General features: G+C 69.7%; 48 protein-coding genes, 2 tRNA genes and 2 pseudogenes (1 of these 52 running past the window's edge). 14 read left to right on the top strand and 38 right to left on the bottom strand.

Features of this window, described 5'->3' with window-relative positions; all coding sequences use genetic code 11:
* On the bottom strand, positions 1-1404 hold the full coding sequence (dacB, locus tag HD593_RS59255) for a D-alanyl-D-alanine carboxypeptidase/D-alanyl-D-alanine endopeptidase (RefSeq protein ID WP_221525487.1): 1404 nt from the start codon (positions 1402-1404) through the stop codon (positions 1-3).
* Positions 1405-1511: 107 nt separating this feature from the next.
* On the opposite strand from dacB, the gene HD593_RS59250 reads away from it, so the two are divergent.
* Positions 1512-2003, top strand: a complete 492-nt coding sequence (locus HD593_RS59250) for an inorganic diphosphatase (protein WP_043615308.1) — start codon at positions 1512-1514, stop codon at positions 2001-2003.
* Between the two features lie 6 nt (positions 2004-2009).
* On the opposite strand, the gene HD593_RS59245 is transcribed toward HD593_RS59250, so the two are convergent.
* The 4 genes from HD593_RS59245 to HD593_RS59230 form a co-directional block, all read right to left on the bottom strand.
* Positions 2010-3110, bottom strand: coding sequence for a C40 family peptidase (locus HD593_RS59245; protein WP_185111543.1), 1101 nt, complete (start codon positions 3108-3110; stop codon positions 2010-2012).
* Between the two features lie 73 nt (positions 3111-3183).
* A complete protein-coding gene (locus HD593_RS59240) occupies positions 3184-4602 on the bottom strand; it encodes an RNA polymerase sigma factor (RefSeq protein ID WP_185111542.1) in 1419 nt (472 codons plus the stop codon).
* 134 nt (positions 4603-4736) lie between these two features.
* On the bottom strand, positions 4737-5537 hold the full coding sequence (locus HD593_RS59235) for a hypothetical protein (protein ID WP_221526830.1): 801 nt from the start codon (positions 5535-5537) through the stop codon (positions 4737-4739).
* A gap of 67 nt (positions 5538-5604) precedes the next feature.
* A complete protein-coding gene (locus tag HD593_RS59230; RefSeq protein ID WP_185111540.1) occupies positions 5605-7215 on the bottom strand; it encodes an ABC-F family ATP-binding cassette domain-containing protein in 1611 nt (536 codons plus the stop codon).
* Positions 7216-7337: 122 nt separating this feature from the next.
* Here HD593_RS59230 and HD593_RS59225 point away from each other — a divergent pair, with 122 nt between their 5' ends.
* The 5 genes from HD593_RS59225 to HD593_RS59205 all read left to right on the top strand — a co-directional run bounded on the left by HD593_RS59225 (position 7338) and on the right by HD593_RS59205 (position 11853).
* Positions 7338-8507 (top strand): DUF4185 domain-containing protein, encoded by a 1170-nt coding sequence (locus HD593_RS59225; protein WP_185111539.1) that lies wholly within the window; start codon positions 7338-7340, stop codon positions 8505-8507.
* Positions 8504-9511 (top strand): DUF4432 family protein, encoded by a 1008-nt coding sequence (locus HD593_RS59220; protein ID WP_185111538.1) that lies wholly within the window; start codon positions 8504-8506, stop codon positions 9509-9511. The genes HD593_RS59225 and HD593_RS59220 overlap by 4 nt, the downstream gene beginning before the upstream one ends.
* Positions 9508-10278, top strand: a complete 771-nt coding sequence (locus HD593_RS59215; RefSeq protein ID WP_185111537.1) for an SDR family NAD(P)-dependent oxidoreductase — start codon at positions 9508-9510, stop codon at positions 10276-10278. The genes HD593_RS59220 and HD593_RS59215 overlap by 4 nt, the downstream gene beginning before the upstream one ends.
* A gap of 247 nt (positions 10279-10525) precedes the next feature.
* Entirely contained in the window at positions 10526-10945 is a 420-nt protein-coding gene (locus tag HD593_RS59210) for a peptidase inhibitor family I36 protein (protein WP_185111536.1), read from the top strand.
* Between the two features lie 80 nt (positions 10946-11025).
* Complete coding sequence (locus tag HD593_RS59205) at positions 11026-11853, top strand: hypothetical protein (RefSeq protein WP_185111535.1); 828 nt, start codon at positions 11026-11028, stop codon at positions 11851-11853.
* On the opposite strand, the gene HD593_RS59200 is transcribed toward HD593_RS59205, so the two are convergent.
* The 9 genes from HD593_RS59200 to HD593_RS59160 form a co-directional block, all read right to left on the bottom strand.
* Positions 11812-13248 (bottom strand): S10 family peptidase, encoded by a 1437-nt coding sequence (locus tag HD593_RS59200; RefSeq protein ID WP_185111534.1) that lies wholly within the window; start codon positions 13246-13248, stop codon positions 11812-11814. The genes HD593_RS59205 and HD593_RS59200 overlap by 42 nt on opposite strands.
* 9 nt (positions 13249-13257) lie before the next feature.
* Positions 13258-14490, bottom strand: a complete 1233-nt coding sequence (locus tag HD593_RS59195) for an enolase C-terminal domain-like protein (protein WP_185111533.1) — start codon at positions 14488-14490, stop codon at positions 13258-13260.
* Positions 14487-17423: a glycoside hydrolase family 38 N-terminal domain-containing protein gene (locus HD593_RS59190; protein ID WP_185111532.1), complete on the bottom strand. Its 2937-nt coding sequence runs from the start codon at positions 17421-17423 to the stop codon at positions 14487-14489. Before HD593_RS59190 ends, HD593_RS59195 begins: the two co-directional genes overlap by 4 nt.
* Positions 17420-18232, bottom strand: coding sequence for a carbohydrate ABC transporter permease (locus tag HD593_RS59185; protein WP_185111531.1), 813 nt, complete (start codon positions 18230-18232; stop codon positions 17420-17422). Before HD593_RS59185 ends, HD593_RS59190 begins: the two co-directional genes overlap by 4 nt.
* Positions 18229-19080 (bottom strand): carbohydrate ABC transporter permease, encoded by an 852-nt coding sequence (locus HD593_RS59180; RefSeq protein ID WP_312904422.1) that lies wholly within the window; start codon positions 19078-19080, stop codon positions 18229-18231. Before HD593_RS59180 ends, HD593_RS59185 begins: the two co-directional genes overlap by 4 nt.
* Positions 19077-20327, bottom strand: coding sequence for an ABC transporter substrate-binding protein (locus tag HD593_RS59175; protein ID WP_185111530.1), 1251 nt, complete (start codon positions 20325-20327; stop codon positions 19077-19079). Before HD593_RS59175 ends, HD593_RS59180 begins: the two co-directional genes overlap by 4 nt.
* Positions 20228-21046 (bottom strand): FadR/GntR family transcriptional regulator, encoded by an 819-nt coding sequence (locus HD593_RS59170; protein ID WP_185111529.1) that lies wholly within the window; start codon positions 21044-21046, stop codon positions 20228-20230. The genes HD593_RS59175 and HD593_RS59170 overlap by 100 nt, the downstream gene beginning before the upstream one ends.
* Before the next feature lie 59 nt (positions 21047-21105).
* Positions 21106-21636, bottom strand: coding sequence for a DUF305 domain-containing protein (locus HD593_RS59165; protein WP_185111528.1), 531 nt, complete (start codon positions 21634-21636; stop codon positions 21106-21108).
* Between the two features lie 81 nt (positions 21637-21717).
* Positions 21718-22728 (bottom strand): phosphotransferase family protein, encoded by a 1011-nt coding sequence (locus HD593_RS59160; RefSeq protein WP_185111527.1) that lies wholly within the window; start codon positions 22726-22728, stop codon positions 21718-21720.
* Between the two features lie 86 nt (positions 22729-22814).
* Here HD593_RS59160 and HD593_RS59155 point away from each other — a divergent pair, with 86 nt between their 5' ends.
* Positions 22815-23720 carry an LLM class flavin-dependent oxidoreductase gene (locus HD593_RS59155; RefSeq protein WP_185111526.1) on the top strand — a complete coding sequence of 302 codons (906 nt, stop codon included), beginning with the start codon at positions 22815-22817 and terminating at the stop codon, positions 23718-23720.
* A gap of 72 nt (positions 23721-23792) precedes the next feature.
* On the opposite strand, the gene HD593_RS59150 is transcribed toward HD593_RS59155, so the two are convergent.
* A complete protein-coding gene (locus HD593_RS59150) occupies positions 23793-25385 on the bottom strand; it encodes a sulfatase family protein (protein WP_185111525.1) in 1593 nt (530 codons plus the stop codon).
* A gap of 125 nt (positions 25386-25510) precedes the next feature.
* Between HD593_RS59150 and HD593_RS59145 the strand changes: the two genes are divergently transcribed.
* The gene (locus tag HD593_RS59145) at positions 25511-25987 is read left to right on the top strand and encodes a YcxB family protein (RefSeq protein WP_185111524.1); all 477 of its coding nucleotides are present in this window, start codon (positions 25511-25513) and stop codon (positions 25985-25987) included.
* Here the strand turns inward: HD593_RS59145 and HD593_RS59140 are convergent.
* Positions 25984-26610 (bottom strand): class I SAM-dependent methyltransferase, encoded by a 627-nt coding sequence (locus HD593_RS59140; protein ID WP_185111523.1) that lies wholly within the window; start codon positions 26608-26610, stop codon positions 25984-25986. The two genes, HD593_RS59145 and HD593_RS59140, sit on opposite strands and share 4 nt — an antisense overlap.
* Positions 26611-26676: 66 nt before the next feature.
* Between HD593_RS59140 and HD593_RS59135 the strand changes: the two genes are divergently transcribed.
* Positions 26677-26901 (top strand): hypothetical protein, encoded by a 225-nt coding sequence (locus tag HD593_RS59135; protein WP_185111522.1) that lies wholly within the window; start codon positions 26677-26679, stop codon positions 26899-26901.
* A 68-nt stretch (positions 26902-26969) separates the two neighbouring features.
* On the opposite strand, the gene HD593_RS59130 is transcribed toward HD593_RS59135, so the two are convergent.
* From HD593_RS59130 to HD593_RS59100, 7 genes and pseudogenes are all read right to left on the bottom strand, one after another.
* Positions 26970-28160, bottom strand: a complete 1191-nt coding sequence (locus HD593_RS59130; protein ID WP_185112756.1) for a WD40 repeat domain-containing protein — start codon at positions 28158-28160, stop codon at positions 26970-26972.
* 478 nt (positions 28161-28638) lie between these two features.
* On the bottom strand, positions 28639-29250 hold the full coding sequence (locus tag HD593_RS59125) for a DUF6461 domain-containing protein (protein ID WP_185111521.1): 612 nt from the start codon (positions 29248-29250) through the stop codon (positions 28639-28641).
* A 118-nt stretch (positions 29251-29368) separates the two neighbouring features.
* Positions 29369-29926 (bottom strand): hypothetical protein, encoded by a 558-nt coding sequence (locus HD593_RS59120; RefSeq protein WP_185111520.1) that lies wholly within the window; start codon positions 29924-29926, stop codon positions 29369-29371.
* A gap of 477 nt (positions 29927-30403) precedes the next feature.
* Positions 30404-30706, bottom strand: a pseudogene (locus HD593_RS59115) (IS256 family transposase); the annotation flags it as partial.
* A gap of 200 nt (positions 30707-30906) precedes the next feature.
* A tRNA-Thr gene (locus HD593_RS59110) sits at positions 30907-30983 on the bottom strand.
* A gap of 57 nt (positions 30984-31040) precedes the next feature.
* The gene (locus HD593_RS59105) at positions 31041-32231 is read right to left on the bottom strand and encodes an alpha/beta hydrolase (protein WP_312904421.1); all 1191 of its coding nucleotides are present in this window, start codon (positions 32229-32231) and stop codon (positions 31041-31043) included.
* A gap of 386 nt (positions 32232-32617) precedes the next feature.
* Entirely contained in the window at positions 32618-33583 is a 966-nt protein-coding gene (locus HD593_RS59100) for an AraC family transcriptional regulator (RefSeq protein WP_185111517.1), read from the bottom strand.
* A 73-nt stretch (positions 33584-33656) separates the two neighbouring features.
* On the opposite strand from HD593_RS59100, the gene HD593_RS59095 reads away from it, so the two are divergent.
* Positions 33657-34640 carry an SDR family NAD(P)-dependent oxidoreductase gene (locus HD593_RS59095; protein WP_185111516.1) on the top strand — a complete coding sequence of 328 codons (984 nt, stop codon included), beginning with the start codon at positions 33657-33659 and terminating at the stop codon, positions 34638-34640.
* 112 nt (positions 34641-34752) lie between these two features.
* On the opposite strand, the gene HD593_RS59090 is transcribed toward HD593_RS59095, so the two are convergent.
* From HD593_RS59090 to topA, 9 genes are all read right to left on the bottom strand, one after another.
* A complete protein-coding gene (locus HD593_RS59090) occupies positions 34753-35592 on the bottom strand; it encodes a PSP1 domain-containing protein (RefSeq protein ID WP_185112755.1) in 840 nt (279 codons plus the stop codon).
* Positions 35593-35706: 114 nt separating this feature from the next.
* A complete protein-coding gene (locus HD593_RS59085) occupies positions 35707-36780 on the bottom strand; it encodes a permease-like cell division protein FtsX (RefSeq protein ID WP_185111515.1) in 1074 nt (357 codons plus the stop codon).
* On the bottom strand, positions 36777-37304 hold the full coding sequence (locus HD593_RS59080) for a sigma-70 family RNA polymerase sigma factor (protein ID WP_312904420.1): 528 nt from the start codon (positions 37302-37304) through the stop codon (positions 36777-36779). The genes HD593_RS59085 and HD593_RS59080 overlap by 4 nt, the downstream gene beginning before the upstream one ends.
* Before the next feature lie 117 nt (positions 37305-37421).
* Positions 37422-38141 carry a permease-like cell division protein FtsX gene (locus tag HD593_RS59075; protein WP_312904419.1) on the bottom strand — a complete coding sequence of 240 codons (720 nt, stop codon included), beginning with the start codon at positions 38139-38141 and terminating at the stop codon, positions 37422-37424.
* An 85-nt stretch (positions 38142-38226) separates the two neighbouring features.
* On the bottom strand, positions 38227-39402 hold the full coding sequence (locus HD593_RS59070) for a DNA polymerase III subunit delta' (protein WP_185111513.1): 1176 nt from the start codon (positions 39400-39402) through the stop codon (positions 38227-38229).
* Between the two features lie 9 nt (positions 39403-39411).
* On the bottom strand, positions 39412-41454 hold the full coding sequence (gene tmk / locus HD593_RS59065) for a dTMP kinase (protein ID WP_185111512.1): 2043 nt from the start codon (positions 41452-41454) through the stop codon (positions 39412-39414).
* Positions 41455-41595: 141 nt separating this feature from the next.
* Entirely contained in the window at positions 41596-42153 is a 558-nt protein-coding gene (locus HD593_RS59060; protein WP_221525486.1) for a helix-turn-helix transcriptional regulator, read from the bottom strand.
* 75 nt (positions 42154-42228) lie between these two features.
* The gene (locus HD593_RS59055; RefSeq protein ID WP_185111511.1) at positions 42229-43509 is read right to left on the bottom strand and encodes a metallophosphoesterase; all 1281 of its coding nucleotides are present in this window, start codon (positions 43507-43509) and stop codon (positions 42229-42231) included.
* A gap of 72 nt (positions 43510-43581) precedes the next feature.
* Positions 43582-46278, bottom strand: coding sequence for a type I DNA topoisomerase (topA, locus tag HD593_RS59050; RefSeq protein ID WP_185111510.1), 2697 nt, complete (start codon positions 46276-46278; stop codon positions 43582-43584).
* Positions 46279-46467: 189 nt separating this feature from the next.
* On the opposite strand from topA, the gene HD593_RS59045 reads away from it, so the two are divergent.
* Complete coding sequence (locus HD593_RS59045; RefSeq protein ID WP_138709921.1) at positions 46468-46653, top strand: DUF5703 family protein; 186 nt, start codon at positions 46468-46470, stop codon at positions 46651-46653.
* 118 nt (positions 46654-46771) lie between these two features.
* Here the strand turns inward: HD593_RS59045 and HD593_RS59040 are convergent, their stop codons facing one another.
* Positions 46772-48859: a chaplin family protein gene (locus HD593_RS59040; RefSeq protein ID WP_185111509.1), complete on the bottom strand. Its 2088-nt coding sequence runs from the start codon at positions 48857-48859 to the stop codon at positions 46772-46774.
* A gap of 377 nt (positions 48860-49236) precedes the next feature.
* Positions 49237-49917, bottom strand: a complete 681-nt coding sequence (locus tag HD593_RS59035) for a hypothetical protein (RefSeq protein ID WP_312904418.1) — start codon at positions 49915-49917, stop codon at positions 49237-49239.
* Between the two features lie 340 nt (positions 49918-50257).
* Between HD593_RS59035 and HD593_RS59030 the strand changes: the two genes are divergently transcribed.
* Both HD593_RS59030 and HD593_RS60890 read left to right on the top strand, forming a co-directional pair.
* Positions 50258-50343, top strand: a tRNA-Leu gene (locus HD593_RS59030).
* 313 nt (positions 50344-50656) lie between these two features.
* Complete coding sequence (locus HD593_RS60890) at positions 50657-50839, top strand: hypothetical protein (protein WP_221525484.1); 183 nt, start codon at positions 50657-50659, stop codon at positions 50837-50839.
* A gap of 45 nt (positions 50840-50884) precedes the next feature.
* Here the strand turns inward: HD593_RS60890 and HD593_RS65540 are convergent.
* From HD593_RS65540 to HD593_RS59015, 3 genes and pseudogenes are all read right to left on the bottom strand, one after another.
* Positions 50885-52000: pseudogene (locus HD593_RS65540) on the bottom strand (recombinase family protein); the annotation flags it as partial.
* 286 nt (positions 52001-52286) lie between these two features.
* Positions 52287-53315, bottom strand: a complete 1029-nt coding sequence (locus HD593_RS59020) for a helix-turn-helix domain-containing protein (protein ID WP_185111508.1) — start codon at positions 53313-53315, stop codon at positions 52287-52289.
* Between the two features lie 138 nt (positions 53316-53453).
* Positions 53454-53702: a hypothetical protein gene (locus tag HD593_RS59015; protein WP_221525483.1), complete on the bottom strand. Its 249-nt coding sequence runs from the start codon at positions 53700-53702 to the stop codon at positions 53454-53456.
* A gap of 862 nt (positions 53703-54564) precedes the next feature.
* Between HD593_RS59015 and HD593_RS59010 the strand changes: the two genes are divergently transcribed.
* Positions 54565-54912 carry a GntR family transcriptional regulator gene (locus HD593_RS59010; RefSeq protein WP_185111506.1) on the top strand — a complete coding sequence of 116 codons (348 nt, stop codon included), beginning with the start codon at positions 54565-54567 and terminating at the stop codon, positions 54910-54912.
* Between the two features lie 219 nt (positions 54913-55131).
* On the opposite strand, the gene mobF is transcribed toward HD593_RS59010, so the two are convergent.
* Positions 55132-57671, bottom strand: the 3' portion of a protein-coding gene (mobF, locus tag HD593_RS59005) for a MobF family relaxase (RefSeq protein WP_185111505.1). It continues 1393 nt past the right edge of the window; 2540 of the gene's 3933 nt are visible here — the last part of the coding sequence; its start codon lies off the right edge, out of view; its stop codon occupies positions 55132-55134.

The following is a 57671-nucleotide window of genomic DNA, read 5'->3' as shown; positions in this document are numbered from 1 at the left end:
TCAGGAGCGGGCGACGATGGCGGCGAGCCGGTCGAGTACGGGTTCGGCGTTGACCGGCACGCGGTCGGCCATGAACGCGTACGTGACCAGCCGCCCGTCCTTCGTCGTGGCCAGCCCGGCCAGCGTGTTGACGTTGTTGAGCGTGCCGGTCTTGGCGCGTACGAGGCCGACCTGGCCCCTGCTGTCGCTGCCGACGAAGCGGCGGCCGTTGCCGAGCGTGCCGGAGAAGCCGGCGATCGGCATGCCGGAGGCGACGGCGTGCAGGCCGGGGTGGGCGGGCGAGCCGGACAGGGCGATGGCCTTGGCCAGGGCGTTGGGGCTGATGCGATTGCGGATGGACAGGCCGCTGCCGTCGTCGAGGGAGACGCCCTGGGCGATCCCGAGCCGCTGCATGACCGTGGCCACCGCCTTGGCGCCGCCCTTGAAGGAAGCCTCCTGTCCCTCCTTGATGGCGACGTGGCGCATCAGGGCCTCGGCCATGTCGTTGTCGCTGTGGGTGAGGGTGTGCTCGACGAGGGCGTAGAGGGGGGCGGAGTCGACCCGGCCCAGCTCCGCCGCGCCGGCGGGCGCCTTGGTCTGGCGTACGGACTTGGCGACCTTGATGCCCTGCTTGGTGAGGAGCCTGGCGAAGGCGTCGGCGGCGTACTGGGGCGGGTTCGGAACGCGGGGGCTGCGGAAGCGGGGGTCCTGGCGGCCGACGTCCATGGTCAGGGCGTAGACCGGGGCCACCTCGCCGTCGGGGATGTAGTTGGACTTCCAGCCGGGCGCCTTGGCGATGCCGGTGAACAGGGACGTGTCGTACGAAAGAGTGACCTTGCGTACGCCCTGGGACTTGAGCGTCGCGGCGGTGCGGGCGGCGAGCGTGGCGAGGCCGGCCTGCTTGGGGTAGCCGTCCTGCTTGGCTGTGGGGCCCGCGAGGAGGGGGTCGCCGCCGCCGACGAGGACGACGTTGCCGGGCGCGGAGCCCTGGACGGCCCGGGTGGAGAAGCGGGTGTCGGGACCCAGCGCGGCCAGGGCCGCGGAACAGGTGATGATCTTGGTGGTGGAGGCGGGGGTGACGGCGGTGTCGGGGTCGGCGGCGAAGAGCTGCTCCCCGGTGACGGTGTCGATGACCGAGACGCCGACGCGGTCGCCGAGCGCATCGTCACCCAGCGCGCTGGCCAACTGCTTCGTCAAAGTACCCTTAGTCGGGAGAGGTCCGTCTCCGGGCTTCACCGGGAGCTGGGCCAGCACAGGCCCCGCGGTGACGACGGGGACGGAGGGAGAAGTGCCTTCCGCCGGTGACGCCGTCGGCTTGGTCGGTGAAGACCCGCTCGTCAGCGCGCTCAGGCTGAACTCGGTGGTCATCGCGTAAACGCCGATGACGATCGTGAGGACCTGGAGCACGGCGAGGGTGGTCAGCATCACCAACCGGTCGCGCCGCGCCACGTCGCCTGCCCTCTCTCTGTGTTCGCCTACGAGACATTAACGCCCAGCCGGGGGTGCCCGGGGGCCTGAGCGGAGGAACCGCGGTGGAGTTCGACGTTGTCGTTGAGATTCCCAAGGGGCAACGGAACAAGTACGAAGTGGACCATGAGACCGGGAAGATCAGGCTTGACCGGCTCCTGTTCACCTCCACGCAGTATCCCGCCGACTACGGCTTCATCGAGAACACCCTCGGCGAGGACGGCGACCCGCTCGACGCGCTGGTGCTGCTCCAGGAGCCGACGTTCCCGGGCTGCTACATCACGTGCCGGGCGGTGGGGATGTTCCGGATGACGGACGAGAAGGGCGGTGACGACAAGGTGCTGTGCGTGCCGTCCACCGACCCCCGGATGCACCACATCCAGGACATCCATCACGTGTCGGAGTTCGACCGGCTGGAGATCCAGCACTTCTTCGAGGTCTACAAGGACCTCGAGCCCGGCAAGTCCGTCGAGGGCGCCAACTGGGTGGGGCGCATCGAGGCCGAGGCCGAGATCGAGCGCTCCTTCCGCCGCGCCAAGGAGGAGGGCCACCACTAGGCCTCCTCAGCGGGGCCTGGTGGCGCCCACCAGGTCCCCGCGCCAGATCGAGGCGACCCGCACCACGTCGCCGGTCTGCGGGGCGTGCACCATCTGGTCGCGCCCGACGTAGATCCCGACGTGGTGGATGGTCGACGGGTCGCCGTTGTGGGCGAAGAACAGCAGGTCGCCGCGGCGTAGCTGGTCGAGCGGCACGTGCGGGCCCGAGGTCCACTGGGTGCCCGTCCAGTGATCGAGCCGGACGCCCGCCTTCTCCCAGGCCCGCATCGACAGCCCTGAGCAGTCGTAGGTCTCGGGCCCGTCGGCAGCCCACACGTACGGCTTGCCGAGCTGGGTGAGCGCCCAGTTCGCCGCCACGTCGCCCATCGCCGACCCGCCCCCGATCAACCCCGACAACGCCGCCTGGCGCCGCCTGGCCAGCAGTTCGGCGCGGCCGCGGGCCGCGTCCACCGCGCGCTGCAGGCTCTCCTTGCGTGCCGTGAGCTGCCTGGTCTCGCGCCGCTGGCTCAGCACCGCCTCCTCGGCGGCCAGCTTGGCCTGCCGGGCGCGTTCCGCGGCCTCCTGCCTGGCCGTGTGGGCGGCGGCGGCCTGGGCACGCAGGATCGCGGCGACCTCCTGGGCGTCGCGCATCCGGCCCAGGACGGCCGCCCGCTCCTCGTTGAGGTGGCCGAGCACGCCCGCCCTGTGCAGGAACCCGTCCGAGCCGGCCCGGTCGGACAACATGCCGACGATCGGGTGCACCGTCCCGAGCCCGCCGTAGCTCTCCGCCGCCAGCAGCGCCACGGCCTGCCTGGCCCGCTCCACCTCGGCGTCGGCCGCCGCCAGCCGGATCCCGGCCTGCTGGTGGGCCTGCTCGGCCTGCCGCAGCCTGACGACCTCCCCGTTGTACGCCTCCACCAGCCGCTCCACCTCGGCCGCCAGCGCGTCCAGGCGTGACTGGGCGGTGGCCAGCTCGGCGGTCGTCCGGCTCAGCTCCTTGGAGCGCTCGCGTACGGTCTGCCGGGCCTTCTGGACATCACGGGAGGAAGGCCCCCGATCGGCCTCCACCGGCGGGCACAGGCTCACCAGCAGGCAGCCTGCGAGGAGCCCCGCCCGATATGCGCGCATAGGTCCCCCTGAAACCAATGGTTACTCTATGCACACAGTTCCCGCCTATTCGCACACGTAACGTAAAGGTCCCTCAGGAGGTGGTCTGCGAGGGCGTGCCCGGAGGCTCCTCCGTGGGCGTGGGGGTGGCGGGCTCCGTCGGCGTGGCGGTCGGGGTGGGGGTCTGGCTGGGGGTCGGCGTGGGAGTGGGGGTCTGGCTCGGGGTGGGGGTCGGGGTCGGGCAGGGGGTCCGGGTGCTCGGGTCGGACGGCTTCGGCTCCTCCGGGGGGCTGCCGGGTGGCGGCTCCGACGGCCGGCCTGGCTCCGTGGGGTCGGGCTCGTCGTACTCGTCGGGGGGCTCCGTGGGCGGCGGGCCGCTGGTCGGCGACGACTGCACGTGCGAGGGGACGGCGGGGGGCGGCGCCGCCGTCGAGGGGGACGGCGAGCCGAGCGGCTTCGTGGTGGCGTTGTCGACGATGGGGACCACGGTCAGCGGCTCATCCCGCGGGTTCGCCTGCCAGGGCAGCCGGATGCCGGGCGGCTCGCCCGTCGCCGGGAACGCGGCCGTCGCGATGCCTGTGACTCCACCGTTGTCCCTCCCGATCCGATCGAAGATCATCATTATCGCCACCACGGCCGCGACCGCCGCCAGCGCGCCTGCCAGCGCCTGAGGCCACCGCCGAACGTGCCGCTCCGCTGAAACGGGAAACCCGGCGGCTCCCAGCACACCCGTACGCCTGGCGACGTAACGGCGGTACGGCAGCAGCTCGGGGTCGGCGAAGCAGCTCATCACCCTGATGCGCAGCGAGTCCGGCAGCACGGCTCCGGGCAGCAGCTCGTAGACCTTGGCGGGCGACACCTCGCGGGTGCGGTGCGGGGCGCAGGTCTCGCACCGCGGCAGGTGCTTGACCAGGTGCTCGCGCATCTCCTGGGTCAGCTCGCCCGCGAAGCCCGCCAGGATGCGGGCCCGGCGCGGGCAGTCGTACGGCCCCTTCCTGGCCAGGACCTCGGCCGTGATCGCGTCGCTCAGGAGCTCGCCCGCCTCCTCCAGGAGCAGCTCGAGGCGGCGCGGCGGGAGGCCGACGACCTGGGTCAGCTCGTCGGCGGGCAGCCCGTGCCGGTGGACCAGCTCCAGCACCTCGCGCTCGGCCACGGGCAGGCTCTGGACGGCGTTCCAGGCCATGACGCGCAGGTCGGCGTCGGCCGGATCGTCCAGTGGCGGCGCCTCTGCCAGGCCCTCGGCGGCGCCCGGTGGCGCGGCGGCGCGGCGGCGCAGGCACTCGACCCTGGCCAGCGCGTACAGCCAGGCACGCAGCCGTCCGGGGTCGGCGAGCGCGCCCGCGTGCGCCTCGGCGGCGATCAGCGTGTCACGCAGCGCCACCTGGGCGCTCTCGGCGCTCAGCAGCAGGGACCAGCAGTAGCGGTAGACGCTCTCCGCGTGGGCGTCATAGAGCGCGGACAGTGCTCCTGGATCACGGGCGCGGAGTGCTTCGACCAGGACGCGGTCATTCATGTGACTGAAGGTAATGGATCGGTAACTAGTAGTTCTACCTGTTCACGCCGATGGCATGGCTTGTCTGGCGAAGCCGCCGAAATTCGTACGGATAATGCGGGCGGTCAGGGCCGATGGCCCGAAATTTGCGGAAATCACTGCTTATATTCCGAGACGATCTGGGTGCTGCGGTCCACCGCGAACGGCTCGCTCGTCGGCTTGACCGTGTGCACCGGAACGGCCCCGCCGAGCGCCAGCTCCTCGTACGGGCGGCCGGTGGACCCCCAGGTCCTGGCGGTGATCTCGGTGGCGCCGATGTCGGCGCCCTTCGGCAGGCCGCTCACCGTGAGGATGAAGCGCGGCGGGCTGCCCGCCTCCACCTCGTCCACGAACGTGCTGCCACCGCCGAGCAGTTTGCCCGCCTTGTCGCGCAGCAACGCGTTCACGACCAGAGTGCTCGCCGGGATTTGATAAGGATTGTCTATATATCCCGTAATAAGGTACGTGCCATCTTTCTGGCGCATTGTCTGGACACGTGAGGTCGGGAACCGCTGGAACGCCGACGCGATCCGCGCCGCCTGCCGCCACTGCGCCGGGCGGTACTGGATCGTCACCTTCGCCGGCTTCTGGGTGGCGTTCGCCTGGCCGGTGAAGGCCAGCGACCCGCCCGGCGGCACGGCGTCGAGCGGCTGGTCCATCCTGACCACCTCGGCGCCCCGGGCGTCGTGCCCGACGATCGTGGCCACCACGTGCTCGCCGAAGTGCCACGGGTTGGCGTTGCTGAGCACGCCCGCCCAGGTGACGGCGTACCCGTCGGCGGACTTGACGATGTTGGAGGCCTGCTCCTTGAGAGCGAGCGGCTTGAGCTGCTGGACTGGCTTCTCCTCGCTCGCACACGCGGACAAGGAGATCGCCCCCAGTGCGACAAGAAGGCTGACGGTACGGCTGCGCGGCATCACTTTGCCGTGATAACCCGAACATGGGCCCGGAAGGGGCGGGACACGCGCCAGCCGTACCGAACCTTTAACGCTGGCGCACCACCCGCGACTCGTCCCAGACCGGCTCGGGCGACTCGTAAACCGTGCCGTCGGAGCCGAACACCAGGTAGCGGTCGAAGTCGGAGGCGAACCACCGGTCGTGGGTGACCGCCAGCACCGTGCCGTCGAACGCCTCCAGGCCCGCCTGCAGCGCCTCCGCGCTGGCCAGGTCGAGGTTGTCGGTCGGCTCGTCGAGCAGCAGCAGCGTGGCCCCCGACAGCTCCAGCAGCAGGATCTGCAGGCGTGCCTGCTGCCCGCCCGACAGCGTGTCGAAGCGCTGCTCGGCGATCAGCCCGGCCAGCTCGTAGCGGGCCAGGATCTTCATGGCCTCGTTCTTGAGCCTGGCGTGCTCGGTCATGACGATCTCGACTGGGGTGCGGCCGAGCAGGTCGGGGCGGGCGTGGGTCTGGGCGAAGTGGCCGGGGACCACCCGGGCGCCCAGCCTGGCGCCGCCCTCGTGGGCGACCGGCTCGCCCGCCAGCAGCCGCAGGAAGTGGGACTTGCCCGAGCCGTTGGAGCCGAGGACCGCGACGCGCTCGCCGTACCAGACCTCCAGGTCGAACGGGCGCATCAGGCCGGTGAGCTCCAGCCCCTCGCAGATCACCGCGCGCTTGCCCGTGCGGCCGCCGCGCAGGCGCATCCTGATGTTTTGGTCGCTCGGCGCCACCTCGGGCGGGCCGGCCTCCTCGAACTTGCGCAGCCGCGTCTGGGCCGCGTGGTAGGCCGGGGCCATGCCGTCGTTGTAACGCGCCTTGTTCTTCAGCATGTTGACCAGGGCCTTGAGCTTGGCGTGCTCCTCGTCCCAGCGCCTGCGCAGCTCGTCGAGGCGCTCGTTGCGGGCCTTGCGGGCCTCGGCGTACGTGGCGAAGCCGCCGCCGTGGATCCAGATGTTGCCGGACTCGACGGTGATGATGCGGTCGGCGGCGTTGGCCAGGAGCTGGCGGTCGTGGCTGACCAGCAGCACGGTCTTGGGCGTCTCCTTGAGCTGCTGCTCCAGCCACTCCTTGCCGGGGACGTCGAGGTAGTTGTCGGGCTCGTCGAGCAGCAGGGTCTGGTCGGGGCCGCGCAGCAGCGCTTCCAGGACCAGGCGCTTCTGCTCGCCGCCCGACAGCGTCGACACGTCCCGATATTTCACCCTTTCGAAGGGCACGCCGAGGGCGGACACCGTACAGGTGTCCCAGAGCACCTCGATGTCGTAGCCGCCGGCGTCGGTGTAGTCGCTGATGGCCTGCGCGTAACGCATCTGCGTCTTCTCGTCGTCGCGCTCCATCATCGCCAGCTCGGCCGCGTCGAGCCGCTCCGCCGCCTGCCGTACGGCGGGCGGCGCCACGCCCAGCAGCAGGTCGCGTACGTTGCTGCCGTCGCGCACGCTGCCGATGAACTGCCGCATCACGCCCAGCCCGCCGGAGCTCGCCACACTGCCCTCGACCGGCTGGACGTCGCCGGCTATCAGTCGCATCAGCGTGGTCTTGCCCGCGCCGTTGGGCCCGACGAGCGCGGCCTTGACGCCTTCGCCGATCCTGAAGGACACGTCGTTGAGCAGGGGCCGCCCGTCGGGCAGCACGTACGTCAGATGTCCTACTTCAACGTGGCCCATCCCGGCAGGTTAACGGGCGACCCGCCACGCGGTCACCCGGATTTCCGCGCGTTCACGGGGGCCCTAGACAGTAAGTGATCTAATGACTAGAACTGTAGGGAACCCCTCCCCTAGGACGTGTGATGACGCGATTCCGCACCGCCCTGGCACCCCTCGCCATCGCCCTGGCCGGCTTCACGGCCGTGCCGCAACCCGTCTGGGCCGCGCCGCCCAGGCCGGTGCCCGCCGCGCAGGAGCAGCAGCAACAGGTCACAACGGCCGCTTCCGCGTGCGCGCCCACCGTGCGGGGCACCGCCACCAACGCGCGCCTGACCAGCCTGTTCACCAACTACGGCAACGACAACAGCCGCCTGGACGACTGGACGGGCGCCGACGGCACCTACTCGCTGAGGCTGCCCAGTGGCAAGGAGCTCTGGGTGTTCTCCGACACCTTCCTCGGCCAGGTCAACCCGGACGGGTCCCGCCCGCCGGTGGTCGAGGAGGGCGGGACGACCGTCTTCCTGAACAACTCCTTCGCCGTCGAGCGCAACGGGCGGCTGTCCACGATCCACGACGGCACCCCCGCGAAGCCGACGGCCGTGATGCCGCCCCGCGACAGCAAGCACTGGTTCTGGGCCGGTGACGCGACGCTGGCCGGCGGGGTGGTCGAGGTCACCTACCAGGAGTACGAGCGGTTCGGCACCGGGGCGTGGGACTGGCGCTGGCATCGCAACGTGGTGGCCAGGTTCGCGCCGGGACGCCTCGAACGGCCGATCAGCGTGCACGACCTGCCGAGCGGGCACGGCGTGGCCTGGGCCTCGGGCATCCTGAAGGACGGCGGCTACACCTACGTGTACGGGGTCGAGGATCTCGGCTCGCCCAAGTACATGCACGTCGCCAGGGTGCGCGGGCAGAGCCTGCTCGGCCGGTGGGAGTACCTCAAGGCCGACGGCACCTGGTCGGCGAACGAGGCCGACTCCGCGAGAATCATGAGCGGGGTGGCGAACGAGTACAGCGTCAGCCGGGTCGGCGACGGCTACGTGCTGATCACGCACGACACGACCGAGGTGCTGAGCCCGAACATCGTGGCCTACTCCGCCTGTTCACCCGCCGGCCCGTTCACCGGCAAGCAGCACGTCTACACCACGCCCGAGACGAGCGGGAACATCTTCACCTACAACGCCCACGCCCACCCCGAGATAGACGGCCCCGGGCTCGTGGTGTCGTACAACGTCAACAGCTTCGTCAACACCGACCACTACCGCGACGTCACCATCTACCGCCCCCGGTTCCTGGACGTGACGTTCGGATGAGACGCAACTGGGCGGCCCGGCTGCGGCACGGCACGATCGACGGGCTGCGGGCGGTCACGCTGGAGAACGAGCGGCTGCGGGTGACCGTGCTGCCCGGCAAGGGCGGGGACGTGGTGGAGCTGCTGCACAAGCCCACCGACACCGACTTCGTCTGGCTGGCGCCGCAGGGCCTGCGCGACCCGCGCGACCACCTCCAGGGCGCCGCGGACGACGTCGCCCAGTTCGTCGACCACTACGAGGGCGGCTGGCAGGAGATCTTCCCCAGCGGGGGCGCGCCGAGCGAGTACCGCGGCGCGCGGCTGGCGCAGCACGGCGAGGTGTCGGGGCTGCCGTGGGAGTGCGAGGTCGTGACCGACTCCCCCGACGAGGTCGCGGTACGGCTGAGCGTGCGGACGCGGCGGCTGCCGTACCGGCTGGAGAAGGTCTTCCGGCTGCGGTCGGGCACGGCGGCGCTGGAGGTCGAGGGCCGGGCCACGAACGAGTCGGGGCTGCGGCTGCACGCCATGTGGGGCCAGCACATCGTGTACGGCCCGCCGTTCCTGCGCCCCGGCGCCCGGATCAGGCTGCCGGACGGCGTCACCGTGATCCCGCACGAGAGCGCGATCAACCCGCCGGAGCGGAGGGTGCGCGCGGGCGGGCCGTGGCCCGTGGTGCCCGCCGACGGGGGCGGCGAGACGGATCTGAGTGTCGTGCCGGAGCCGGGAGCGCCGAGCGACATCGTCTACCTGACCGGCTTCGGCGACGAGGGTTGGTACGAAATTTCTGGGGATATCGGTATGCGGGTGGAATGGGATGCGACGGTGCTGCCGTACCTGTGGATGTGGCAGGAGCTCGGCGCGTCCACCGGCTACCCGTGGTGGGGACGGGCGTACACGGTCGGGCTGGAGCCGTTCGCCGGCATGCCGACCGACGGGCTGGCCGCCGCCGTGGCCAACGGCACGGCCCTCGTCCTGGACCCGTACGAGACGAAGGTGCTGAGGTTGCGCGCGGAGGTGCTGGCATGAACGAGTTCGACGGCAAGGTGGCGCTGGTCACGGGCGGGTCGACGGGCATCGGGCGCGCGGTGGTGGACCGGCTGGCCGCCGGCGGGGCGTCGGTGGTGTTCTGCGGCGTGGACAAGGAGGCCGAGCAGGACGGCGAGCGCGTCACGGGCCGCATCGCCGACGTGCGCAGGGCCGGCGAGCTGCGCGACCTGGTGGACCTGGCCGTCACCCGGTACGGCGGCCTCGACGTCGTGGTGACCTGCGCCGGGGTGCAGCGTTACGGCACCGTCGAGGACACCCCCGAGGACGTCTGGGACGAGGTGATGGACATCAACCTCAAGGGCGTCTACCTCACCTGCAAGGCCGCCGTCCCCAGGATGCGCGAGCGCGGCGGCGGCTCGATCGTGGTCGTCTCGTCGGTGCAGGCGTTCGCCTCGCAGGCGCGGGTGGCCGCCTACAGCACGAGCAAGGCGGCGCTCAACGGCCTGGTGCGGGCCATGGCGCTGGACCACGCGGCCGACGGCGTCAGGGTGAACGCGGTCTGCCCCGGCTCGGTGGACACGCCGATGCTGCGCTGGGCTGCGGACCTGTGGCGGGGCGAGCTGTCGCAGGACGAGCAGGTCGCGCAGTGGGGCCGCTCCCATCCGCTGGGCCGGGTGGGCAGGCCGGAGGAGGTGGCGGAGCTGGTGGCGTTCCTGGCGGGGCCGCGCTCGTCGTTCATCACCGGAGCCGAGCACCGCGTGGACGGCGGGCTGCTGGCGCAGAATCCCGCGGCACTTCCCGAATGACGATTTCCACATAGCCGCCCCTCGGCTGGGTCACGGGTTCCTCCACGCGCCCACCCGAGGTGGCAACAGTTGCGTCAATACGAGAAACACCCAGGTCACCGCACGATACGAGTGGGTCTGGCGGGCCGGGCACGCGACCCTCACCCGGGCGCGAAGCCTTTCGGGATCAGCGAGTCACAACGGCTCGTATTCGATTCCGCACGCTAAGTTACGAGGTCGAAATGACTCACCGATCGAGGAGAGACCTGTGAGGCTATTCAAGAAGGCCGCGGGCTTCGTCGCCGCGGCCGCACTGTTCGCCGCGGTCGCCCCCGCTGCCACCGCGGCGGCAAGCCCCCGCTCGACCTGCTACGGAGGTCGGGTCTGCCTGTACGCCGGGTTCGACTACAACCGCGGCCAGGTCGACCACTGGCGGGACTTCACCAAGGACGACTCCAACTTCGCCGACAACAACTGGCTGAACTGGGACTTCAGCAATTCCTGGCACAGCATGAACAACGAGACCAGCTCGATCAGGAACCGAGTCGGCTGCAGCTCCACCCTCTGGCAGCACCCCGGTTACACCGGCGCCCACAGCACGTTCACGCACAACTCGAACGACGGTTTCCTGGCGAACAACGCCATCGGCAACAACCGCGCCAGCGCGATCGACATCTGGTGCCACTGAGCATCAAGGGGAGTGCCGGTTTCCGGGCTTGGCCGCCGGAAACCGGCTGCCGCGGACTTGTCGCGAGCACGCTGCTGCTGATGACCGCCGCGGCCTGCGGGGCCGACCAGCCCGCGCCACCGGCGCCCGTACGGGGCGTCACCTCCGTCTCGGAGCTGGTGCTGCCGTTCGACGCCTACAAGACCACTCCCCAGCAGCGGGCCGTCCTGGGCAACGCCCACAACCGTCTCGTCGTGCGGTGCATGCGCAAGCAGGGCATCGCCATCTCCCCGCCCGCCGAGGACCCGTCCATGCTGGCCGCGGTGGACCCCGGCAACTCCCGCCGCTACGGCGTCACCGACCCCGAGGCTGCCAGACGCAGCGGCTACCACCTGGCCAGGCCGCCCTCTCCCGACACCACCGGCACCTGGGCGGGCAAGCTGCCCAAACGCACCCGCCACCGCCTGTACGGCACCGCCGCCGACCGCGGCTGCCTCGACCGCGCCACGCACAACCTGGACAGGGGGGTGCGCAAGGCGGACTGGCCGTGGCTGGCCCTCCAGGACTCGCTCACGCTGGAGCAGGCCGCCAAGCACCCGTCGGTCACCGCCGCGGTCAAGCGCTGGTCGGCGTGCATGAGCAGGGCGGGGCACACGTACCCGGCGCCCGAGGCGGCCATCGCCGACAGCCGCTGGGACCTCGACGAGCCCGCCGTGACCGAGGACGAGAAGCAGGTCGCGACCGCCGACACCGCGTGCAAGTGGTCGTCGGGCCTGGTCGCCGCCTGGTACGCGGCCGACACCGAGCTGCAGCGGGCCGTCATCCGCGACAACCCGGAACGGTTCACCGCCCTGCGCGTCAACCTCAAGCAGCGCCTGGAGCGGGCCTCACGCCTGCTCGCCGAGCACGAAGGCCGCAAGGTCCGCTGACTGCTGGAGCCTGCTGGGCTCGTGCACGTACATCATGTGGCCGGCCTCGTAGTACTTGAACTCCACGTTGCCGGCCAGCTCGGCGGGCACGGCCAGGTGGGCGAAGGTGTGCTCGGCCGCGAAGTACGGGGTGGCGCCGTCGTGGTAGCCGCAGGCCACGTGCACCCGCAGGTGGGGGTTGGCCCGCATGGCGGCGGCCAGGCGGTCGGCGACGTGCACGTGCGCGTTCTCGAACTCCTTGTACGACCAGGGCTGCACGCGCGAGGTGAGGATCTCGTACGGCAGGTCGTTGGCGTAGCCCAGCTCGGTGCGCAGGTAGTGGTTGAGCGCCGCGCTGTAGGGCCCCATGATGGCGTCCATGCTGGGGTCGGCGGTGAAGTGCTCGCGCCCCGCGTCGGGGTCCCAGCCGGTGAACCGGCCGTCGAGCCGGCCGACGGTCCGGCGGCGCGAGCGCAGCAGCTCGGTGAAGAAGCGGATGTGCTCGATCCGGAGGTTCACCCGGTCCACGTAGTCCTCGCTCAGCCCGGCCAGCGTGGCGATCTTGGCGACCGCGGCCGCGCGTTCCTGCTCGGTGAGGCGGTTGCCGCGGGCGAGCACCCACAGGTAGTCGCGGTCGGCGTACTCCTCGGCCTCGCGCAGCACCTCGGCGAGGGGGCGGTCGCCGTGCAGCCCGTGGTAGTGCGCGATGGCCGCGTACGTCGGCAGGTAGAGGGCGTAGGCCAGGTCGTGGCCCTCGTTGAACTCGCCGGTGGCGTAGTCGAGCACCGAGGAGATCAGCATCACCCCGTTGAGGTACATGCCGTAACGCGACTGCAGGTGGTCGGCGAGCCCGGCGGCCCTGACCGTCCCGTACGACTCGCCCGCCAGGAACTTCGGCGACATCCACCGCCCGTTCCTGGTCGTCCACAACCTGATCACCTCGCCGATGGACTCCAGGTCGCCGCTGAAGCCGTGGTACGGCTCCGCCTTCTCCCCCTCCGCCACCCGCGAGTAGCCGGTGGAGATCGGGTCGATGAAGACGAGGTCGCTCTCCCGCAGCAGGCTCTCCTCGTTGTCGGCCAGCCCGTACGGGGGAGGCAGCAGCGCTCCGGCGTCACCCATGACGACCCGGCGCGGCCCGAGCACCCCCAGGTGCAGCCACACGCTGGACGACCCGGGCCCGCCGTTGAACGCGAACGTGACCGGCCTGGTCAGCGGGTCGGCCCCGTCCAGCGTGTACGAGGTGACGAACACCTCGGCCTTCGGCCGCAATCCCTCGAACCTGCCGTCCGTGGTCACCTCTTCGCGCAGCACGACGGTGCCGGTCGTGGCGGTGTACGACTGGCCGGACGGCAGGGTGTGGGAGGTGGTGACCAGGTTGTCGGCGGGGGCGGCCGGCTTCGACTCTTCAGACATGTTGACCAATTATGGTCTGATTTCGACGGAGATATCCGGATCGGCGAACCGCTCGTTGGGGACCGTGGCGTACCAGCCGGGCCGCCCGGGATCGCGGTCGTACGGATAGCCCCCCGTTTCCCGGTAGTACTCGGCGTAGCGGGCGACCCGCTCGGGGTCCAGCCGGACCCCCAGCCCGGGTCCTTCGGGCACCGCGATGGCGCCCTCCGAGTACGCCAGCTTGCCGCCCTCGATCACGTCGTCCGTGAGCTGGTGGTAGTGCGCGTCGGCGGCGTAGGTCAGGTTCGGCAGCACCGCGCCCAGATGCAGCATGGTCGCGAGCTGGACGCCCAGCTCCCCCGACGAGTGCACGGCCACCCCGAGCTGGAACGTCTCGCACACCCCCGCCGCCTTCACGCACGGCCTGATCCCGCCCCAGAACGTCGTGTCCAGCAGCACCACGTCGGCGCCCCTGCGCAGCACGTTCGAGGCGAGCTGCTCGAAGTTGACCACGACCGTGTTGGTCGCCAGCGGCACCCTGACCTGCTCGCGCACGGCCCGCAGCCCTTCGAGCCCCCAGACCGGGTCCTCCAGGTAGTCGTTGTTCAGGTGCTCGATGGCGCGGCCGAAGCGCAGGCCCTCGGCCACCGACAGCACGGCGTTCGGGTCGTACCTGAGCCGGTCGCCGGGGAACGCCTCGGCCAGCGCCCGGTAGCACTCCAGCTCGTAGTCCGGCGGGAACACGCCGCCCTTGAGCTTGTGCACGGTGAACCCGTGCGCCTCCTTGAGCCGCCTGGTGTGCTCGACGAGCTGGTCCGGGGTACGGATCTCGCCGTGGCCGCCGGACGCGTACCGGAAGAACAGGTACGACGCGAACGGCACCGCGTCCCGCAACCGCCCGCCCAGCAGGTCGCAGACGGCCACCCCGAGGTGCTGCCCGATGAGGTCGAGGCAGGCGAACTCGATCGCGGCCAGGAGCTGCGTGCGGTTGTTGTAGAGCGAGGCCGTCGGGTTCGCGATCTTGAAGCGCAGCGCTTCGAGCCTGAACGGGTCGTGGCCCTCCAGGTACGGCTTGAGCGCACGGAAGGCCGACTCCGCGCTCTCGCCCCCGCCGCCCATCTCCCCCAGGCCGACCAGCCCGTTGTCGGCCTCGACCTCGACGATCGTGCGGACGAACCGGCCCCAGTGGGCGCCGTTGCTGTGCCGCAGCGGCGCCTCCAGCGGGACCGCGACCGTGGTGGCCCGGATGTCGACGATCTTCACTGACGTGTCCCCCTGACCACGGCCACCCCGCACGCGGGCAGCGTCACCTCGGCTGTCTCGTGTCCCGGCCGCGACACCCTGACCTCGACCGGCTCGGCGGCCAGCGACTGCAGCCGCACGCCGTCCCAGCCCAGGGACGTGACCAGGACGTCGGGGTGATCGACGGAGACGTACGTCTCCTCGCTCGCGGGGCTGTCGGTGATCAGCGCGCCGACGAACGGCTCGGTCAGCCCGGAGGCCACCGCCGCGCCGAGGCGCCTGGGGAGCGCTCCCGGCTCCGAGGTGACCGCGTACCGGAAGGTGGTCTCGCCCTGCTGCTGTGCGGGGAAGTTGGTGTCCCAGATGTTGTTGAGCGCCCACGAGTAGACGGTGCCGTCCTCCTGGTCCAGCGTGGGCGGGAACGGCGCGTACGGCATGTGGATGGTGCCGAGCTGCACCAGCGGTGCCTCCAGCGTGGCCCAGGCGACGGTCAGCTCCGGGTCCTCGAAGGCGATCCAGTGCCTGATCGGCAGCATGTACTCGGCCGAGCCCGGCACCCTGGGCACGCCGGGGCCACCGACGCCGCCGGTCAGCTCCCAGGCCGTGGCCGGTCCGGTGGCGAACGGAAAGGCCAGGAAGACGGCCTCCTTGGCGGGCGTGCCCTGCTTGGCGAGCTGGTAGGTCAGGTCGACGCGGGGCACGCCGTGGTGCAGCTCGATCGTGGTGCGGATCCAGTCGACGCCCTTGCCGCGCAGCTCCACGACCAGCTTCTCGCCGACGGCCGTGCGCCTGGCCTCCTTGATCGTGGCGTGGGTGCCGATGGCGCGGTCGCCGAGCAGGGTCCGGTCGTGCGCGCCCACGTGTCCCGACAGGTGGTTGAAGTGGGGGGCGGTGGCGTACCGGTCGTAGACGTACTGGCCGAAGCCGGCCGCCGCGTCGCCGTTGACCAGCTCGCGGCCCGCCCGCTTGTCGAAGATCGAGGAGACGTACCCTTCGCGCACGTCGTACGCGACCCGGTACAACTCGTTCTCGATCACCCCGCTGGCCTGGTCGAGCTCGACCGGCTCGGGCGCCTGGCTCTCGCCCGGGACGACGTCCACCCGTACATAGCTGTATCCGGAAATATCCGGCACTACGGCGTGGATGTGCCGGCCGATCGGCCGGGTCGGCCAGTCGTCGGGATCCACGAACTCCTCGTGGTGCGGCAGCGTCGCCCCCGTCCTGGCGTCCACCAGCGCGATCGGCACGTCCACGCCCACCACGTCCCGGGGCAGGAAGGCCCGCACGACGTCGGTGCGTGCCCGGGTGCCGGGGTTGAAGACGGCGAACGACGCCAGCGCGCCGCCCTCGACGCCCGTCTCCGACAGCGCCGCCGCGAACCTGCGGATCCCGGCGTGCAGCAGGTCGGCGGCGTCGTCCTGGGCGTCGTACGCGCCGGACGACTTGCGCGTCCACTGCAGGCCGCCGGAGTCGCCCGCCTCCTCGGCGTCCTCCCACGGGTTCGCCGCACCCCAGGTGTGCTCGTTGAACAGGGCGACCTTGTCGTAGGCGGCGTCCACCTGCTCGGTGGCGTCCACCCCGGCGAGCGTGTGCAGCGTCTCGGCCACGCGCAGTGCCGACTGCGCCCGGCGGACGTAGCCGAGTGGGCGCGCGCCCGAGCCGAGCCCGTCGGCCCACCAGTCGGTCCAGTCGCCCTCGTGCACGGCCAGCCGGTCGTGGTAGCGCTCCTCGACGTGCTCGAAGAAGTCGCTGTTCACGGCCGAGCGCAGCCGCGGGTAGGCCCACTGCTCGTTCCACCGGCGGGCGATCGTCGCGGGCACGATCGACGGGCCGGCGTTGTCGGCGTGTGCGCCCTGCACGCGCAGGTGCAGCACGTCCAGCTCGTACGGCTCCTTCGGCGCGTCCGGCCCCTGCCAGCCGAACGTGCCGGGACCGTACGGGTACCCCCGCGTCGCCAGCGCGGACAGGTACCGCGGCAGCAGGTCGTCGGCCAGCTCGTAGGAGTCGGTCAGCCCGACCGTGTTGCCCTCCATGTACGCCATCCCGTGCGGCGTGTCCGTGAACCACACGAGGATCTCGTTCCCGCTCGGCGCCCGCCACCGGAACGGCCTGGTCAGCTTGTCGCCACCGTGCAGGTACGGCACGGACCTGCCGGCCCAGTTGTGCGCCGCGGCGAGATACCGCACGCCCGCCGCGCTGAGCGCGTCCACCAGCCCGACCACGGCCCCCGGCACGTCGGTGTGCATGGCCGACCTGGTGGCGAAGCCGTAGCGCCGTTCGAGCTGCGTGGTGAAGCGGAGCTGCCGGTGCAGCTCCTCGGTCGAGCACGCCTCGGTGTGGAGCTGGAACGGCAGCGCGGTCACCTCGATCGAGCCCGCCCTGGCCAGCGCGGCGAACGAGTCGACCATCTCCTTCGGCCGGTGCTCCAGCCACCTGAGCGCCGGCATCGACGACTCGACCGTCCACCGGAACTTCGCGTCGTCCGGCCAGGACGCGGTCTCCTCCGCCAGGCGCAGCGCCGCGTCGAGGTAGTCGAGGTGGTGGCGCAGGACCGTGCCCTGCGGGTCGGTGTAGCCGATGTCGAGATGCGAGTGGTGCACCACGAACACGTGCCACTTGCGCTGCGGCGTCACCGTGATCCGCGCGCTGCCGACCACCCCCGCCTCGTCGCGGCACTCCAGGGTCAGCGCGCGCGGCGCGTCCACCTCGGGCACCAGCAGCGTCACGTCGCTGCCGGACGCGCTGTCCACGCCGACCAGCACGTGCGTCAGCGGCTCCGTGCTGGAGACCCTGACCGCCTGGCGGCCGTCGTGGGTGAACAGCGGCAGCACCGCGACCCGCACCTCCAGCCCGCGCACGCTGATCACGGGGGTCGAGGTGTCGTCGCGCAGCGCCTGCCTGATCCCGTCGTAGTCGGGGCTTCCCAGGCTGCGCTGGAGCAACCGGCTGGTCATTGAACACTCCCTAGAGAAAGGCCCCTGGCGAACAGGCGCTGGGTGGCGAGGAACAGCACGACGGTCGGCAGCGAGACCACCAGTCCCGCCGCCAGGCCGACGGGGACCGGGGTGCCGGCGTACACGTCGGTCATGAGGCCCGCGATGGCCGTCATCACCGGCCGGACGCCCTCGGTCTGGGTGAGGGTGAGCCCGAAGACGAGGTCGTTCCAGATGAAGGTGAACTCGAGGATGAACACGGCCGTCAGCGCCGGCAGCGACATCGGCAGGTAGATGCGCCAGAAGACGCGGAAGGTCGAGGCGCCGTCCATGCGCGCGGCCTCGAAGATCGAGAAGGCGACGCCGGAGTAGAAGTTGCGCAGCACGAACGCGGCCAGCGGCACGTTGATCGACGTGTAGACGATGATCAGTCCGAGGCGGCTGTCGTACAGGCCGGCGTCGCTGTAGCCGACGAAGAGCGGCACGAGCAACATCTGCGAGGGGAAGACGGTGCCGCCGAAGATCAGCAGGAACCACCAGAACCCGTACCGCAGCCGCAGCACCACGATCACGTACCCGGCCAGCGCCCCGATCAGCACGCCGAGCAGCGGCGAGACGACGCTGTAGAGCGCGGTGCTGGCCAGGCTGCCGCCGAGGTTGGCGCCGTCCACGGCGCGGGCGAAGTTCTCCAGCAGCGCGAAGTCGCCCGAGGGCACCCACGCGGCGGCCGGATCGTAGGCGTCCGCCGGCCGCGAGGCGTTGACCAGCAGCAGGTACGTCGGCCCGAGCCAGACCAGCCCGAGCAGGACGAGCACGGCCCGCCTGATCATGTGGCCGTCACCTGCCTGCGCAGGTACAGGTACGACGCCAGCCCCGTCACGACGGTCAGCATCACCGCGACCGCCGAGCCGTAACCGTAGTCGCTGGCCACGAACGTCTCCTTGTACATGGTCACCGCCAGCGTCTCGGAGTTGCGTCCTGGACCGCCCTGGGTCAGCACCCAGACGATGTCGAACGTCTTCAGGCTCGACACCAGCGCCAGTCCCACCACGACCGCCGTAAGGGGCCGCATCAGCGGCCAGATCACGTGCCGGAACAGCCGCCAGCCCGACGCCCCGTCCAGCCGCGCCGCCTCGATCGGCTCCTTCGGGATGGACTGCAGCCCCACCACGAACAGCAGCGTGTTCACGCCGAGCTGCTGCCACGTCCAGACCGCCAGCATCGCGAACGTGTTCACCGGCTCCTCTTGCAGGAACGCGGTGTCCACGCCGAGCAGCAGGTTCGCGATGCCGTCGTGCGACAGGATCGGGCTCCACACCATGGCCAGGCCCGCGCCGCTCAGCGCGTACGGCAGCATGAACGGCACCCGGTACCACGCGCCGCCCCTGATGTCGTACGACAGCACCGCGACCAGCAGCCCGAGCCCGACCGGCAGCACCATGGTGCCGATCACCCAGATCAGCGTGTTACGGGTCGAGGTGATCAGCGCGGCGTCGTCGAACAGCTTGGCGAAGTTGGCCAGGCCGACCCAGACCGGCGGCTCCAGGCCGTCGTAACGGGTCAGGCTCAGGTACGCCGTCCACACGAACGGCGCGTACAGCAGCACCGCGACCAGCAGCGCCGCCGGCGCCACGTAGCCGTACCTGAACCTGCCGAGGATGGGAGCGGCGCGGCTCACTGATGCGTGCTCCAGTACTCGTCGGCCGCCTTCTGGATCGTCTCCAGGACCTCCTTGTAGCTGCCCGGCTCGGTCACGAACTTGCTGAACCCGTCGAGCGCGGCCGTCAGGATCGGCGGCGGAGTCGCCTCGAAGTAGCGGTTGACCAGCCGGTACTTCCCGCTGCCCGCGTCCTTGGTGACGGTGCCGAGCACCTTGTCGTCGATCGTCACCTTCGGGTTGGCGCTGACGTCACCCCGGCTCTTGGCCCACTTGTCCTGCGCCTCCGAGCCGGTCCACCACTTGAGGTACTTCATGCTGGCGTCGGGGTCGGCCGCCTTGGTGAGCGAGCACAGCGGCCCGCTCTCGAAGATCATCGATGTCTTGGGCAGCGCCGCGTTGACGTTCGGGATGACGAAGAAGTCGTAGTGGGTGCCGGCCTTCATGCTGCGCGTGGTCATGCTGGTGTTGAACCAGGTGCCGAACGAGACCATCGCCGCCTTGCCGGTCTTCAGCACGTCGCCGGGGTCGGTCTTGTCGCCCGGGTTGATGAAGTAGCCGGCGTCGATGAGCTGCTTCCACCGCTCCATCACCTGCACCACGCCGGGGTCGGTGTACTTGGCCTTGCCGGTGGACAGGCGGTCGTACAGGTCGGGGTCGGTGCCGGCCATGAGCTGCTCGAACCAGACGAACGAGAACAGCACGCTGGTGTGGTAGAAGGCCTTGACGCCGTTCTGCTTGAGCGTTTCGGCCGTTTTCACGAGGTCGTCCCAGGTCTGGGGCGGCTTCAGGTCGTACTGGTCGAAGATCTTCTTGTTGTAGAACATGCCCCAGTAGGCGACGTTCATCGGCACGCAGTACTGCTTGCCGCCGATCGTGTAGTACGGGGCGAGGTCCTGCGACAGGTCGCCCGCCTTGATCGCCTCCTGCCAGATGGCCGTGGTCTCGGCCACCTGCTTCTGCTTGACGATCTCCTCCAGCATCCCCCCGGTCTGCCAGGTGAACAGGTCGGGCTTGACGTCCGTGCGGAACGACGCCTTGATGAACGCCTGGTACTGCGCCGAGTCCGTGTATCCCGTCGGCTTCATGCCCAGGCCGATGCTCTGCTTGGACAGGGCACCCATCTCGTCGAAGTACTTCGTCCAGGCGCCCTTGTCGTTGTAGAGGGTCAGCTCGGTCTTCTTCTGCGGCGCCTCGGCGCCGTTGCCGCCGCAGGCGGCCAGGACGAGCGCCGCCACGCCGAGCGTGGCCACACGTGACCGGTACATGGGCCGGCCTCCTTGGTTCTCATCGGGGGGGGTTGCATCCGGTGCTCGATCACCGTCTTGACGTCCACCAGGTGGGCCCGCATGCGCTGCTCGGCCTGGGCCGCGTCACGCGCCTCGACGGCCTCCAGGATGGCCAGGTGCTCCTCGTGGTCGCGGCGGCGGTCATCGAAGATCTGCAGGATCTCCCGCTGCTCCGGCCCGTGGACCGTGAGCAGCGAGTCGACGACCTCGTGCAGCACGCTGTTGCCCGCCATCCGGGCGGTGGCCCGGTGGAAGGTCATGTTCGCGTCGTGCAGTTCTGCGTCCTCGCCGCGCAGGTGCCTGCTCGCCTCGTCCAGCGCCTGCCTGAGCGCTCTGAGCTCGTCGCCGTCGGCGTTCCTGGCGGCCAGGGCGGCCAGCGGCGGCTCGATCAGGATCCGCGCGTCGAGCAGCTCCAGGAGCTGGGCGGCGTGGATCTCGCGCATGTTGGGGTTGGGCAGGACCAGCCGTTCGATGGCGGCGCCGACGTAGATGCCGGAGCCGTGCCGCAGCTCGATGGCCCCGGTGGCCTCCAGCCTGCGTAGCGCCTCGCGCAGCGTCGGGGTGGTGACGGCGAAGCGCTGGGAGAGCTCCCTGGTCGAGGGCAGCCTGTCGCCCGGCCGGTGCCCTCCCGTACGGATGAGCTCCAGCATGCGCTCGGTCAGAGCGTCGGAAAGCGTGGGCCGCGCTACCTCGGACATATCAAGTGATCTAATCACTTAATGGGCACGGCGTCTATGAGTTCTTCTGGCGGCGTCCGCTACTTCTTGATGAGGTCCATCATCATGTCGATCTGACCCTTGCGGGAGCTCTGCACCTGGGCCGCCCACTGCTGGACCGCCGGGTTCGCGCCGCCCGCGACCTCCGCGGCGGCCATCTGGACGGCGTCGTCCTGGTGGGCGATGAGCAGGTTGCACAGGTCGTACTCGAAGTTCCTGGACTGCCGCAGCGCCTGGATCTGCTTGGCGTCCGTCTCCGGCATGCCGCCGTGGTGGTCGTGGGCGCTGGTGGCGGGCGTGAGGGGCTGGTCCCAGGAGTGCAACCAGCGCAGCATCATCTCGACCTCGGTCTGCTGCGTGCTCTCGATGGCCGCGGTCAGGGTCTTGAGCTCGGGAGTCGTGGCGCGGGACGTGCCCACCTTGGCGATCTCGATCCCCTGCCGGTGGTGCTGCACCATCATCTGGACGAACATCACGTCCTCGGCATTGACCGGGGGCTCGTCCTTCGCCGGCCCGCCGCAGGCGGCGGCCACCAGGAGGCTCAGGCCCGCCAAGACACGTCTTCCGCGCACCTGGTCCTCCTCAACTGTTAGGAAACCTTCCTAAGAGTTGACCAAATCGACCGGCGGCGCAAGGGCCCCGGCGGCCGGTTATCACCATACGTCCGGCATGCCCCCCGTTTGGAGTACTTCCTGCGTGTGGTGGCGGGCGATCTCCAGCATGAAGGCCCGATCGGGGAAGTCGCCGTCCAGCAGCCGCAGCGGCCCCGCGACCAGCGACAGGTGCTGGGCCAGCCGGTAGAGCCGCATCCTGCGCTCGTCCAGGCCGTCCGCCCGCAGCCGGGCGTAGTGGTCGCCGAAGCGGATCCGCAGGAAGACGTGCTCCCACTCGACGTCGAAGAACATCGCGCCCTCGACGTCGATGAGCACCGGCCGGTCGTCGTCGTCCATCAGGACGTGATCGGGGCCCAGCTCGCCGTGCATCAGGCCGTGGTCCGTACGCGGCTCGATGCCCGCCGCCAGCTCCCGCAGCCGCTCCTCCAGCTCGGCGGCGGCCCTGCCGATCGGCTCGACCCTGGACGCGGCCTCGGCGAGGTCGCCCAGCGCCACCTCCAGCACGATCCGCGAAGCCGGCCCGCTGATGCCCTGGCCGCTCTCGACCAGGGCGACCTTCCCCAGGTCACGTGACCGGCACCGGGCCATCGCGCGCAGGCCGTCCGCGAGTCGTTCCATGGGCTCGGCGTGCTCGCCGGCCAGCCGGGCCTCCAGGGTTCCGCCGCGTACGTCCTCGATCAGGGCCACGTCGGCGGGATAGAGCTCGTGGCCGTCGTCGGCGAAGTAGAGGTCGGGGACCCGGACGCCCGCGGCGCTCAGCCGGGCGTGCGCGGCCTTGAAGAGGCCCAGCCCGGTGCCGTGCGCGAAGGGCTCGGGGCGGTCCGCCGGGTCCCAGTAGTCCTCGTCGCCGGACCAGACGTAGAGCACGGCGGTCGGGCCCTGGTCCTGGAAGGACAGGCGGTAGACGCCCTTCTTGGAGCCGCCGGTGAGCCGCTCGACGCGGGCCAGGCGGCGGCCGGCGCCATAGACCTCGCGCGTCAGGGCGGCCAGCTCCTCGCGGCCGGCGAACCGCCGCCCGGCGCCGCTCCCAGCGGCTGCGCTTCCGGTCATCGGGCGATCATGGCCTGTGATCCGGCTCGCTCGCCACGGGTTTTCGCGTTGACATCAACCTTGCTCGAGGTTGCATCGTCGATCTCATGGAGAACTTCGAGATCGGCGTCATCCTGCCCGGAGTCGCCGTACAGCGCCGCGACGGCCTCACCCTCGGCGAGGCCGCCCGGCATGCGGAGCGGGCCGGGCTCGACGGGGTCTGGCACGGCGATCATCTGGCGGTCGGCGGGCCGGTGCTGGACGCGCCGATCGCCCTGGCCACCGCCGCCGCGGCCACCAGCCGGGTCAGGATCGGCACCAGCGTGTTCATCCCCGCCATCCGGCCGCTGGTGTGGGCGGCCAAGCAGGTGGCGAGCCTGCAGTACGTGTCGGGTGAGCGGCTCGTGCTGGGGGTGGGGTCCGGTGGCGGGCCTGCGCAGTGGGCGGCGGCCGGGGTGCCGTACGGGGAGCGGGGGCGGCTCACGGACACCGCCCTGGGGTTGTTGCCGCGGTTGCTGGCGGGCGAGCCGGTGCTGCTGCCGGACGCCGCGGACGGCGACCGGCGCGTTCAGCTCGCACCCGCCGTTCCCATGCCGCCGGTGTGGGTCGGCAACGCCTCGGCGGCCGCCATCCGGCGGGCGGCGGCGTTCGGGGACGGCTGGTTCCCGTCCCTGATCTCGCCGCAGGACGTCGCCCGCGGCCGGGCCAGGCTGGCCGAGCTGGCGGACGGGCACGGGCGGCCAGCACCCGTGATCGCCATCGGCGGGGCCGCGCACCTGGGCGGTGGGGCCACCGCCCAGGCGGAGATCGCGGCCGGCATCAGCGGCGCCTACGGGCGTCCACTGGAGGAGGTCGCCGGGATCCCGCTCACCGGGCAGCCGAAGGAGGTCGCCGAGAGGCTGGCCGAGTACCGCGCGGCCGGGGCGAGCCACGCGGTGATCGGCATCTCGGGCGGTGACTGGCGGCGCCAGGTGGAGCTGCTGGCCGAGGTCAGGGACCTCCTGCGCCCTTAGGCAGTGGCAGCTCGAAGGACCTCCTGCGAACACTTAGGCAGTGGATCTCCTGCGGCCTTGGGCAGTGACAGCTCAGTGGAGCCGCGCCGCGCTCCAGCAGTCCATCGCGCCCGGTTTGCCGCACCCCGCCAGCCGGTCGAGCACCCCGGCCAGCTCGGCCGTCCTGGGGTTGTCCGGGTCGTTGGACTCCTGGTGCGGGTCGGCCACGGTGTCGTAGTACTCGGGCCGCGGATCCCCCTCGTACTCGACGTACAGCTCCCCGGCCGTACGCACGGCGGCGTAGCTCGGCGGCCCGGGGTTCGCGGGCGCCTGAAGCTCGTCGGCGTCCGGGTCCGGCTCGCCGGCGGCGTTCGGATCCGGCCTGACGTGCTCGATCAGCGCCGCCTCCCGCCAGTCCTTCACCTTGTGCCCCTGGATGAGCGGCAGCAGGCTGCGCCCGTCGCGCGGCTCGCTCCGGACCCCCGCCATGTCGAGGAAGGTCGCGAAGAGGTCCACGTTCTGTGCGATGGCGTCGACGGCGAGATCGCCGTGCCGCCCCGCCTCCGGCCGCTTGACCAGCAGCGGCACCCGTACGTCGTGGTCGTAGGCGGTGGACTTGCCACGCAACAGCCTGTGCTGCCCGAGGTGGAAGCCGTTGTCGCTGGTGAACACCACGTACGTGTGACGCCGTTCCTCGGGGCTCAGCGCCGCGAGCACCCGCTCCACCATGTCGTCCACCGACTGCACCATGCGGATGCGGTCCCGGAAATCCTTGCGCAGCTCCTTGAGCCCCTGCGCCGCGATCGGCTCCCGCCGTACCCAGGAGGGCTTGTCGGCGGTGTCCTCGTTGAACGCCGGCAGGTCCGCCACGTCGATGCTCGTGCAGTCGGGCCCGCCGCAGTCGCCGTGCGGGAACTCCCCGGCGGGGAACTGGTTCTTGGGCCGGTCCCGCCGCGCCGGCGGGAATCGCGGTTCCTTGTCCCCGGCCTTGGCGCCGATCCTGGAATGCGGCGAGAACGGCGAGACCTGCAAGAAGAACGGCTCGTCCGGCGCGTACCGGCGGGACCTCTCGATGAAGTCCACGGCCCGCTGCCCGAGCTCGTCCGTCAGATATTTCCCACCGGAGGGGTCGATCGGCTTCTCCTCCGCCGTCTCCTCCTTGATGTAGCGGGTGAGCTGATACTTGAACTCGCTGTATCCGCCCCCGGCGGCCACGTGCCATTCATCCCACCCGACCGGCACGCGATAATCCGCGGGCACGGGATATTCGTTGATGTACTTGCCCAGGTAACCCGTGCGATAGCCGGCCCGGTCGAGGGCGACGGCGTACGTCCGGCCCTCGTGCTTCTCGAACGCCTGATAACCGCCCCCGTCGGAATTCTTGTTCGTGGCCACACCCGTGTTGTGCGGGAACTGACCCGTGAACATGGAGGCCCTGGACGGGCAGCAGAGCGAGTTGGAGACGTAGTAGTTGCTGAACGTCGTGCCGTCCTTCGCCAGGCCGCGCACGGTGTCCATGTACTGGAGCAACTCTGCCGACAGATCGTCGACGAGGACGAAGACGATGTTCGGCCGCTTCGGCTTGGCCGCCGTCCCGGCCCCGGCCTGCGACGCCACGGAGGTCATGGCCAGGACGACGGTCAACGCCACCGCCACGGCCCTGCGAAGGTTCCCGATCACGGGCATGACCACCCCTTTTGACAAACGCTGGGAGATCGGAGTCGAGGAACGACGCTAACGCCCGTCCTCGCACCCATCAAGAACGGCCCTCGGGTTGCGCCCGCCCCGCGAACTCCAGCAGGATCCTCCACGTGGATTTCACCGTCGAATACGAGCCCACTCCCGGCGAAGTCGTGCGGGGGCTGGAACGGGCCTTGAAACACCAGCTCAAGGCCCTCATCTGGCTGTTCCCCGCCTTCCTGGTGGTATTCGGCGTGGTCTTTCTCCTGCTCGGCAACATCGGCATCGGCGTGGGCCTGCTGGTCGCGGCGATCGTCGTCCCGTTCGTGATCCCCTGGTCACTGCGCCGGACGGCCAGGAAACAGGTTCCCTACCTCTGCGTCCCCACCACGCTCCACGTGACCGACGACGGATACGAGAGCCGCTCCGAGAAACTCACCACCGACGTGCGCTGGTCACTGTTCTCGCGGGTCGTCGTCACCCCCGAGTTCTGGCTGTTCTTCGTCAACAAGCAGGCCACCGGATTCCTCCCGAGAAACGCGTTCACCCCGGAACAGCAGGCACAACTCGACGCCCGGCTGGCCCCGCTGACGAACCCGCCCGCCTAACGTCCGCGCCGCAACGTCATTGACTGGAACCGGCTCTCATCGGCTCCCACGGTGTGAAAGTCCACGACCTCGAAAGACGTACGCGCGAACTCCTGAAGCTGCTCGTCATCCCGGAAGGAGAAGAACCGGGGAGGATCGTGGTCGTCCTCCTCGAAGACCCCCTCGTCCCGCAGGCTGCCCCCGCCGTACACGCCCACGTAGAACAACCCGCCGGGCCGCATCAGCGTACGGATCGTGTCCAGGACCGCCGGGAAATCGCTGTTGGGCACGTGCAGCAGGCAATTGAACGCGTACACCGCGTCGAACGACCCGGGCGCGAAATCGAGCCCCAGAAAGTCCATGACCCGGGCGTCGAGGCCCTTCTTCCGGCAGTGGGCCACCATGGCGGGCGAAAGGTCCACGGCCACGACCTCCAGCCCGTTCTCCTGGAAGCAGAGGCTGTCCTGACCGGTGCCGGCACCCACCTCCAGCAGCCGCCCGCATCCGTGCTCCCGGAGCCGGCCCAGGAACGCCTCGCGCTCCGCCACCTTCCACGGGCTCTTACCGCTGCCCTCACGCCGCTCCGCACCACCGTCGTAGGCCGCCCGGAGCGAACCGATCACCTCGTCGTAGCGCACGCTCATCGCGCCATGATGCCCCAGATCACGACGCCTGCGCGCATCGCACGCGTACGTCCTAGATTCGAGATCATGACGACTTTCACCGTACGGCTTCGTGGTTACAGCAAGCGCCAGGTTCAGGAGCTCGCCGAGCGGGTCGAGCGGTCACTGGCCGGCTCCGGCGAGCTGACCGGTGCGGAGTTACGCAGGGAGCTCGATGAGCGCGGCCTGGACGTCGTCCTGAGGGGCTACGACCCCGAGGAGGTCCACGCGGCCGTGCTGGAATGGGAGCGGCGGCTGAACGAGCAGGCGTAGGGCCTGCCAAGAGAGAGACGGCCAGCGTTCGCGGCCGTCAGCCGTGGTTGTCACTCAGTCTGCGGGTTTCACCCGCCCAGACTCCACACCCGGATGGTCCTGTCCGATCCGCCGGAGATGACGACAGGGGTTCCGTCGCTACGCTGCCCTGTCGCCAGGGCGACGATCGGAAGGGTGTGCCCGGTGAGAGGTTCGCCGATGCGCTCGCCTGTGTCCAGATCCCACACTGACAAGTCGCCGTCGTCATCGCCGGAGACGATGACCGGAGAGCCGTCACTTCGCTTCCCGACCACTACTTCGATGCTGGCGTCGCTCTCAACGGCGATGGAGTCGCCGATCGGCTTGCCTGTGTCCAGGTTCCAGATCCGGATCCAACTCCGCGGAACGTCGCCGTTCTCGGCGGGACCGGGCAGAATGTCGCCGGAGACGGCCACCGGAGTGCCGTCACTCCGCTTGCCGACCGCGAGTCCTTCCACCAGGCAGATGCCACAACGGCTGAGAGACCCGCTCAGGGGCTTGCCGGTGTTCAGGTTCCAGATGCGCACCCTGCCGTTGGTCGCTCCCGTGACGAACACCGGAGTGCCGTCGCTGCGCCTGCCGGTGACGAGCTGGGTGACCGTGAAGGCGAACGGGTTGACGGACGGCTTGCCGATGAGCTTCCCCGTGTCCAGGTTCCAGATCTCGACGTCCCTGGTCAGGGCGTCACCGTCGGACACGATGACCGGCGTTCCGTCGCTCCGCCGGCCGGTCGTCACCGCGTAGACGGAGCCTTTACGCGTCTTGAGGGGCTTTCCGAGCGGCTTGCCGGTGTTCAGGTTCCAGAGCCGGATGCCGTCGGCGGCACTGGAGACGATGACCGGCGTCCCGTCGCTCCGCTTGCCGGTGGCGACGTCGTAGACCTCACCCTTGTGACCTTTGAGGGGCTTTCCGAGGGCCTTGCCGGTGTTCAGGTCCCATATCCGTACGGTCCTGTCGTAGGCGCCGGAGACGATGACCGGTGTCCCGTCGCTGCGCTTGCCCACGGCCACCGCCTCAACGCGGTCCGTGTGACCCTTCAGGGGCTTGCCGATGGGCGTGCCAAGGGCAGGTGCTTCTGCCCGCGACGCGGCCCCCTTGGCTGCGGCCATCTGCTGGGCATATGTGAGGCGAAAGTCAGGGGTTGCCCTTCCGGCTGACGGATTCAGCGGTCCGATGAGCAGCAGTGCCCCTGCTGCGATCGCCAACGCCCTCGGCTTGGCAGGCACGATCCGGCTTCCCATGCTCACTCCATCACCCGAGAGCCGATGCGATCTTCAAGTGCCGACACTCTATCCTCACGATCGGCTGAAGACGGTTGGATCAGGCGTCCTACGGAACGGATCATGGGCGCTTCCACCAACGCCGATGGCGCCTTCACGTGCCAAGGATTTCGAGAAGGGTGACACCAACTCTTCAACCGCGGCGGATGTCCGGCCTACGCAGAAAATCCCGTGAGCTCTCTCACAGGGTTCTGCGCTGGAGCCGCCTTGGGGATTCGAACCCCAGCCCCCTTCATTATGAGGAAAATAGAACTGACGTTCGTCGGACTACTGCGATATCCCCTGCCAGGGCGTATGCCACCGAGAGCGTCCGCTCACGCGTTGCTGGGCCCCAACCCGTTGGATCGGTTCCGGCAATGGCTGGTGTTGCAGGATGACATCGGGCAACTCCGAAGCAGCACCCGCCTATGCTGTCTCAGCGTATGGGCCGAGCAGCCAATCACTTATCTCTGATCACGGCAGCGAGAAAACGCGAGTCCAGCATCGCCCTGGAGAACGGGAAGCCTGTGATCCTCTTTGCCAGCGCGAAGCTCCGCGGGAAGGTGGCGTCGATCCCAGGTTCTGACCAGTCGTGGTCGGGATCCAACCCCACCCCACGCATCTTCTCCACTAGCCGGTCCGGATCGGATCCCGAACGCGCCTGTGGACATAGTTGGTCGAACCACGTGATCTGTTCACCATCTACCACGTAGATGAAGTAGTCGGTGGCATGAAGGTTCCGGTGGACCACCACGAGCTCGCTCCCCCGCGAGAGGCTGTGCATCAGACGGCGGTCAAGTGCAATCGATCCCGCCCAGAGCTGGATCAGAACCGTCCAGCCAGCGGACTCAACCGCCCCTATGTAGGTACTGCGCATGTTGTCGGCGTCGACGCACCACATCGTGCGCTCCTGGAATCCTTCAAACGTCACCTGTTCCAGGTCAGCGACTCCCGCCCCAAGACGAGTCAATGCTTCAAGAGGAGTGAGAGACCGAGCGAAAGAAACACAAGAGATGTCGTAGAACGGGCCGAACTCGCCGACCCAGCGGAACTCTTCGTATTCGTCTGTCACTTCGGCCCTCCCATAGCCCTACACCGCCTGGCGCGCACCCCGCCCGAGGAAGGGAAGTTAGACCTGCTTGAACGCCCCTGCCTTCGATCCGATGCCATGCATGCGGGCCATTGCTCCGTCACCACTTGTCCCAGCCGGAGTATGCATACCAGGGGCCAGCGATCGGGTAGAAACGCTCCACAACGCCCTCGGGCATCTGGCCTGCCGGACTCCATATGAAGCCGGCCGATGTGCGGATGCCTGGGTCATCGACAGTGAACCACGCTCCACCGCCGGGTATCGCCTCCGACCAGCAGGTTGGGTAGAGGCCCACCTGGCGGCACTCCCCCGAGACGTCGCCGCTCTGGGCCACGGCCTGGGCATGAGCGATCAGCGCAGACTCCGACAACGCGAATCGCACTCGAAACGGCGCATCGAGGGTCACAGCTACGACAACACCGCAGACGATGATCCATGGCATGAACCAACGCAGCTTGCGGTCGCGGATCGCATCGGCATCACGAATGAGCGCGGCAACTGCCCGCACGGTCCAAATGAGACCGAGAATGACGCCGCTACAGTACGCCCAAAGGGCGAACTCGACGTACATGTAGGGCGCGCTGGCCCACCACAGGGCTACCAGACCCGCGAGGGTGAACGCCGTCAGTAAGGGCCATCCGGGCGGTTTGTCGAGCACGGCGCAACCCTAAGACCTCCGCTTCGATCTTGACCAGATGGATGTCAGGCCGCGGCTCGGCGAAGGGATGTGGGCATGACCAGCGATAAGTGATCGTCGACTTGCTATGAGTGCGTGATCTCGGGGGCCAAAAGGTGCGACTGTCCACCGTCCGCGTTCATCCGTAGTGCACCGTCCAAACCCCGGCGAATCTACAAGCCGCTCGGCATCGCGCTGACGTTCGCCCTGGCCATGGGGTTGAGTGCAGGTCTCGGTTACTCCGCTGGCCATGTTCACCAAGCGAACACCCCTGCTGCCGCATATGCGCAGCCTGCCACTACCGAGTCAGCAGTTGCTCCATCTCCATCTGCTCCAAGGCCGACGACGCAGACACCCATGGTCACGCCGACGTCTTCGTCTGGGCCGTGCTGGGTCGTGCCTCCGGGGGCTGGCGCGGCTTCACCATGACCAGCACGGGCCTGCGCATCCTGCACGACCTCCGCGCGACTTGGGCCGGGCGATGGTGATCGGCCCGCTGGTGGTCTTGACGGTGGTTGGGCAGTGCCCGTCGCGGTAACCGGGCCGCACCGTGCTCTCCTCTCCGCTGCCGGCATCAGCGGTGACAGTGACGGCGCGCTGATAGCGGGCGCGGCCGAGGAAGGCGTCCGCCTCGGCTTCAACGGCGGTCTGGATGATTAAGCGGGCGACGTCCTCGATGACCTCGACCAGGTCACGGCCTTCGGCGAACAGAGCGTCGATCTCGGCGCGGATGGCTTGAACGGGCGGCAGTGTGCGTGCCACGAGCGTAGGTCCTTGCGTTGTGCGAACTTGGTCGGTTCAGCACGGCAACCTACGCTCGTTCACTTTGCACCGCATCTCGGACACAACCCTGCATCTCAGAGCTGGCACACAGACTAGGTCGTGGTGATTCGTTGCCACGACGGTAGCCACTCACTTAGACACGCAGAAGGCCTCCGTGATCTTGCGGAGGCCTTCTGACCTGGAGCCGCCTTGGGGATTCGAACCCCAGACCCCTTCATTACGAGTGAAGTGCTCTGGCCGACTGAGCTAAGGCGGCGTGCGCTGTGCAGCGTGAAAGAGTCTACAGGAGCCCGGGCAGTTCTCGCTCCATCGATCACCCGATGCCCGGACAGACCGCCCCATCCTCCGGCACCACCCCAGCCACCAGATACCCCTCCACCACCTCGTCCACGCACCTCGACCCGCCGCCGTAGGCGGTGTGGCCATCACCTCCGTACCTCAGCAGCACCCCCGACCCCAGCGCGCCCGCCAGCTTGCGAGCCCACGCGTACGGCGTGACAGGATCCCGTTCGGTGCCGACGACCAGGATCGGGGCGGAACCCTCCACCTTCAGCGGGCCAAGTGCCGCCGGGTGCGGCCAGTAGGCGCACGGCAAGGACGACCACACCAGGTACGCCCCGAATCGCGGCGCCCGCTCGCGAGCAGCCGCCGCCGCCGCGGCCCTTCCGTACGTCGCCGGCCGCCTCGGGTGGCCCCCGTCCGCGCAGTTCACGGCCAGGTTGGCCTCGGTCTCGTTGGAGTAGGTCCCGTCGTGGTGCCGTCCGGTGAGCTGGTCGGCGTTGCGCAGCAGCAGCGCACCGTCCCCCTTGAACGCGCGGCGCAACGCCTCGCCCAGCTCCGGCCACAGGGCCCGGTCGTAGAGCGGCCCGAGCAGCCCGAGGACGGCCACCGCCTGCGTCACCTCGCGCCTGCCGTCGCCACGCAGCGGCCGCGCGTCAGTACGCCGGAGCAGCCCGCTCACCTCCTCCAACGCCCCGTCCACGGTGCGGCTCCTGAACGGGCACCCGCCCACCGCGAGGCAGTCCTCGGCGTACGCCCGCAGCGCCCGCTCGAACCCCGCCGCCTGCTCCGCGCCGAGCCGCACCCGCGACCTGCCAGGATCGAGCGCCCCGTCCAGCACCATGGCCCGCACCCGGCCAGGGAAGAGCTTCGCGTACACCGCCCCCAGCAACGTCCCGTACGACTTGCCCAGGTACGTCAGCCTGCGCTCGCCCAGCGCCTGCCGTAGCAGGTCCAGGTCGCGTGCCACGTTCACGGTCCCGAGGTGCGGCAGCAGCCTGCCCGACCGCCTGCGGCACCCCTCCGCGAACCGCCTGGCCCCCTCCTCCAGCGCCAGCCGCTCCCCGGCCGTGTCGGGTGTGCCGTCCAGCGCGACGAACGCGTCCAGCTCCTCGTCGCTCAGACACTCGACGGGCGCCGACGTCCCGACTCCCCGCGGATCGAACCCCACGACGTCGAACCGCTTCCGCACCTCCACGCCCAGTACGACCCGAGCAGCCCTCACATACTCCACCCCGGAGGCCCCAGGCCCGCCAGGATTGACCACCAACGACCCGATCCGTTCCCCCGCGCCGCCGCTGGCGGGCAACCGGATCACCGCGAGCTCCACCTGGTCACCGGATCGCCCATGTACGAGCGGCACCCGCAAGGCGGCGCACTCGAACCCGCCTCCGCAGTCCGTCCAGGCCAGTCCGCCAACCGGCGGCCCCACCCGGCCCGGCCTGGGCTCCAGTCCCGTCATCGCCAGCGCCAGCACCCCAGCGACCGCAGCCGCCCGGCACCACCTGCGGCCTGCCCCCACCTCAGCGGAGATCCACCTTCGGCCCATCCCCACCTCACCGGAACTCCACCTGCCGCGCGTCACCTCCGGTCTCGGCACGTCCCCCCGCCTCAGCGGGCCTCCACCCGCACCGGCTCGGCGCCGCCAGGCGATTCACCACCGCGGATCCGCCACCGGTACCGCAACGGCGACTCCCCCACCTCCCGCTTGAACGCGGTACTGAACGCACTCTCCGATGCGTACCCCAGCTCGGCCGCCAGCGACCCGACCCGCACGTCGCCATCCCGGAGAGCCCGTTGCGCCAGCAACATCCGCCACCGGTTCAGGTAGGTCAGCGGCGGCACCCCCGCCACCGTACGGAAACGTTCGGCGAATGACGTCCGCGACATCGCCGCCGCCCGCGCCAGCTCCTCCAGCCGCCACGGCTGCCCCGGCTCGGCGTGCATGAGGGCGAGCGCCGGACGCAACCGCTCGTCGATCAGCACCCGCAGCCATCCCGGGGGCAGCTCGGCCTGGCCGACGTAGGCACGCAGCACCTCCAGCAGCAGGAGCTGCCCGTACTGCCGGATCGCGAACGCCGAGCCGATCCGGTTCCCCGTCACCTCGTTGAACAGCCCGTCGAGGCTCCGCCGCAGGTTGGTCGCCGCCGCGGCCGACGCCCGTACGTGCCCCACCGGGGGAAGCGCCTGCAGCAGCAGCGCCTGACCGGCCGGGTTCAGATCGACGCGACCGCCCACGACGGCGTCGGGAGCCCCGCGCCCGTCATCATCGTCGAGGTGGACGGAGGTGTAGCCCTCCACGGGCAGGATGTCGCGGGGCGGCCCGTCACCGGTGCCGCCCTCGAGCCGCAGCCACGACCGGTTGTTCAGGATGGCGACGTCACCCGGCCCGAGCTCGATCGGCCCGTCGAGGCCGTCGGTGGTCAGCCTGGCCCGGCCGCGCACCATCGCCATGAGCTTCAGCGGATCGTCGACGGCGTGCTGCGCCACCCAGCGCCCCCGCACCTCGAACCCGCCCGTCACCTGCCCGCGGACCTCCACGAGATCGAACACTTCGGACAGCTGGTCACCCACCATGTCCGTACTCTCGCGAAGGAAGTCCGCACTGTCAATTATTCAAAGTACGGACGATGCCCCACAGAGTGGTGTCATGCATGAAAAACAACACCCCATCGGCTCCGGCTTCACCGCGGCCTCGACGACCGACGAGGTGCTCAAGGGCCTCGACCTGTCCGGCAAGAACGTCATCGTCACCGGCGGCCACGTCGGGCTCGGCCTGGAGACCACCCGCGCACTCAGCGAGGCGGGCGCGTCCGTCACGGTCGGCTCGCGCGATCCCGACCGCGCCGCCCCCGCCCTCTCCGGTCTCGAACGTGTCCAGCCCGCCCAGCTCGACCTCCTCGAAACCGCGTCGATCGACGCCTTCACCGCCCGTTACCTCTCTTCCGGCCGCCCGCTCCACATCCTGATCAACAACGCCGGCATCATGGCAGGCCCCCTGGTCCGGGACGCGCGCGGCTACGAAGCCCAGTTCGCCACCAACCATCTCGGCCACTTCCAGCTGACCCTGGGCCTGCTGCCCGCACTGCGCGCCGCCCACGGCGCCCGCGTCGTCAACGTGACGTCCGGCGGCCACCGGCTCTCCGACATCCGCTGGGACGACCCGCACTTCACCACCGGCTACGACGGCATGCTCGCCTACGGCCAGTCGAAGACCGCCAACGTGCTGTTCGCCGTCGAGCTGGACCGCCGGTGGGCGGCGGACGGGATCCGCGGCTACGCCCTCCACCCGGGCGTCGTCGTCGGCACGAACCTGGGCCCCTCGATCGACAAGGCCGCCCTCCGGGCCATGGGCCTGATCGACGAGTCCGGCCGGCCGATCATCGACCCCGACCGCGAGAGGAAGACACCTCGGCAAGGCGCCAGCACCAGCGTGTTCGCCGCGACGAGCCCGCTGCTGGCCGGCATCGGCGGCGTCTACCTCAAGGACAACGACATCTCCCCCTTGGGCGCGCCGCGGCCCATCGACTTCGGCGCCGAGGAGGACGTCCCCTCCGATGTCGTCCCACACGCCCTCGACCCCGAGTCGGCACAGCGCCTCTGGACCCTGAGCGAACAACTCCTCAAGCCCTAACCCTCCCACCCATCGAACACATCCGAACGCCCCGCCGGTGCAGGCCAGGGCCTCCAAGCCCGCAGGACAGTATGGGTGTGGCCGTGGGAAGCGGTCAGCGGGCCATGAGGCGCTAGACCGCGTCTCCGGCCCCCTCACCCCCATACGTCGAGTCGTACGCCTGCCGCGGCCCGCAAACACTGGCCTTGGAACAAGAACACCTCCGCCCCCCGTCGTTGAGCCGCACCACCACGGAGTCGGACGGCACATTGTGCCCCACCACCGTCCCACCCCCCTGCGGCGTCTCCACACTGGCCCCGACCCGGGGAGCCGAGGCGCGAAACTCCTGGTAAAGCGGATGCTCATACTTCAAGCAGCACATGAGCCGCCCGCACGCCCCCGCGATCCGCAGCGGGTTGACCGGCAGGTCCTGGTCCTTGGCCATGCGTACGGAGACCGGTTCGAAGTCCTTGAGGAAGGTGGCGCAGCACAGATCGCGCCCGCAGGGGCCGATGCCGCCCTGGAGCCGCGCCTCGTCCCTCGGCCCGATCTGCCGCAGCTCGACCCTGGCCCGGAGGTTGCGGGCCAGGTCGCGCACCAGGGCGCGGAAGTCCACCCGGTGCGGTGCCGAGAAGTAGACGGTGTAGACGTTGTCCTGGTCGAGGTAGTCGATGCCGACGACCTTCATGGGCAGCGTGTGCCGTTTGATCAGTCGTTTGGACACGCTGCGCGCCTCGGCCCTGCGGCGTTTGTTCGACTCGTCCCTGGACAGGTGCTCCTCGCCCGCCGGCCCCGCGCACACCGGCAGCCCGTCGATGTCCTCGCTCGTGTACTGCGGCGCCCACACGCACTCCGCCACCTCCGGACCGGAGTCCGTCGGGACGAGCACCTTGTCGCCCACCTTGGGGCTGTGCTCGCCGGGGTCGAGGTAGTAGAGCCTCCCGTAGCGGGTGAAGCTCACGGCCATGATCATTCCCATGGGCTCGAGCTCGCCTCCTGACGGCCTAGGGGGTACGTACGGCCTTCCTTGCCAGATTACGTGTGTCCATACACCAGTGGTCAGGGGTGGGCGGGTGGATCTCGCCGGTCACGCACCCCCGGGACAAACCACCTCATCCGGTAGATGAAGTCCGAAATCCGTGGCCAGAGCCGCCCGATCGGTGAGGCACTGGTCGCTGACGACCTGCGCCACGCCTGGTTGCCGCCTCAGCTCCGCAACGACCTCCGACACCACGGCATCCGCATTCAGCTTGATCCTGAACGACTGAGGCATGTCCTCCACGCGGGTCGCCCCGACGAGCGCCTGGTTGTCCTTGAACGTCTCCTTGAAGTTCTCGTACGCGGCCGCCTGGTCCTCGAAGTGGACCTCCTGCACCCCGGGCATCTTCTGGATCAGCTGCTGGAGGGCCTTCGTCTGGGCGGGTGTCGCCGCCCTCCCTCGCACAGTGCTCTTCGAGTCGCCTCCCTCCGGGGCCGCAGGCTTGGCCTGGCACGCCGGCAACTGCGTCCCCGCCTTGCACAGGAAAGCGCTGACCTGCCACCCCCCTTGAGCCGTTGCCGCGGAGGGCGGGCCGGCAGCGTGATCGACGACGCTCAGCACCCCCGCCAGCCCCGAGAACGCCGACGCCACCTGCCGCCGGTCAGCGCCCTGCCGGAGCTTGAACTGGTACGACGGTGGCAGGTCCGCGGCTTGGACCTCGTCCAGCAGTGCCTGGTCGTGGGCGTAACGCTTGCGGAAGTCGTCGTAGGCGACGGCCTGGCTCACCCACTGGCCGACGTCGATCTGCGGCAGTTGCTCCTCCACCACGCGCTCGATCACCTCGCGCTGCTCGGAGCCGGCGGCTCCCGCACAGCCGGTCTCCTTCGGCGCCGTCGCCGTGCACAGGAACACGGTCATATCCAGATCGTCCCGCGTGAGCTCGTTCGCGGCCGTGGCCGCCGTCATGCGACCGCCGTCGCCGCCTCCGTCCGCCGCGCCGCCCGCCAGTACGGCTCCGGCCGACCCCACGACCACCACGGCCGCCGCCGCCGTCAGCATCCGGAAGTCCACCCGGAAACGCCTGTGCCCCGGGGCCCGCAACGGCCTCAGCGTGCTCGGGTCCACCGCCGCCCCCGCCTCGGCGAGGGCCTCCCGCAGTCTGTCTTCCACCGGGCTGTTCATGAATCCTCCCCAAGCGCTCGGCCAAGGGCCGCCAGCCCCCGCGCGATCGTCGACCTGGCCGTGCTCGCACTGATCCGCATCGTCTCGGCGATCTCCTGGTCCGTGAGATCGAAGTAGTAGCGCAGGGTCAGCGCCTCGCGCTGCCTGCGTGGCAGCCGGCGCAGCGCGAGCAGCACCTCGCGCCGCTCCTCACCCATCAGCACGGCGCTCTCCGCCGACCAGACCGGCGGCTCGTACGGCACCGCCCGCCGGAACACCGTCGCCCGCCTGCGCAGCACCGACCGGCACCCGTTGAGCACCGCCGAACGCACGTAGGCCAGCGCCTTGTCCGCATCGCGCAGCCTGGCCCGGCCGGCATGGGTGCGCTCGAACGCCTCCTGCACGACGTCTTCGGCGGTGGCCTGATCACCGACCATGAACAGAGCCAGCCGCACCAGGCCGACGTGGTGCTCGGCGAAGATCGACGCCACGTCGACCCGTTGCCGCGCGAGGTCTTCTTGCTGGGTGAGTAGTTCGGCTTCCACATAACAGAGACGCCTCACGGCCCCATCTGCTGCTCGGGTCACATGACTATCTTCCGCTCGCCGCCCCGGCCCCGCGCGTTCGTCCACAGCCTGTGGACAAGTGTCAGGGCCGACCACCTACCGCGCACCCGGCGCACAGACCTTGCTGTCGGGAAGGGCCACCCAATACCTGATGCCGTACTTCACGCCCAGTGTGGCCTTGGCCGCCAGACACCGCGCGTTGTACGCGCGATGCACCCCGTTCAGCCGTGCCGGCCTGCGGCTCATCAGATTCCAGTCAGCCTCGGGCCTGGCGGTCAGCCGGTACGCCTCCGGCAGGTCCGAGGGCCTGGTGGCTTGCACGAGCGCCTCGTTGTCGGCGAAGTCCTCGGCGAAGTTCCGGTACGCGGTCTTCTGATCCTCGAACACGTACGACGTCACCCCGGGCATCTTCTCGATCGCCGAAACGATCGCCTTCTTCTCCCGAGCCGTCGCGCGTGCCCCGTCAGCCGCTCCACGCCCAGCGCGGCAGGCAGGCACGTAGTCATCCTTCACGCACAAGGTGACCGAAATATCCGCCCCACCCGACCAGTCCGGATTACCGAACATGTCCGCCTCGTCCGCGACGTAAGACACGCCGGGCCGCCTCTCGACCGCCGCGCTCACCGGCTCCCGCTCGGCCCCCTTCGCCACCCGCACCCGGAACGACTCCGGCAGTGCCTTCGCCGGGAACTCCTTCAACAGCCCCTTGTTACCGGCGAAATCGCTGCGAAGGCTCTCGTATGCCTCCGCCTGGGACACGAAGCGGACCCCGGTCACCCCGGGCACGGCCTCCAGCCGCCGCCCCGGTGCCCGCACCGCCGACGACCAGCACCATCCCGGCCAGCAGCGCAACCCCGCCGTTCACCCGCACCAGCGCCCTCCGCCAGACCGGGCGCCGCGGTCAGGATCGCAGCGCCAGCATCATCGCCTCGACGGCCATCTGCGGATTGACGTTCGCCGCCAGCCGTTCCCTGCACTGCATGATCGCATCGATCCGCCGCAGCGTCTCCTCGGGCGTGCCCGACTTGGCGAGCTGGTCCAGGTCGAAGCGCAGATCGTCGTTGGCCAGCTCGACCCCGGCCGCCCCGAACTGCATGGTCAGCACGTCGCGGTAGTACGACACGAGCTCCAGCAGCGCGGCGTCCAGCGAGTCGCGCTTGATCCGGGTGGCCCGCGACTTCTGCCGATCCTCCAGCTCCTTCAGCGCGCCGGCCCCGCCGCGCACCAGCCCCCGGTTGAGCCCCTTGCCGGTGGACCCCTCGCCGTACAGCTTGCGCAGCTCCGAGGTCTCGTTCTCGTTGAGCGCGGCCGTGGCGGCGGCGGCCTCCTCCTCGGCGGTCTTCACCAGCCGCTCGGCGGCGGACACGCACTCGCCGACGCCGGTCAGCGAGCGCGGGATGCTCAGCACGGCCTCCCGCCGCGCCCTGACCCCCTCGTCCAGCGCCAGCGCGCGCGCCCGGCCGACGTGCCCCTGCGCGGCCCGCGCCGCGAACCTGGCAGTCTCCCACGGCACGCTGTCGCGGGTGGCCAGCACGTGGGCCACGGCCTCGGTGGCGGGGGTGGTGAGGGTGACCAGGCGGCAGCGCGACCTGATGGTGATCATCAGGTCGTCGGGCGCGGGCGCGCACAGCAGCCACACCGTACGCGGCGGCGGCTCCTCGATGGCCTTGAGCAGGGCGTTCGCGGCGGACTCGGTGGCCCGGTCGGCGTCCTCGAAGAGGATGACCCGCCACCGGCCCTGCGTCGGCGCCCCGGCCGCCCGCAGGATCAGCTCGCGGGTCTGCTTGACGCTGTAGGACAGGCCCTCGGGGCGTACGGACTCCAGGTCGGGGTGGGAGCCGATGAGCACCTGGTGGCACTGGTCGCAGTGGCCGCAGCCGCCGTCGGGGCACATCAGCGCGGCGGCGAAGGCGCGCGCGGCGTCCTCCCTGCCCGAGCCGGGCGGGCCGGTGAACAGCCAGGCGTGCGTCATGCCGGCGCCGCGCCCGCCCGCGACGACCTCGCCGGCCGCCGCCGCGGCCCGCGACAGCACGGCTACCGCCTGGTCCTGCCCAACGAGGTCATCGAAAACCGTCACGGCACAAGGCTAGTCGCGGATGGCGGGCATCGTCCCCGTGATGTCCTCTGACTCGCGCGGAACCGGGTCGGGCAGGATCTCCCTGATCCGGTCCTGGATCTGGCGGGTGATCACGTCCTGCGGCAGCGTGCCGTCCACCACGAGGTACCGCTCGGGGGCGGCGGCAGCCAGCGCGCGGAACTCCTTGCGCACCCGCTCGTGGAACTCCAGCGGCTCGGATTCGATCCGGTCGGCCGCCCCGCCCAGCCGAGTCAGCCCCACCTCGGGCGGCGTGTCGATGAGCACGGTCAGGTGCGGCACGAGCCCGCCGGTCGCCCATGCGTTGATCTTGGACACGTCCTTGGGGTCGAGAGCCCGCCCGGCGCCCTGGTAGGCCAGCGACGAGTCGACGTACCGGTCGGTGACCACCAGTGAACCCCGGTAGAGCGCCGGCCTGATCACCTTCTCGACGTGCTCGGCCCGGTCGGCGGCGTACAGCAGGGCCTCGGAACGCGCCGACAGCCCGCGCTCGGCCGCGTCGAGCAGGATCGCGCGCAACCGCATGCCGATCTTGGTGGAGCCGGGCTCGCGCGTCTGCACCACGTCGAAGCCCTGGTCGCGCAGCCAGATGGCGACCAGCCGCGACTGGGTGGTCTTGCCCGACCCCTCGCCGCCCTCGAACGCCACGAACAGCCCCGGCACGTGCTCGGCCGCCTCGGTGGGGAAGCGCTCGCCGCGCACCGCCGCGATCAGGTCGGCCGCCAGCGAGACACCCTTCCTGTCGTCCATGTGCCGCAGCGCCAGCACGCCGACGCCCACCGCGAGCGCCCCGCCGATCACCAGCACCAGGTTCGTGCCGTCGAAGCGGTAGCTGAACTCGCCCAGCTCCAGCACGTGCAGCCCGAAGATCGCGGCCAGCGGGTTGGCGAGGGAGACCACGAGCAGCAACGTCACCCGCGCCGTCGACTGCAGGAACGAGAACGTCCGGCCCCGGATCGAGTCCTCGACCTCCAGCCCGATCAGCGTGTAACCGATGATCCAGGCGATGCCCGCGCACGCCCCCAGCACCACGGTCAGCATGACCACGATCACCAGGTTGTGCACCAGCGCGATGGCGACCAGCACCAGCCCCGCCACGGTGATCGCCAGCCCGAACAGCCGCCGCCGCGACAGCTCGCGCAGCAGCCTGAGCCCGAAGAACATGCCCAGCGCCATGCCGACGAAGACCGCGCCGAACACCACGCCGTAGGCCGCGTCACCGCCGCCCAGGGCGGCCACGTACACCTTGGCCACGCCGACCACGGCCCCGCCCGCGGCGAACGCCCCGAGCATGCCGATGACCAGGCCGCGCACCAGGCGGTCGCCGCCCACGAACCGCCAGCCCTCGACGACCTGCTTGAGCACGGAGGGCGTGGAGATCGCGCCGTCGCGCTTGGGGATGTCGCGCAGGGTGAAGATGAGGAAGGCCGACACGAGGTACGCGCAGGCGTTCACGACCAGGGCCAGCCCCGTCGCGTCGCGGCCCAGCGGGAACGGCACGATGCCGGCGATCAGGTCGCCCGCCACCGACAGCGCCGCGAAGAGCATGGCCGCGATGGGCGCGGTGCCGTACGTGACGAGCAGGTTGAGCTGGTTGGCCGACTCGAGCTGCGCCTTGGGCACCAGGTTGGGGACCGTGGCCTCCTTGGCCGGCACCCAGAACAGGTTCACGCACTCGACCAGGACGGTCGCGATGATGACCCACTGGTAGCTGTCGACGAACGGGATCGACAGCACCACGGCGAACCTGGCCAGGTCGGCGCAGAACATCGTCAGCCGCCGGTCGAACCGGTCGGCGAACACGCCCGCCAGCGGCCCCAGCAGCACGGCGGGCAACATCTTGGCCACGAACACGCCACCGACGGCGAGCGACTGCACGCGGTAGTCACCCTGCGTGAGGTTGCCCGCGAGCGCGGTCAGCGCCAGCAGGTTGAGCCAGTCGCCCAGGCTGCACACCGACATGGCCGTCCACAGCCGGCGGAACGGCGCGTTGGCCAGCACATGGGCCGGGCGGCTACGGCCAAGGGCAGTCATGATTTCAGCGTATCCAGGTGTTGACCGGAAGTGGGCAGTCAAGAGACGAGCCGGATATTCCCGGCTGCTCGTGGCCGAGGGTATTACGTGAACGACCCCGAGCGCAGGTTACACACCTCGAATAGGCCCCCAAAAACATCATCAATTCATAACTCCGGACTCTTGCCGCGCCTCTTCCACCAATGGTTGCCACGCGGCCCTGATCTCATCGGGAAGGACCAGCTCGTCCCACAGGTCGATGAGCAGCACGCCGTCGACGTGACCGAGCACCTCGCCGGGCCCGCCCCCGCACAACAACGCGGTGTAGGCCGCCCGCCGCTCGTCACGGTCGGCCAGGTCGTAGACCCGCTCGCCGAGCCGCAGCACGCCCAGCGCCGCCGCCACCGGCAGCCGCCGCAACCGGCTGGGCACGTGGAAGGCGCGCCCGTCACCGCGCGCGTGGGCCGCGCACTCGACCTTGGCCTCCAGCACCAGCCTGAACCCGGCCGCGTCGAGGATGCGCCCAGCGGTCTCCAGCGTCGGCGACTTCCTGCCGTGCTCGTAGGCCGACAACGTCGTACGCGACGTGCCGCTCACGCTGGCCAGCGCCTTCTGGTTGAGGCTCGCGGCCCGTCTGGCCTGCCTGAACAGCAGCCCGCCGCGCCTGGCCCAGAGAGCGACCTCCTGGCCCAGCACCCGCTCCACAGGCGACGAGACCACGAACCACCTCCGCAAAGTATCCGGGCGGATACTCTACGCCATCATGGCATGGCGTGACCACCGGATTACCCGAAGTCAGCCCTGCAATTCCAGCATGGTGATCTCGGGCGGCGCCCCGACCCGCACCGGAGGCCCCCAGAAGCCCGCGCCCCTGGTCACGTACACCTGCGTGCCCCTCACCGAGGCCAGCCCCGACACGACCGGCTGCTGCAGCCCCACCACCAGGTTGAACGGCGCGATCTGCCCGCCGTGCGTGTGCCCGGACAGCTGCAGGTCGACGCCGTGCTCGGCGGCCTGGTCCACCTGGATCGGCTGGTGTGCGAGCAGCACGGTGGAGCGGCCGGTGTCGCGTCCGCCGAGCGCCTTGGCGAAGTCCGGGCCGTCACCGCTCGCGGCGCCGCCGACGTCGTTCACGCCCGCCAGGTCGAGCACGGCGCCCTGGTGGGCGATCTCCACCCGCTCGTTCCGCAGAGAGCGTACGCCGAGCTCCTTCAGCTCCTCGATCCACTCGCCGGGGCCCTCGGCCGTGAAGTACTCGTGGTTGCCGGTCACGAAATAGGCCCCGTAGCGGGACTCGAGGTTCCGCAACGGCCGGGCCAGCGCCCCGAGCTGGGCGACCGTCCCGTCCACCAGGTCGCCCACGATCGCCACCACGTCGGCCTCCAGCCCGTTGATCATCCGGACGATGCGCTCGGTGTGCCCGACGCCCGTGAGAGGCCCGAGGTGGATGTCGCTCACGACGGCGAACCGCAGGCCGTTCAGCCTCGGGTCCAGCTTCGGCAGCGAGACCCTGACCCGCTCGATCACGGGGTCGCCGAGCGCGCTCGCCATGCCGTACCCGACCGTGCCCAGCGCGCTCGCCCCGGCGATGGCGGCGGTGGTCCGTCCGAGGAAGAGCCGCCTGCTCATGGGCGCGGCCCCGCGGGCCGGCGCCACAGCGGTCACGACCGGCCGTTCACCCGCTTCGACGACCTCGACAGGCTCGTCGGCCGCCGGCGCCGCCGTGCCCGCCAGCACGGCGACCGGCTCCGGCTCTGGCTCCGACTGAGGCGCCCGCTCCCGCCGCTCCGCCCCGCGCAGGAACGCCGCCGCCACGCCGCGCGGCACCTCCAGCACCACGAGGATGACGACCAGGTAGAACATCACCGCCAGCCAGATGTAGCCGGGCCAGGCCACCCAGCTCTCCAGCCCCATCCTCGTGCCCACGAACGTCGTCACGAGGACCGCGAGCAGCGCGACCAGGCTCCAGGTCAGCGCCTTGCGCAGCCGCCCGGGACGGGTCGTCTGGCGCACCAGCCGATGCCACAGGTACCAGTGCGCCAGCAACACCATGGCCACGAAGATCAGGACGAACACACCTCGATGCTACTTCCGGAAAAACCGGAAAAAGCGCCTGCGTCCTGGGTTCACGGCGTGATCGAGGACACCCTACGACTTCGTCGCCGGCTTCTTCGCCGGAGCCTTCTTCGCGGGCGCCTTCCTCGTGGTGGTGGTCTTCTTGGGCGCGGGCGCCCGTTCGCGCCGCTCGGCCAGCAGCTCCGCCGCCCGCTCGATCGTGATGTCCTCGACCGTGTCGCCCTTGCGCAGCGACGCGTTCGTCTCGCCGTCGGTCACGTACGGCCCGAACCGCCCCTCCTTGACCACGACGGGCTTCTTGGAGTTGGGGTCGTCACCCAGCTCGCGCAGCGGCGCCGCCGCCGCGGCCCGGCCCCGCCCGCGCTGCTTGGGCTGCGCGAACAGCTCCTTGGCCTGCTCGATCGTGACCGACAGCAGGTCGTCCTCGGAGCCCAGCGACCGGGAGTCGGTGCCCTTCTTCAGGTACGGCCCGAACTTCCCGTTGTGGGCGACGACCTCCTCGCCCTCCAGCTCGCCCACCACCCGCGGGATCGACAGCAGCCTGAGCGCGTCCTCCAGCGTGATCGTGTCCAGCGACATGGACTTGAACAGCGAGCTCGTCCGCGGCTTCGGCGCGTCGGCCTTCTTCGTGCGCCGCTTCGGGGCCTCCTCGTCGGCCGCCGGCTCGGGCAGGACCTCCGTCACGTACGGCCCGTACCGCCCGTCCTTGGCCACGATCATGTGCCCGGTCACCGGGTCGTGCCCGAGCTGCCGGTCGCCGGTCGGCCGCGAGAACAGCTCCTCGGCCTTCTCCGCCGTCAGCTCGTCGGGCGTCATGTCCTCGGGCACGTTCACCCGCGCGCCGTCCCTGTCGAGGTACGGCCCGTACCGCCCGACCCGCAGCACGATGTCCGTGCCCTTGACCGGGAACGAGCTGATCTCCTTGGCGTCGATGTCACCCAGGTCGGTGACCATCTCCTTCAGGCCCTCGTCGCCGTCGGCCCCGTAGTAGAAGCGCTGCAGCTCAGGCACCCGCTCCGCCCGGTCGTTGGCGATGTCGTCGAGCACCTTCTCCATCTCGGCCGTGAAGTCGTAGTCGACCAGGTTCCCGAAATGCTGCTCCAGCAGGTTGACCACGGCGAACGCCAGGAACGACGGCACCAGCGCCGTGCCCTTCTTGAACACGTAGCCGCGGTCGAGGATGGTCCCGATGATCGAGGCGTACGTCGAAGGCCGCCCGATCTCCCGGTCCTCCAGCTCCTTGACCAGCGAAGCCTCGGTGTAGCGCGCGGGCGGCTTGGTCGAGTGACCGGCCACGTCGAGCCGCGTCACGCTGAGCGCGTCGCCCTCCACCAGGTTCGGCAGCCGCTTCTCGGAGTCGTCGCGGTCGGTGGCCGGATCGTCGGCCCCCTCCACGTACGCCTTCAGGAACCCGTAGAACGTGATCGTCCGGCCGGACGCGCTGAACTCGACGTCCTCGCCGGCCGACGACCTGCCGGCCACCTTCACCGTGATCGACTCGCCGACCGCGTCCTTCATCTGCGAGGACACGGTGCGCTGCCAGATCAGCTCGTACAGCCGGAACATGTCGCCCGACAGCCCGGTCTCGCCCGGCGTGCGGAACTCCTCGCCCGACGGCCTGATCGCCTCGTGCGCCTCCTGCGCGCTCTTCACCTTGCTGGCGTAGACGCGGGGCTTGTCCGGCACGTACGAGGCGCCGTACAGCTTGATCGCCTGCGACCGCGCGGCCGCGACCGCCGTCTCCGACAGCGTGATGCTGTCGGTACGCATGTAGGTGATGAACCCGTTCTCGTAGAGCCGCTGCGCGACCTGCATCGTGTACTTGGCGGAGAACCCCAGCTTCCGGCTGGCCTCCTGCTGCAATGTGGTCGTCCGGAACGGCGCGTACGGCTTGCGCGTGTACGGCTTGCGCTCCACGGACTTGACCGCGAACGAGACCCCCTGCAACCGCCCGGCCAGCTCACCGGCGGCGGCCTCCGTCAGGTGCAGCACGGCGGAACCGCTCTTGAGCTGCCCCGTGCTGGCGAAGTCGCGCCCCTGCGCCACCCGCTTGCCGTCGACCCCGGTCAGCGTGGCGGTGAAGTCGCGCGGGCGCTCCTCCGGCTTGTTCGTGTCGAACAGCGCCTGCAGGTCCCAGTAGTGGGCGGGCGTGAACGCGATGCGCTCCCGCTCGCGCTCCACCACCAGCCGCGTCGCCACCGACTGCACCCGGCCGGCCGACAGCTTCGGCTTGACCTTCTTCCACAGGACGGGGCTGACCTCGTAGCCGTAGAGCCGGTCGAGGATGCGCCGCGTCTCCTGGGCGTCGACCAGGCGCAGGTTGAGGTCGCGCGGGTTGGCCACGGCGTCACGGATCGCCTGCGGGGTGATCTCGTGGAACACCATGCGGTGCACCGGCACCTTGGGCTTGAGCACCTCGCGCAGGTGCCAGGCGATGGCCTCGCCCTCGCGGTCCTCGTCAGTGGCCAGATAGAGCTCGTCGGCGTCCTTGAGTAGCTGCCGCAGCTTGGCGACCTGCGAGCGTTTGTCGTGGTTGACGACGTACAGCGGCTCGAACCCGTGCTCGACGTTCACCCCGAGGCGGGCCCATGGGGCTCCCTTGAACTTCTCGGGGATGTCGTCGGCCCTCTCCGGCAGGTCGCGGATGTGGCCGATGCTCGATTCGACGATGTAGCCGCGCCCGAGGTACCCGGCGATGGTCTTCGCCTTGGCCGGCGACTCGACGATCACCAGGCGTGTTCCGCCGGCGCTGCCGTTCTTGGCTGGCACGCTGCTTCCTACCTCGCTGTTCGCTTGCAAATCCCCCTGCCGGGAGTCGGCACAGACTGAAAGGTAACCCGACTCGCGGAAATTTCCTTCCCCCGGGCTACCCACTCGCTTCCGGGTCCACCCACAAGCACGCAGAATAAGGCCCATCGAGCGGCATGGCGCCCTGACTCACCCTGGAGACTAATCGTTGTGCTCGACTACTCCTACATGGATATCTTCATTCCACGTGATCTCACTCGCGAAGCAGCACGTCAACTGCTCACCGAACACGCAGAGTACGGGAAGTGGGAGCTCGCGCGCGTCCGCGTGCACCCCGACGGCAGCCGTCACGTACGCCTGCGGCGGAAGATCATGCGAGTACGCAGCACCCTCTGAACCCGGACATGGCTTTGCCCGCCCCGGGCCGCGCCCCCGGAACGGGCAAAGCGTCTATGGCGGGCTACTCACAGGTTGTGAGCGGTAGCCGTACCGTGTTACGTACTCGCTGAATCCCTTACTTACGGCCGAACCGGAACCGGCGGGCCGTGGCGAACATCGTCGCCGAGGCGGCGAGCAGGGAGCCGACCAGCAGCGCGAGCACCGAGCCCGCGTTCATGCCGGTCACGCCCGCGGGCTGCTCGGCGCTCATCAGGCCGATGTCCGGAACGGGCAGGCTGCGGGTGGCCGAGGCCACCGCCCCACCGGCCGGCGTGGAGGCGACCAGGTCGGTGGCCGGGGCGAGCGCGGAGGCCGGGCCCGAGGAGACCGCGCGGCCCCTGCCGTCGACCGGGGCGGACACCGCGGTCCGCTTCGGCTTCGCCGGGGTCACGGGCAGGCCGGGCAGCTCGGGGAGGGCCGGGAGGCCCAGCGTCCTGGCGGCGTCCGGGACGACGGGGAGCTGCCCGGTGACGTTCCCCACACCCTCGACCTGCTTGGTGACCTCGGCCACATTGCCGTAGCCCTCCACCTGCTTGGCGACGGTGCTGACGCCCGGGACGCTCTTGGTCAGCTCGGTCGCGCTGCCGAGCCCCTGGACCTGGTGGGCGACCTCGGTCACCTTGCCGCCGACCTCCTGGGCGCCGCCCAGCACCGGCAGGGAGGGCGTGATGGGCAGCATCCCGCCCTTGGCCGCCGCGACCTTGTTGTTGGCGCGGGCGAACCGCTCGAACCCGTCGGGACGCTCGTGCCCGGGCCTGCCGACGTTCGAGCCGCCGAGGCAGCCGGCGGCGGCGTCGCCCAGGACGGCCGCGGCGTTGCCGCAGACGTTGATCGGCGCCGCGATCGGCGCGACGGCCTGGTTGCCGCTCAGCACCCCGCCGGCGCCCGAGGTGCGGTTGCCGCCCCAGCCGGCGCCCTCGTGCGCCCAGACGCCCGCCCCGCCCCTGCAGCGGGCCTCGGACAGGCCGAGGACCGCCGCCGCGTTGCCGCAGACGTTGATCGGCGCCGCGATCGGCGCGACGGCCTGGTTGCCGCTCAGCACGCCACCGGCGCCCGAGGTGTGGTTGCCGCCCGCGTTCCTGCCGGACTTCCGTACGACGGCGCCGCCCTTGCACCCGGCGAACGCGTGGCCGAGCACCGCCGCGGCGTTGCCGCACACGTCGATCGGGGCGCTGACCGGGGCCACCGCCTGGTTGCCGCTCAGCACGCCGCCCGTGCCCGACGTACGGTTGCCGCCGGAGCCCGAGTGCTCGACCTTCGAGCCGCCCTTGCACCCGGCCGAGGCGTTCCCGACGGCGTTGCCGCAGACGTCCACCGGCAGGCTGATCGGGGCGACCACCTGGTTGCCGCTGCCGGCCCCGAAACGCCCGTCGGTGTCGTTGCCCGTCGAGCCCGCGGCCAGGTGCCGGGTCTGGTAGCGGTGGCCGGGCCCGCCGTTGTTGGTGACGGTCGAGCCGCCGCGGCAGCCGGAGAAGGCCCGCCCGATCACCGCGATCGAGTTGCCGCAGATGTTGATCGGCGCCGAGATGGGCGCGACGACCTGGTTCCCGCCGAGCACGCTGCCGTTGCCCGACGTACGGTTGCCGCCCACGCCTCGCCCGGTGTTGTTGACGGCGGCGCCGCCGGTGCAGCCGGCCGTCGCGTCACCGAAGATCGCCAGCGCGTTTCCGCAGGCGTTGATCGGGGCCGAGATGGGTGCGGAGATCTGGTTCCCGCCGAGCACGCTGCCGTTGCCCGACGTACGGTTGCCGCCCGCGCCGCCCCTGCCCTGGGTACGGACCGTGGCCCCGCCCTTGCAGCCCGCGTCGGACTTGCCGATCAGGGAGACGGCGTTGCCGCAGGCGTTGACGGGGACGCTGATCGGCGCGTTCACCTGGTTGCCGCCGCCGACGGAGCCGTTGCCCGAGGTGTCGTTGGGGATGCCGGGACGGCCCTGGTTGACGACCTCGGCGCCGCCCTGGGAGGTGGCCTCCGACTTGCCGATCGCGGCGGCGGAGTTGCCGCTGATGTCGATCGGGACGGAGATCGGCAGATCGACCTGGTTGCCGCCGCCGACGGACCCGTTGCCGGAGGTGTCGGCCAGCGCGGTGCCGCCGGTTCCGAACGACATGACGGCCACGGCCAGCAGGGCCGCGGGGCTCGATGCCTTCGCCCACGTACGCATGATGAATGCTCCTAGTGGTTCTTGGGGGGATGACCTGAACGGGTTCGCGGGCAGCCCGAGGGCACGTGCCGGGCACGTGCACAGCGGGACTCGGGATGCGCGAACCGGTGGAACTTGGAACGTGACGTTGTTTCACCCGCGGGCGGAGGGATTGATGCCACACTCCGCCGCTCTACGTGCGATTACGGACTCCGACGCCGTGACTCCTGGCCTCTTTCTGAGGCGCCCGGGCTTACTGACGGTGCCCGGCTTACTGACGGCGTCTGGGCTTCGCTGAGGGTGTCCGGGCTCGCTGAGGCGTGACCTTCAGCGACCGCTCCGAACCCTCGTCGCCCCGGCCGGCTGCCTTGATTCGAGCCGGTGTCCAGGTGCGGGGATCAGTCAGGTGAGAAGGAGGGGTCGTCCGCCGCTGTGCGGACGACGGGGGGAAGCAGGCGTGCCGGGAGGGCACGGCCGGCCTGGAGCCGCGGGTCGAAACCGGACCTCACGGCATCCCCGGTCGCAGGGCCGAAGGGACCACTGCCGCCGCCGTTGGGCACCAGACCATCGGTGTCCAGGATCTTCCCGGCGGAGGAAGGTGCGGGCAGGCCAGGGTCCCGCTGGCTGTTGAGACCGTCGACCGTACGCCCGGCCATGGCCTCGGCGTTGTCCGACGCCGAGACACGAACGGGCGCGGTGAGCCCGTGCTGCGCGGCCGGGTCACCGGCCGCATTGCCAGCCGTGTGACTGACCGCGTTACCGGCCGTATCACCGGCCGCATTGCCGGCCGCCGGGGTCGCGTCCGAACTCTCGGCCGCCCCTGTCGCCGCGGTGGAATCCGCGGCCGCCGGAGCGGCGGTGAGCATGCCGAACACGACAACGAGCAGCCACCCGGCGGCCACCAGGGCGCCAATCGCGACTGCCTTCACGACGACCCGCCGGGCACCGGCCGCGAACCGCGCCATCCGGTCACCCAGCTCGGTGGTCGGACCCGGAGCCGGGACAGCCTGGACAGTCACGCGCGGGCGGCGCGCAGCACGGGCCATCGCCCTCAGCCGCTGCACCGCCACGCGCGTCACATGCCCTCCCGAGCTCCAAGAACCGGCCTCACGTCGTGAGGCCGGTCCGTGGACTCACCCCTCAACGGTCCGTAACCGTAGCAGTACTCAAGGTTGTCGCAAGGCCTTTTCACCTGAGTCCCAGGAATTCACCAACTCCCCCGCCCGCGAACCACCCCGAACCCCCACATCCCTCCGCGCCCGCCGTCACGAGACCCCCATCCAGGACCCCAGATCGCCTTATCCGCAGGCGGTGAGACATCTCTCTGCCGGGGTACGGATTCTTGGTATGACGCACTCCTCAGAGTTTGCTAACCTTACTGAGCCGACGCGGGATGACGGTCTCGCGTGCAGGCACCAAGTCCGGGTGGCGGAATAGGCAGACGCGCTAGCTTGAGGTGCTAGTGCCCAGTGATGGGCATGGGGGTTCAAGTCCCCCCTCGGACACAAACCGGTGGCCTATGGGGTCCTGGTCACGAGAAGACGTGACCAGGACTTTTTGTTTTGACGGATGGTAGGTCAGCCGCAGGCCGATCTCGGCGTAGATCTTGCCCTTCCGGATCGGGTCGGCGTTCGAGAGCACTCGCACCATGTCTCCCAGTCTGTGTGTGATTTCCGCCAGCTCATCTCGCCCCAGCCGCTTCTGGGGCCGTACGTGCGCGCTGCTGAGCCGTTGCTCGGCCGCCTTCTTTCGGACGAGCTCCTCCTGGATCCAGCCGGTGACCAGAGACGGGTCTGCGCCCGCCTCAAGGGCCGCGCGATGCTGGGCGAGCTTGCGATCGCACTCGGCGATCTGACGGCGCGCCACGGCGAGGGCGTGGACCTCGGGCGGGCCCAGGTCCTGCGCGGCCACCAGAAGGTCGAGAGTCTGATCGACCCGGTGCGGCGCGAACAGCCGGCCGAGCCAACGGTCGAGTCGCAGGACCACGCGGTCTTCGCGTAGGTAGACGTTGCGGGGATGCATGAGGTGGTTGGCCAGGGCGTACTCCTCGGGGAAGCGGCACCGGTAGTACGGTGCGTCGTTGACCCATTGGCCCTGCATCCTGCGGTCGCAGATGCCGCAGTACAGCAGCCCTCGGAGCTGGTACGGCTTCGGGGTGCGCTTACGAGTCTTGTCCGTGTGGCGATTGCCCCGCCCGGTCAGCGTCATCTGAACGGCATCGAAGTCCTCCTTGGACACGATCGGCGGATGAACAACCTGTTCCGACCAGACCCAGTCCTCCTTGGCGTTCCACCTGAGTCTGGTGGTGTGGCCCAAGCTGACGTCATCCACGTTCATGAGGACCTCGTGCTTACCTTGCCGGTTCCACACCTGGTGTCCCACGTACCGAGGATTGGTCAAGATGGCGCGCACTGCGCTCTTGGACCAGGCGATGCCGGAGCGGTGCCGGTTCCGGGCCGGGTCGTGCGCCGACGGGCTCGGGATCCCGTTGCGGGTAAGCCTCTCGGCTATGGCGAACAGGCCGTAGCCGTCGAGGAAGGCAGCGAAGATCTCTTCCACCACGGGCGCGGCTGCGGAATCGAGTTCCAGCCGGTGGGCACGCTTGCCGTCGGCGGCCTTGGCGGGGTTGGGGTGAGGGCCGGCATCGGCCAGCCGGTAGCCGTATGGCGGCCGGCCGCCGAGGAAGCGGCCCTCCATCTGGGCCTGGGCGGACATGGCGCTTCGCACGCGGATCTTGATGCGATTGCGCTCGCCCTTGCTCATGCCGCCGAACACGCTCATGACCAGGTCATGGGCCTCGTTGGTCGGGTCGATCGGGCCGCCTACCTCGGGTACCCAGAGCTGGACTCCGAAGTGCTCGAAGACGGGGAAGGTGAGGCTGTACTGGTTGCCGTAGAAGGCTCGGTGTGGTTCGCCGATCACCACCGCGCCGAAGCCTCGATCGGGGTTGCGCAGCTCGGCGAGCAGCGCCGCCGCGTGCGGGCGGCGCTGCCAAGGGATCGAACGGGACTTGTCGACGTCGAAGAACTCGGCGACGATCACACCCCCGCGCGGCTCGATGAGCGCGCGGGAGCGGGTGATCTGCCAGGCCCGTGAGGACTGGGGGTCTTGGTTGTCCTCAGTGGAGACTCGGCCGTAGAAGGCGAAGGGGATGGTGTTCATGGGTTCCTCAGGCCGCGTCCGGGTGGCTGGTCTGGAGGTGGTGATGGGCTTCTAACAGGATGGCGAGCAGTTCCGAGGCCGCGCCAGGCGTGAGGCGGGGAGGCCCGCTCGGCAACACAACATGGGGAGTCGGTTGGGTACGGCGGGTGGATGCCTTCATGATGGGGGTGCTCCTATACGTTCGTTGCTGACGGCAGGAGTGCGGCCCCGGCGACGTGCTTGGCGGTATTGGCGTCGGGGTCGCTTGGAACCACTGGGTGCTCTGGAAGAGCAGCTTTGTGCATCCTCATGCGGTTTCCTCCAGAGCGATGCCACGGCGGCACAGAGCGCACGCACGGGGCCGTGGGTCGCCGTGGATGCACACCGCACTCGTGGTCGCCTCGGCCACAGTTCGCTCATCCGGATATGTCCGGCGGGACCTACGCGGCGGATCAGGGAGGTCCCCCAGGCGAGATGTCAGCACGGCGTACGGGCTGCGCACTCCAGTGGTGTTGGCCCGTACGTACTCGGCGAGAACGGTGGGATCCCAGCCGGCTGCGATTGCCCTGGTGACGACGGGGACGAGGCGGCGAAGCTGTCCCTTGGACAGCGGCCAGTCGGGGCCGAGCTTGGCCAAGAACAACTCGACCGGCGTGGCGGTGGCTTGCTGATGGCTGCCGAGATCCGCACCGCCCGCCCCTTGGTTGTCCACAGGTGTCCCGGCGTCGATGCCGGCCCGTGCGGGTGGTGGTGGTTCATTGCTTGGTTCAGTGGAGAGTTCCGGTGCAGCGGCTGCACCCCGTAGCTGCACCGGTTGCACCTCGTCGCCACGTCGGCTGCACCCCGTGGAGGCGACGGGGTGCGAAAGCTGCGCCCCGCCTTCCTGGTTGTCCACAGCCTGTGCGTCGGCGTTATCCACAGGTGCTTCACCGGCGGCGGCCTTCGCCGCCTCAACGCGAGCGGTGACACCGGGGAACATGGCCTCCAGGGCCTTGAGGTCTTCAGCATCCAGATCGGTACGCACGCGCTCCATCGCAAGGTCCCAGACTTGCGGGCGCCGATCACCCCGCTTGATGTGGGCGGCCACGATGGCCGGGTCACCTTTTCGGATGATCTGGTCGGCCTCCAGGCGGTCGAGTGCCGTACGTACGGTGCGCTCGCACCGGCGGGTATAGCGCACGAGCGTCCTGGTGCTGGGGAATGCGCCCTTCCCGTCGGGGCCGGCATGAATGGCCAGCCCGACCAAGACAGCGGCGCACGAGGCGTTGGGCTTACCGTTGGAATCCATCGGAATGGGCGCAAGGTTGTGCGCCCACTTAACTGCTTCGTGACTCATCTCTCGTCTCTTGTGTTCATCTGGATGGTTCGGAGCAAGATCCGAACGTCGGATTGCTACTGCAGGCTCGGGAGGCCGTCGTTGACCTGTCGCTGCAGACGAAGCGTCCAGCCGGTTCCGGAAGCCCGGAAGCGACCGCTAACTCTCACCGGCCCCTGTGAGGTGCAGGGTGGCGGTGGTGTTGAAAGCGCAGTCGAGGTGCATCGCAAGATCGCGTGCCATCTCCTGAGTCAGAGTCAGTTCTGACAAAGCCTTGTCAAGACTCCCAGCAGGGTCTCCACAGTCGTCGCTCAGTTGTCCTGATGCCTGCATGCGCTTCAACGCCTCACCGAGCTGCCTTAGCAGTTGGTCCAGCCGAGCAGCGGCAACGCTGACCTTGCCGAGCACGTCGTTGACCGTGGCCGGAGAGGAGACGCCAGCGTGAGAGAGCGTGGCATGGTTGAGTACGCGAACCGCCTCGGACAAGGCCGTGGCGGTTCGCACGTGTATTCGTCGTCATGAGGGCCGTCTGTTGACAGCCGAACCGTCTCTGTCACTCCCTGACTCCAGTCGCGAAGAACTTGTCAAGTTGCGCTCTGGCCGTCAGAGTGGTGATCAGAGTCAGCAGCCGATGCACAAGCGGCCAAGGCACCCCCAAGGTGTCTGCGCTTGCGTCCGATGGCATGCTGAACACGACCGACTCCCTTCGAGTGGGTCTGGCGGGAGGCCCGGCGCCTCAGCGCCTGCAAGCTTTGCGGCGCCGGGCTCTCCCCTGTCAATGGATTAGAACAAGGTCGACATCATGGACCTCGCGTCCGTCGACCAGGTGCGTGCCCGAGATCGCGTCTCCCCGCGTCTCCGGCCTCGATCGCTTCCAACGTCCCCCCGCCTGTTATTTGGGTCACATCAAGACCAGGTGTACCAACTATAGGAAACAACGACGCTTTACGGAATGTTGACTGGCCTGTCAAGGATTTGAGGCTACTACTCCAGCGCTCTGCAAGACCTTCGCGGGACCGTGACAAAGCTTGCCTCGGCCGCGACTTTCCGCACGTCAGCACATTCTTTTCCGGATTCAGACCGCCTTGGACGGTAATGGATCCGTCTCGCCAAACCTGGGCGGCAACTCGCGGCATGCAGCAGGCGTAAGACGACACCACCTCCCGGATCTGAGCGGACGAAAACTAGCTAACCACCACTGTACTAGTTCAGTCTAGATCTAGCTCAACACCTCTTTCCTGGTACACCCAGAACACCTAGCCTTGGTGTCGTGCCGGTGCCTGACTTCAGCAATCCTCGACCTGTCTACCTCCAGATCGCGGATGACCTGCGACAAGAGGTAGCAGCAGGCCGCCTCGAAGTGGGCGAGCGACTGCCCGCGCGGCGGCAACTTGCCCAGCGCTACAGCGTCGCTGTGGAGACCATCCGCCGGGCGTTGGACGAACTTGCGCGCGAAGGCGTGATCAGCACCCAATCGACCCGCGGCACATATGTGGTCAAGACTCCCGATCAGCCTGATCCCTCTCCCGATCTGCAGCAGCTCATCAGCGATGTGCGACAGCTGACCGAGCGCATGAAAATGCTGGAGGCCCGGGTGAAGGACCTCGAAGGCCGTTGACTACTTTCATCGGCGCTAAAGATCAACTTGGGTGCCGCTCTCGTACTTCACCTACGGTCCTCCTCGGCAGTTGCCCACGGCCGTCGAGAAGCCGCGGGTCCAGGTGGAGCGGACCGAGCGCAGCGAGGGCCGACTACCTGGAGGCGCGGCGAGCGACGGTCATAATCGGGCTGCGAGGAGGGCCGAGGTGGCACCGGGCCGAGTCGGCTTCTTCTCTCTCTACCTGCTCAGGCCACGTCTGTGAGTGGGTTCGTTGCTGGAGTGGTGGCGGGGCGGCTGGTATGCCTGCCCAGGAGGTCGCCGATCCGTGCCGTTCGGGATGCGCTGGTCTGTTCTTTCCCGGACGTCCGTGTGTTCGGCTCGGATCAGCTGTTCGAGGTCGCGCTGGTCGGGAGGGAGATCGAATCGGCGCATGATCTCGTTTTGGATGGCGGTGAGTTCGCGCTGGGCGGCGGTGTGGGCTTGCCGGTGTTCACGGGCGCGCATCTCGGCAAGAGAGACGTCGCGTTGTCTTGCGACGTGTAGTTCCGTGTCAAGGGCGCGTGTCAGCTCAGCGTGGCGGCGTCGTACCTGTAGCCAGGTGCCGGCGGGCGGGGCCTGTGCGGCGGTCTGGCGGGCTGCCTCGTCCAGCGCCGGGCCTTGGGCGCGGAGTGACGTCAATGCATGAGTGATGCGCTCGTGGGCGGCGTGGAGATCGGCGAGGGTGGCTGTCAGGTCGTGGCGGCGAGTTCGGTGCCACGGGCGCAGGCTGTCCAGCTCGCGCTCGGCGGCACGCTGTCGCCGGCGTAGCTCGGTCAGGCGCTGATGGGCCTCGGTGACGGTTTGGCGGGCCTGCTGGAGTCGCAGGGCCGCGGTTTCCGCCGTCTCGATCTGACGGACTTGCTTCTCCAAGGTGTCTCGCTGGGAGAGCAGGCGGCTTTCGTAGCGCCCTCCGCCCTCGACAGCCAGGCGGTGAACGTTCTGTTCGATCCCTTCGGCATCGGCTGCCAACGTGGTGAGCCGTTCACCGAGCCGACTCATGCGCTGCTGCAGCTCGGCATCACTGACCAGCCCGAGGCCGGACGGGGAGCCGAGAAGCAACTGCTGGGTCCGGGCACGCTGAACGGCGAGATCAGCCTCGCGTTCGGCGGCCCGGAACTCGGCGCGGGCGCGAGCAAGCTCGGCATCTTGCGGTCGGACCGTGTGAGCGATGGGATCGGGCTCGGGGGTCACGAGGCGGTCGGCGCGGTCGCCGTAGAGGGTGAGGGCGTAGGCGGCCAGGGCCCGCTGTAGTTCGTCGGCCGGACCGCGCACAGGGCCATGGCGGAGCTGGTCGGCTTCGCTTTCCAGGAGTTCGCGAGGCAGGTACAGGCGGGCGTTGTGCCGGTCGCGGCTCATGCCCGTATAAAGGGTGTGCACGTCCGCGCCCAGCCCGTAGACGAGGCTGTACTGGCTGGTCAGGCCCTGGGCGGAGGCCACGGTCATCGCGGTGCCGTACGACAGGCCGCCGGCCGCGATGTAGGCAGGGCTCACCCATTCACGTGACAGGGTGGGTCCGTCCGCACCGGTCCGGCGCCATTCGACCTGTACGCCGCGGCGGGGGTCGATGGCGGTGACGCAGCCGCGGTAGCCGTTGAGCACATCCACCGGGCCTTCTCCGCGCCGCGCGCGGTAGTCGTTCTTACGCACCCGTACGTGGTCCCCGACCGCCAAGGCGATGGTGGCCCCACCGGCCAGGTGGTAGATGCGCTCGGGGCCGGACAACTCGCCCAGTTCGCGACGGATCGCTCGGGCGGCCAGGTTGAGCCGGTTGACGGCGTCGTTGGTCCCGGCGAGCACCAGCAGGCCGGCCAGCTCGTCATGTACGGCTGGTCCTTCGGCGCTCCGGTACGGCTGCCGGGTGGCCGCCCAGTCGGCGATCAGACGCGCCATCGTGTCATCGGCGCCGGCCTCGGCACATACGCGTCCGCCGGCAGCCCAGGTGTGCAGGGCCTGACGGTGTTGACCGGCCCGGAACAGCTCCAGCGCACGACGTTCCAGAGGATCGCGCTGGCGGCGGTTGTGCCGCAGCACCAGCCCGTCCACCTGGCGGTGGATGGCGGCGAACCCGCCGCCCACGCCGATCGCGCGCAGCTGCTTGGGATCCCCGAGGAGCACCACCTTGGTACCGTGCCGCTCGGCGTCGGTGAGCAGCGTGGCGAGCTGGCGGTCATCGACCATGGCCGCCTCGTCGACCACCAGCACGTCCACCCCGGCCAGCCCCATACCGTTGCGGATGCGCAGCAACCAGGTGGCGACAGTGTCGGTGCCGATGCCCGATTCCGCACGCAACGTGGCGGCTGCCACCGCCGCAGTGGCCGCGCCCCGCACGACCACGCCGCGACTCTCGTACGCAACGCGTGCCGCGGCCATCAGCGTCGTCTTGCCCGCGCCGGGAACACCGATGACCGCCTCCACCCCGTGTCCGGCGCGCAGAATGCGTTCCAGCACGGCGCGCTGCTCGTCGGTGAAGGTCAGGTGGTGACCCACTTGGAAGGTGTCCAGGGACAGGCGGACAGTGTCGGCGTCGAGCGCGGCCACGCCCCTGCCGTAGCGGCGGCGCACCGTGGACAGTAGCGCCTGCTCGGCCTGCAGGATGTCGGCGGACGTGTAGCGGGCGGCGTTGGACATGTGCCGGGCGCCAGCATCGGACAGGCGTACTGCCGGACTCAGCGCCAGCACTTGATCGGTGAGCGCTTCGGCTTCGGCCAGGCCCGCCACGCCACCTGGGAGAGCATCGA

Origin of the sequence: Nonomuraea rubra (assembly GCF_014207985.1) — a bacterium.
GTDB lineage: Bacteria > Actinomycetota > Actinomycetes > Streptosporangiales > Streptosporangiaceae > Nonomuraea > Nonomuraea rubra.
Note: the sequence above shows the minus strand (reverse complement) of the source record. Positions and strands in the feature narration are given on the sequence as shown.

What these genes read in the sequence shown, in the direction of transcription:
- tmk (WP_185111512.1), bottom strand. Translation starts at nt 41,454, where the DNA reads ATGACTGCCCTTGGCCGTAGCCGCCCGGCCCATGTGCTGGCCAACGCG.
- HD593_RS59040 (WP_185111509.1), bottom strand. Translation starts at nt 48,859, where the DNA reads ATGCGTACGTGGGCGAAGGCATCGAGCCCCGCGGCCCTGCTGGCCGTG.
- HD593_RS59225 (WP_185111539.1), top strand. Translation starts at nt 7,338, where the DNA reads ATGACGCGATTCCGCACCGCCCTGGCACCCCTCGCCATCGCCCTGGCC.
- HD593_RS59230 (WP_185111540.1), bottom strand. Translation starts at nt 7,215, where the DNA reads ATGGGCCACGTTGAAGTAGGACATCTGACGTACGTGCTGCCCGACGGG.
- HD593_RS59215 (WP_185111537.1), top strand. Translation starts at nt 9,508, where the DNA reads ATGAACGAGTTCGACGGCAAGGTGGCGCTGGTCACGGGCGGGTCGACG.
- HD593_RS59220 (WP_185111538.1), top strand. Translation starts at nt 8,504, where the DNA reads ATGAGACGCAACTGGGCGGCCCGGCTGCGGCACGGCACGATCGACGGG.
- HD593_RS59155 (WP_185111526.1), top strand. Translation starts at nt 22,815, where the DNA reads ATGGAGAACTTCGAGATCGGCGTCATCCTGCCCGGAGTCGCCGTACAG.
- HD593_RS59245 (WP_185111543.1), bottom strand. Translation starts at nt 3,110, where the DNA reads ATGCGCGCATATCGGGCGGGGCTCCTCGCAGGCTGCCTGCTGGTGAGC.
- HD593_RS59140 (WP_185111523.1), bottom strand. Translation starts at nt 26,610, where the DNA reads ATGAGCGTGCGCTACGACGAGGTGATCGGTTCGCTCCGGGCGGCCTAC.
- HD593_RS59240 (WP_185111542.1), bottom strand. Translation starts at nt 4,602, where the DNA reads ATGAATGACCGCGTCCTGGTCGAAGCACTCCGCGCCCGTGATCCAGGA.
- HD593_RS59135 (WP_185111522.1), top strand. Translation starts at nt 26,677, where the DNA reads ATGACGACTTTCACCGTACGGCTTCGTGGTTACAGCAAGCGCCAGGTT.
- HD593_RS60890 (WP_221525484.1), top strand. Translation starts at nt 50,657, where the DNA reads ATGCTGGGCGAGCTTGCGATCGCACTCGGCGATCTGACGGCGCGCCAC.
- HD593_RS59100 (WP_185111517.1), bottom strand. Translation starts at nt 33,583, where the DNA reads ATGGTGGGTGACCAGCTGTCCGAAGTGTTCGATCTCGTGGAGGTCCGC.
- HD593_RS59095 (WP_185111516.1), top strand. Translation starts at nt 33,657, where the DNA reads ATGCATGAAAAACAACACCCCATCGGCTCCGGCTTCACCGCGGCCTCG.
- HD593_RS59160 (WP_185111527.1), bottom strand. Translation starts at nt 22,728, where the DNA reads ATGACCGGAAGCGCAGCCGCTGGGAGCGGCGCCGGGCGGCGGTTCGCC.
- dacB (WP_221525487.1), bottom strand. Translation starts at nt 1,404, where the DNA reads ATGCTGACCACCCTCGCCGTGCTCCAGGTCCTCACGATCGTCATCGGC.
- HD593_RS59085 (WP_185111515.1), bottom strand. Translation starts at nt 36,780, where the DNA reads ATGAACAGCCCGGTGGAAGACAGACTGCGGGAGGCCCTCGCCGAGGCG.
- HD593_RS59205 (WP_185111535.1), top strand. Translation starts at nt 11,026, where the DNA reads ATGACCGCCGCGGCCTGCGGGGCCGACCAGCCCGCGCCACCGGCGCCC.
- HD593_RS59190 (WP_185111532.1), bottom strand. Translation starts at nt 17,423, where the DNA reads ATGACCAGCCGGTTGCTCCAGCGCAGCCTGGGAAGCCCCGACTACGAC.
- HD593_RS59150 (WP_185111525.1), bottom strand. Translation starts at nt 25,385, where the DNA reads ATGCCCGTGATCGGGAACCTTCGCAGGGCCGTGGCGGTGGCGTTGACC.
- HD593_RS59130 (WP_185112756.1), bottom strand. Translation starts at nt 28,160, where the DNA reads ATGGGAAGCCGGATCGTGCCTGCCAAGCCGAGGGCGTTGGCGATCGCA.
- HD593_RS59185 (WP_185111531.1), bottom strand. Translation starts at nt 18,232, where the DNA reads ATGATCAGGCGGGCCGTGCTCGTCCTGCTCGGGCTGGTCTGGCTCGGG.
- HD593_RS59020 (WP_185111508.1), bottom strand. Translation starts at nt 53,315, where the DNA reads ATGAGTCACGAAGCAGTTAAGTGGGCGCACAACCTTGCGCCCATTCCG.
- HD593_RS59170 (WP_185111529.1), bottom strand. Translation starts at nt 21,046, where the DNA reads ATGTCCGAGGTAGCGCGGCCCACGCTTTCCGACGCTCTGACCGAGCGC.
- HD593_RS59200 (WP_185111534.1), bottom strand. Translation starts at nt 13,248, where the DNA reads ATGTCTGAAGAGTCGAAGCCGGCCGCCCCCGCCGACAACCTGGTCACC.
- HD593_RS59175 (WP_185111530.1), bottom strand. Translation starts at nt 20,327, where the DNA reads ATGTACCGGTCACGTGTGGCCACGCTCGGCGTGGCGGCGCTCGTCCTG.
- HD593_RS59090 (WP_185112755.1), bottom strand. Translation starts at nt 35,592, where the DNA reads ATGATCATGGCCGTGAGCTTCACCCGCTACGGGAGGCTCTACTACCTC.
- HD593_RS59235 (WP_221526830.1), bottom strand. Translation starts at nt 5,537, where the DNA reads ATGCCGCGCAGCCGTACCGTCAGCCTTCTTGTCGCACTGGGGGCGATC.